The organism is Nocardiopsis sp. NPDC055879, assembly GCF_053615935.1.
Map to the genome: position 1 here is coordinate 115,344 of NZ_JBSHCT010000007.1, position 57,671 is coordinate 173,014.

A 57,671-nucleotide genomic window follows, 5' to 3' on the forward strand; every position below is an offset into this window, starting at 1 on the left:
GACGTGCATCCAGGACTCGTCGACGGGCAGCAGGCCGTCGCCGCCGATCTCCGGGTCGATCTCGATCAGGTGGCCGGAGAGGTCGCGCCCGACGGTCATCTGGGGGTGGATGACGGCGCGCACGCCCGCACCGAGGTCGGCGAGGGCCATGGTCACCGACGAGACGATGAAGGGCGCGTTGTCGGTGATCACCTCGACGACGCTGGACTGCTGTTCCCACCCGTCCCGTTCGAGGTCCGGGGTGTAGACGCGGACCTTGCCGCGCCCGGGGGTGCGCTCGGTGCCGAAGGAACGGTGCGCCTCGGCGGCGCCGCAGATCTGTTCGGGGGAACGGTCGCCGATCTCTTCGGGATCCGTGTGGCGGTAGTAGAGGGGAAGGAAACGGCGGATCGCGTCGGCGGCCTCGGGGCTCAGGCGAGCCCCCGGTTTCCACCGAGAGGCCGCGTCGTTGAGCAACTTCTGGAGAATGACGTCGGATTGCCCGGACATAGGGATCTCACTCCTTTGTGAGCGGCGTCGGACGAGCGTCGCGAAGGACAGCGGGTCATGTGACGTGTCGGCCGGTCGGCCGGCCGAACCGTCGGATCCGTGAACTTCTGTGGTCGACTGTGAGTTTCCGTGAACCCCTTGGGGCACAAGGGAACCGAAGTCGGCGTGGTCGGGTCCGTACCTGTGCGCACAGGTGACGTGAAGCGAGGTGGGGAACACCGTTGTTCCCACCTCTGGGGCACCCCGAGAGCGGGGGCCCGGCCCCCACCGTAGCGGGGACCCCGACCAGGCTACTGGTTTCGATCCCCGAGAACAGAACCGACACCGATACACGGTGATCGGTGTTGATGTGGACGGAATCGCGATGGTTCACACCAGTACACAAAGGGAACACGCCCTTCTCGCCGACGACGCTCGCTGTCGTTACGGAGACGTTACCGCCCCTCAGGGCGATGTATCTAACTCGTGGTGGCCTGGTGGACCGCGGTCATCACGGCCCGGGGGTCGCTCAGGTCGGGCAGGATGATCTGCGCCCCGGCATCCCGCAGCTGTCCCTCGGTGGAGGAGTCGCTGAGGACTCCGATAGGGGTCGCCCCACCGATCAGCGCGGCCCGCACGTCCGGGACGGAACCGGCGATGAACACCGTCTCCTCCTCCGTGTAGGCCCGTCCGCCCTCGCCCGAGGCGTGGAGTCGGATGGACTGGATCAGGCTCGCCTTGGGGTAGTTGACCGACCCGAACCCGCCCACGGCCAGGTTGAGGTAGGTGTCCAGACCGAAGGCCACCAGTTTGGCCGTGGCGTTGGCCCGGGTGCTGCCGCTGACCACCGTCTGGACGGTGTCGGGCATGGACGCCACCGCGGCCAACGACGCCGATGCGCCGGGCAGGGCACGCCCCTTGGCCAACAGTTGGTCGCCACGGGAGGCGAAGGAGGTCTCCAACGCGGCCAGGAAGTCGGCCAACGTCTCGGTGTCGGCTTCGAAGTCGACGTAGTTGCGGGCGCAGAACTCGAAGAACATCTCCGAGTCGGTGCGGCCCGCTGCCGACGTCAGGTAGACCAGCGGTTCACCGGTGACCTTCTCGAAGGCCTCCGCGTAGGCGACCCGCATGACCTGACCGACGTCGAGGAGGGTGAGGTCGATGTTCCATAGCACCAGGCGGCTGATGGCTTACTCCTCGGCGTTCGGGGTTTCGGGACGCCACCCATTGTGCCGGATGGCCTCATAAGGGGGGAATCGGCGTCCGAGTCCGGCCAGAGCCGCCCCGTATTCGACACCGAGCGTCAGCCGCGGAAGTCCTCGACCACGTAGCGGATCTCCTGGACGGCGAACCACAGCAGTTCGTGGTCGTCGGCGGCGCCGGACCCGGGGTCCTCCACCGCCTTGGCGACGTCCGCGACGGCTCGCTCGTCGTCCACGTGCGCCGCCTTCAACCTCTTGTAGGGGATGCTCGCCCGAACACCCACCCGCGCGACGCCGTCGCCGTGCCGGGCCTGGTGTTCGACGATGTGGTCGGGCATCTCTGCGGTCAGGACCACGCGTCGGCGCGGGGCCCGCGGGTCGGCGGCCAGCAGCCGCAGCGACTCCTCCGCGGCCGCGTACATGGCCTCGTACTCGGCCTCCTCGGGGTCACCGCCGGGCCCCGGTTCGGCCGTGAAGGCGGTCAGGGGCTCGGCCTCCAGGCGGCCCTCGTCGAGGAGGGCGGCCAGTGCGGGGACGGTGCTGGGCAGGAAGACGTACATCGAGGCTCCAGGGCGCGATCGGGTTCACTACGAGTTTCCCAAAGAACCCGAGGTGACCGGACCCGCGCCCCGTCGTGGATCAGACCGGTTGGCGTTGGTGGTCGCCCTCCGGGACCAGGAAGCGGGTCAGCGCCGCACGGGTGCTGTCCACGTCCGTGTGCAGGATGCCGGTCATTCCGAGGGACTCGGCGGTGGTGACGTTGTGTTCGAGGTCGTCGATGAAGACGCACTCCTCGGGCGCGAGTCCCAACCGTTCACAGGTGTGCAGGTAGATGCGCTCCTCGGGCTTGCGCATGCCCACCTCACCGGAGATGACGACGGTGTCGAAGGTGGCGGTGAAGCGCTCACGCGGGTAGCCGTTGCCCCAGGAGTTGGACAACAGCGCCGTGGCGTGCCCGCCGGTCCGGGCCGACCGGAGCGTTTCGTACATGCCGTGGACCGGGTCGAAGCGGGAGAACATCCGGTGGATGAGTCCCTCGGCCTCGACCGGGCCACCGTGGGTGGAGCGCAGCAGCGCGGCCAGGTCCCGTTCGAACTCGGCGGTGTCGATCTCGCCGCGTTCCAGGGCGTGCACGGGGTTGTCGGCCAGGCTGCCGTCGAAGTAGGGCCGGGTGACCTCGTAGTAGTGGTCGACGTCGATCGCGTCGTCCTGGAGCCAGCCCCGGATTCCGTCGATCAGTGGCGGAGTGAGCACGCCGCCCCAGTCGGAGATGACCCCTCGTCGGGTGGTGCGGTTCATCCGATCGCCTCCTCAGGTGAGCCGTAGGAACCACCCGCCCGGCTCCTCGAAGGCCGAGGAGTCGGGCGGGGAACCGTTCTTCCCGTTCCCCGCCCGACTCAACCTCGCGAACCGAACGACTCACCCCCGAAGGTTCCACCGCTGACCCAGGTCCGGTTCAGTGAACCACGGGGGGTTACCCGTTCGGGCGCCGTCAGGGTTCTGGAGGTGCCGGCGGTGGGATAGCACGCTTTTCCGCTATCCCACCAAGGCGCCGAAGGTTCCTGACTCCCAGGCGCCCGAACACGCCAAAGCGAAGCGGAGGCGCTAAAAAACACCGCCTAGTAACCGAGACCCGTGCCGGATTCCACGTCCGCGCCGGGGATGTCCACCGGCAGCGCACCCGAAGGTTCGACCTCTCCGGCGATGACCCTGGCGGCGGCCGTTCGGGAGACCTCCACCGCCGAATACAGGGCGAGGTAGCCCTCGACCTCGGGAATGACCTCCAGGTCGTAGGGGCCGCCCTGGGACACGGCCACGACCGGTGTGCCCGCGCCCTGCGCCGAAGAGACCAGGCCCTGTTGCTCGGTGGAGCCGCGGGCGCCCTCGGTACCCACCACGAGCACGTCCTCGCCGCTGTCCACGACCTCCAGGCCCGTGTCGGACAGGGCCGGGGCCAGGCTTTCGGAACCCACCCCCGCCACCCGCACCTTGGTGCCCCGTGCGAGGGGCAGGAGGTCGTTCTCGTTCCGCACCAGGGTCACCGAGGCCTCGGCCACCCGACGGGCGGCCTCGGCGTGCTCGGGGTCCTCCATGACCGCGGTGGCCGCGGCCGGGTCGATCGGATCGGCCTCCAGGATTCCGCGCTTCTCCTTGAGCGTCAGCACCCGCAGCACCGACTCGTCGACGCGTTCCTCGCTCAGCCGACCGCTCTCCACGGCCTCGCGAATCGCGGAGAGCGCGGCGCTCGGGTCCGGCGGCATCAGGAGTTGGTCCACACCCGCCTCGATCACGCGAACCGCGACCTCCCCGTCGTCGTGACGCTGACGCACGCCCTCCATGTTGAGGGCGTCGGTGGTGACCACACCGTCGTAGCCGAGTTCCTCCCGCAGGATCCCGTCGATGATCGACGGTGAGATCGTCGCGGGATCGGGGTCCTCGGAACCGTCCAGCTGCGGCATGAGCACGTGGGCGGTCATGATCGAGTCCACCCCCGCCTCCACCGCGGCCCGGAACGGCGGCAGGTGCTCGGCCTCCCACTGGTCCCGGGGCAGGTCGATGACGGGCAGACCGGTGTGGCTGTCCACGTCGGTGTCGCCGTGCCCGGGGAAGTGTTTGGCCACCGGCACCACACCGCTCTCGGCGTAGGCGCCGGCCTCGGCCAGCACCATCTCGGCGACCTTGTCCGGGTCGGAACCGAACGAACGGTTGCCGATCACCGGGTTGTTCGGGTCGGTGTTGACGTCGGCGTCCGGGGCGTAGTTGAGGTTGATGCCCACCGCGGCCAGCTCGGTGGCGGTGGTGGTGGCGCGCAGGGCCGCGAGTTCGGTGTCGCCGGTGGCCCCGACCGCCATCGCGTCGGGGAAGTGCGTGCCCACGGGCATGCGTACGACCCGGCCCTGCTCCTGGTCGATGCCGAGGAACAGGGGAACCCCCTGCCCCTGTTCGGCGGCCAGTTCCTGAACCCCGACGGACAGCTCGGCGATCTGTTCGGCGTCGCTCAGGTTCGCGTCGAAGTAGATGAGCCCGCCGGGGTTGTAGGACTCGATGAGCGTGGCGTTCTCCGCGGCCGTGGTGCCCTGGGCGGTGAGGACCATCAGCTGGCCGATCTTCTCGTCCAGGTCCATTCCGGCCAGGAGTTCGGGTGCAAGGACCGGCTCGAAGGGCTCGGCCGAGGCTTCCGGTGACTGTTCGTTCTCTCCGGGCGAGGTTCCCACCTCCTCGGGTGTCGTGGTGCAGGCGGTCATCATCAGGGCGAGGCCTGCGCAGACCGGGGCCAGGGCGTGCGGTTTCATGTGGGGTGTCATCTCCGGCGGTTCGCTTGGTGCGGCCGGAGAATACCCTGTCGGGTTCGGTGGGCGGGGTCACCCCGCCGGTGGCTCGGTTATGGCCTCGGCTCCGTCGAGGGCGTTCGGGTGGTCGGGTGTTCAGGGCCGGACCGGGTCCGGGGTCCACGCGAAGAGCTCGTCGCCGGCGGTGACGGCGCCACTCGCGTGCCCGCTCAGGGCGTCGCTGCCGGCGTCGAGTGCCACCACCGGGACCACGGAGGGTCTGCCCAGGGAGGCGACCAGCCCCGGCGACCACTCGATCACCGGAGTGCCCGCCGTGACCTCGGCGCCCTCCGAGACGAGGAGGGTGAACCCCTCCCCCGCGAGTTGCACGGTGTCGATGCCCAGGTGGACCAGGACACCGTGTCTGTCGTCCGGGGCCATGACCACGAAGGCGTGGGGGTGGAGCTTGACCAGGGTCCCGGATATGGGCGCCACCGCCTCCTGCCGGGACTCCTGACCGCCCTCCTGGCCGGGTTCGGGGTGTACGGCCAGCCCGGGGCCGACCATGCTCTGTGAGAAGACCGGGTCGGGCACGGTCTCCAGGGACATCGCCGTTCCGGTGACGGGGGAGAGTACGCGCAGCGCACTGGTGTGGTCTGACATGGGGGAGATCTTCCCTACGGACGCGACTTAATCCAGGATCACATCGACCAAAAGGGCCGAAGGGCCCGCGTTCTCTCCCCCACCCCGTCCCGGAACCCTCCGGCGGTCGCCCCGACGGCCGTTCCGGCACTCTGACCGGGGGTTACTCCAGCAGGTCCTGGATGTCGTCGGTGAGGCTGTCGGCCTCGGGTCCGACGACGACCTGGACGACCCTGCCCGAGACCAGCACCCCGTGCGCGCCGGCGGCCTTCAGGGCCTCCTCCTTCACCAGCCCCGGGTCGGCGACCTCGGTGCGCAATCGGGTGATGCAGGCCTCGATGTCCTCGATGTTGGCGGCTCCGCCCAGCCCGGCGACGATCGCCTCAGCCTTGTCGGCCATGTACCCTCCGCGCTCTGTTCTCGCGTGTCCGACGGACACGTCCACGAATCCCAACCGAGCTTAGAAGGTGATGGACCGCACACGCCAGGGTCGACGCCGACCGGTGCCCGGCGAAGGTCCCGGGGCACCGGTCGACGAGGACGGTCGGCGTGGGTCAGTCGGCGGGGTCCTTGCCGGCCCCGGCGGCCCCGGCGGCCCCTCCGTCCTCCCCCGTTCCACTCGAACCGGCGCGGTTCTCCTCGTCGGCGGCCGAGGTGGTGTGCGCGGCGACGTTCTCCTCCGGTTCGGCCTCCCTGCCCGGGGTGGGGATGTTCAGCTTCTTGATCAGCAGGTAGAAGATCCCGAAGTAGACCAGGAAGTACAGCACCCCGAACAACAGCAGGATCCCCAGACCCTCCGTATTTCCCTTGGTGGCGTTGAGCAACAGGTCGATCAGACCCGCGGAGAAGCCGAAGCCCAGTTGCACGTCCAGCGCGTTCAGCACGGCCATGGAGACACCGGTGAGCACGATGTGCACACCGAACAGCACCGGGGCCACGAAGATGAACGCGAACTCCACCGGTTCGGTGATGCCCGTGGCGAACGCGGTCAGCGCGGCCGGGATCATGATCGAACCGATCTGGGCCCGGCGGGCCGGGGACGCCGCCAACCACATGGCCAAGGCGGCACCCGGAAGACCGAACATCAACACGGGGAAGAACCCGGACAGCAGGCCGCCGGCGTCGGGGTCCCCGGCGAAGTACCGGGTGATCTCACCGTGGGAGACGCTACCGTCCTCGGCCGTGTAACTGCCCGAGACGAACCAGATGAACGAGTTCACCACGTGGTGCAGGCCCATCGGCAACAGGATGCGGTTGATGATCCCGTAGACGCCGGCACCCAGCGCGCCCGCGCCGATGATGGTCTCACCGAGGTTTTGGATCCACATCCCCACGATCGGCCAGATCAGACCCAGGGCCACACCCATGAGCAGACCGACCAGGGCCGTGACGATGGGCACGAAGCGCCGGCCGCCGAAGAAACCGAGCCAGGTGGGCAGCTTGATCCGGTGGTAGCGCTGCCAGAGCACGGCGGCGAGCAGACCGATGACGATCCCGCCGAGTACGTCGGTGGGGTTCTTGATCGCGTGGTCGATCGCCGGAGCGACCGCGTTGACCGTCTCGGGATCGGTGACGGGTTCCCGGGTGACCGGATCGATCGGGAGCGGATAGGAGGTGACCTGGGAACCGAGGTCGCCCTGGGGCCCGTCGAACGTGGCCATCGTCCAGGTCGCGACCCGGTCGAAGACCAGGTAGCCCACGACCGCGGCCAGCGCGGTGGAACCGTCGGCGCGCTTGGCGAAACCGATCGCCACCCCGATGGCGAAGAGCAGCGGCAGCGCCTGGAAGATGGCGTCACCGGCGGTGCCCACGGCTCCGGAGACCGGGTTCATCCAGGACATGCCCGGCAGTCCGCCCAGACCGTCGGCGCCGAGCAGGTCGTCCTGGCCCAGGCGGAGCAGGATCGCGGCGGCGGGCAGGACCGCGATCGGCATCATCAGGCTGCGGCCGAGCCGTTGGAGGACGGCCAGCGCGGACGAACCGCGCCCACCTCCTCCACCGGTACCACCGGATGGTTTCGGTGAGGTATTGGCTGCTTTCGGGTCCGACATGGCGGGGGGCCTCCCTTGGCGGTGCGCCGATGGGCGCGGGGGTGTCAGTCTCCGTGCCGGCGCGGGTCCAGCCTGGAGTGCAGCTGGTAACGGTCGGCACGGTAGGTGGACAGTGCCAGTTCCACGCACTGTCCCTTGGAGAAGCTGCGGCGCTGCATGATCAGCACCGGGCTTCCAGCGGGCAGACCGAGGAGACGGGAGTCGGCCGAGTCGCAGATCCCGGCCTCGATGGTCTGTTCCCCGGAATCCAACAGGATGTCGAACTCGTTTTCCAGGACCTCGTAGAGGGATCTCTCGGCGAGGTCGTGGTCCTCCAGTCCCGGCACCATCGCGGCCGGGATGTTGGAGCGCTCCACCGCCATGGGTTCGTCGTCGGCGGTGCGCATGCGTTCGATGTGGTGGACGAGGGTGCCGGGTGCGATGTCGAGCATGCGCGCGGTGTGACCGCTGGCCGGGATGACCTGGCGGATGAGCTCACGGGCGCCCGGTTCATAACCGCGCGCCCGCATGTCCTCGCTGTAGGAGGCCAGGACCAGGGACATCTCGATCTTGGGGCGGGCGACGAAGGTGCCCTTGCCGGGAACCCGGTAGATCTTGCCCTCGGCGACCAGGAGGTCGATGGTCTGGCGCACCGTCATCCGGGACAGGCCGTAGTCCACGCTGAGCTCGCGCTCGGAGGGGATCATGTCGTCCACACCCAGCCCCGCCGACGTGATCCGGTCCAGCAGCAGTTCGCGCAGCTGCACGTACTTCGGCATGGGATTGGTGGGATCGATCGACATGGGCGACCTTCTGTTCTGCGGTCGGGGTCGGGGTGGGGACGACCCTAGTGCCGTGTCGGCCGAGGTTCATCCCATCGCGGCGTTCGGCAGGGCGCCTCTCCGCTTTGGCGGAAAACCCACGTGGGAACCACCATGAGGGCTTCCCGCCGCCTTGCGACGCACCATCCTGAACGCCACTCCGTAACGGGCGAACCCCGACCGACGCGGCATTAGCGCGCGACCCGCCCTTACATTCGGGCTTCTCAGGGCAATTCGGCTGCGACTGGTATAGTCCGGACTAGACCATAGCCTCCGACTCCATGTCAATCCTCTGCCGACGACGTCGAGGCGAGCGTGGAACCACGGGCTCCCCGCCGTTCACCGACCTTCGGCGCGGCACCCGACGCCCGTCCAGGGCGACCCGTACACACCCTGGGAAGGTTGTTGCACATGACCACCACGACGAGCACGATGCGAGCGGAGATCGCCGAGCAGCCCGACGCTCTACGCCGCACCTTCGCCGAACTCCTCCCCCTGCGCGGGGAGATCGAGGCACTGGGCCGTCGCACCAAACACGTCCTCTTCATCGCACGAGGGTCCTCGGACAACGCCGCCGTCTACGGTGGTTACCTGCTCCAGGCCCACACCGGCCGGCTGGCCACCCTCGGCTCTCCGTCCATCGCGACCGAGTACGGGGCGAAGGTCGACCTGTCCGACGTCCTGGCGGTGGCCATCTCCCAGTCCGGCAAGACCGAGGAGATCGTCGAGACCATGCGCTGGGCCGCGAGTTGCGGCGCCCGGACCCTGGCCGTCACCAACGGCGCCGACTCGACTCTGGCCGACGAGGCCGACGTCGCCCTGGTCACCCGGGCGGGGAACGAGCTCTCGGTACCCGCCACCAAGACCTACAACTCCCAGCTGGCCGCTCTCGCGGTACTGGCTCTGGGATTGGGCGCCGACCTGGACCCCGGCGAACTCGACCTGGTCCCCCAGGGCATCGAGGAGACCCTCGCCGCGCCCACGGACGTCCTGGAGGAGATCGTCGAACGGATGGTCGCGGTGCGGGGCGCCGTGATCTCCGGACGCGGCATGGTCTACTCCACGGCCCTGGAGACCGCCCTGAAGCTCAAGGAGGCCTGCTACCTCCACGCGATGGGGATGTCCTACGCGGACCTGCTGCACGGACCCATCGCGGTCCTGGACCCGCGCACCCCGGCGGTCCTGGTCGCCTCACCCACCGGGCCGACCCTGCGGGGCACGGTCTCCCTGGCGGAGAAGGCACGCGCGGTCGGTGCCCCGGTGTTCGGCATCGGCGGTGGCAAGGCGTTGGCCGCCGCCAGTGACCTGTCCATCCCCGCCCCGGACGTGCCCGAGTGGGTTTCGCCGATGAACCTCATCGTTCCCGCCCAGTTGCTCACCGAGCACCTGGCCCGCCGTCTCGGCCACGACCCCGACGTCCCCCGCGGGCTCAACAAGGTCACCCAGACCTCCTAGGATCGCCCGGACACGCGCGTGGGCGCGGCCCCCGAGGGGACCGCGCCCACGCGCTCTTCGGTCAGGGAACCACCGGCTACTTGGCCGAGGCGTCCCCGTGGCACTTCTTGAACTTCTTGCCGGAGCCGCAGGGGCAGGGCGCGTTGCGCGCGGTGCCCGCGTACTCGTCGTTGGCCTCGCTGTGCCGTTCGACGGTGCCGTCCTCGCTGGGAGCCGAGTACTGCAACCGGCTGGGTCGGTCCTCGCCGAAGCCGGGAACCACCACGTCCTCGGCCGGAACCTCGGTGTCGGGGGCCTTGACCTCGGCGGCCTCCTCGTCCTCCGCCACCGCGGTGGCGACGGCGGTCGCGCTCGCGGTCCCCCCGCCGACCTTCGCGGCGGTCTGCGCGGCGGCGGTGGTGGTGAGGCTCGGCTCGGCCTTCTTCTGCACCTGGACCTCGACGTTGAAGAGGAAGCCGACCGACTCCTCCTTGATGGCCTCCAGCATCTGCTGGAACATGTCGAAGCCCTCGCGCTGGAACTCGATCAGCGGGTTGCGCTGAGCCATCGCGCGCAGGCCGATGCCCTCCTGGAGGTAGTCCATCTCGTAGAGGTGCTCACGCCACTTGCGGTCCATCACCTGGAGGATGACGCGGCGCTCGACCTCGCGCATGGCCTCCTCGCCCAGCTCGGACTCGCGGATCTCGTAGGCCGCCTTGGCGTCCTCGACGATGCCGTCGGCGATGAGCTCGGTGGTCAGCGTGTGGACGTCACCGTTCTGCTCGACGAACTCGTCGACGGTGAAGCTGATCGGGTAGACCTGCTTGAACGCCCGCCAGAGCTTGTCGAGGTCCCACTCGTCGGCGTCGCCACGGGCGGTCTCCTCGGTGACATAGCCGCGGAGCACCTCCTCCAGCATCTCGATGACCTGCTCGCGCAGGTCCTGGCCTTCCAGGACCTTGCGACGCTCGGCGTAGATCACCTTGCGCTGGCGGTTGAGGACCTCGTCGTACTTGAGGACGTTCTTTCGGATCTCGAAGTTCTGCGACTCGACCTGGCCCTGAGCGGAGGCGATCGCCTTGCTCACCATGCCGGACTCGATCGGCTGGTCGTCCGGGATGTTCAGCTGGTTCATGAACACCTCCAGACGGCTGGAGTTGAACAGGCGCAGCAGGTCGTCCTGGAGGGACAGGTAGAAGCGGGACATGCCCGGGTCACCCTGACGGCCGGAACGACCACGGAGCTGGTTGTCGATCCGGCGCGACTCGTGGCGCTCGGTGCCCAGCACGTACAGACCGCCGGCCTCGACGACCTTCTCGTGCTCCTCCTCGAACTCGGCCTTGGCCTTCTCCAGGGCGTCCGGCCAGGCCTCCTCGTATTCCTCCGGGGTCTCCAGCGGGCTCAGGCCACGGTTCTGGAGCTCCTCGTCGGCGAGGAAGTCGGGGTTGCCTCCGAGCATGATGTCGGTACCGCGACCGGCCATGTTCGTGGCGACGGTGACGCCGCCGAGCTTGCCGGCCCGGGCGATGATCGAGGCCTCACGGGCGTGGTTCTTCGCGTTGAGGACCTCGTGCGGGACGCCTTCGCGCTTGAGCATCCGGGACAGCAGCTCGGACTTCTCCACGCTGGTGGTACCGACGAGGACGGGCTGGCCCTCCTCGTGACGCTCGGCGATGTCCTCGGCCAAGGCCTGGAACTTGGCGTCCTCGTGCTTGTAGACGACGTCCTTGACGTCCTCACGGATCATCGGCTTGTTGGTGGGGATGGGCACCACGCCGACGCCGTAGGTCTGGGTGAACTCCGCCGCCTCGGTCTGGGCGGTACCGGTCATGCCGGCGAGCTTCTCGTAGAGGCGGAAGTAGTTCTGGAGCGTGACCTTGGCGAGAGTCTGGTTCTCGTCCTTGATCTTGACGCGCTCCTTGGCCTCGATGGCCTGGTGCATGCCCTCGTTGTAGCGGCGTCCCGCCAGGACACGGCCGGTGAACTCGTCGACGATGAGCACCTCACCGTCCTTGACGATGTACTCCTTGTCCTTGCGGTACAACTCCTTGGCCTTGAGGGAGTTGTTGAGGAAGCTGATCAGCGGGGTGTTGACGGCCTCGTAGAGGTTGTCGATGCCCAGCCAGTCCTCGACCTTGGCCACACCGGACTCGGTGATGCCGACGGTGCGCTTCTTCTCGTCGACCTCGTAGTCCTCCTCCGCCTTCAGGCGGGGAGCGATCTTGGCGAACTCGGAGTACCAACGGGAGTTCTGCTCGGAGGGGCCGCTGATGATGAGCGGGGTCCGCGCCTCGTCGATGAGGATGGAGTCGACCTCGTCGACCAGGGCGAAGTAGTGCTCGCGCTGGACCGTGTCCTTGAGCGACAGCGCCATGTTGTCGCGCAGGTAGTCGAAACCGAACTCGTTGTTGGTTCCGTAGGTGATGTCGGCCTTGTAGGCGTTGCGGCGGGCCTCCGCGCTCATCTGCGGGCCCACCACGTCGACCTCCAGCCCCAGGAACTGGTAGATGCGGCCCAGGTTCTGGGCGTCGCGTCGGGCGAGGTAGTCGTTGGTGGTGATGACGTGGGCGCCCTTGCCGGCCAAGGCGTTGAGGTACACCGCGAGGCTTCCGGTCAGGGTCTTGCCCTCACCGGTCTTCATCTCGGCGATGTTGCCCAGGTGCAGGGCGGCCGCGCCCATGACCTGAACGTCGAAGGCGCGTTGGCCCAAGGTGCGCTTGGCCGCCTCGCGAACCGTCGCGAAGGCCTCCGGGAGCAGGTCGTCCAGGGACTCCCCGTCCTCGTAGCGGTCCTTGTACTCCTGGGTCAGGGCGCGCAGCTCGTCATCACTCAGATCGACGAAGTCGTCCTCAAGGAGGTTGACCTGATCTTTGTACTTATTGAGCCGGCGCAGGATCTTTCCTTCACCCGCGCGCAGGAGCTTGTCGAGTATGCCTGGCACTTCCTATGCGCTCCTCGCAGATCGCGGTCGTCTCCACTTTCGGTGGAGGGTCAGATCTTGGCCCGCTGACCGCACTCGTTTTCTCGTGGGAGGTCAGGGAGAACCCTGGGTCCTCGGGCCTACATCCTAGAGGAACCCGACCGGCTCCCCGTCCTATCGACAAACGAGTTGGACGGGGGTGGATGTTCCCGCCATTTTGATGATGTTCGTGCAGACTCGCGCATTTCTTCGGGTAGTGCAACGGGTACAGGGTGTTCCGAACGCGATTTCGTGCTCACACGTTCCGCGCGACGACGCCCGACCGGAAAGGCACCACCGAGGGAGGAGCCATGCGAGCCGGCAGGAAGCACGAAGGGGCCACGGCCCGAGACTTCGAGGACGAGCGTCCGCCCGGGCCTCGAACCCCGGCCGACGCGATCGAGTCCGCGATCGAGAACCCGCACGGGAGACGTCCCCGCCCCTCCGAGGAGGACGATCCCGCGCTCGCCTGGGAGCGGCACCACCCCGGTGACGACGAACAGAGACGCCGGGGACGCATCCGGGGGTTCCAGCGCCAAGGCGGCTCGCTGGCGCCGAGCAGCGGTCACCGTGGCAGCGCGGCCTCATGGATCGTCGTGGCGCTCGCCTGCGTGGGCTTCGCCCTGGGCGGCCTGGCGATCGTCCTGGGCGGGTCCCCGTGGCTGTTGGTGGTGGGCGGTCTGCTGATGCTGGCCGCGCTGGTGGTGGCGGTGTCCTGCGACATCCTCTCCGACGTGGTGCTGGATCCGCCGCGCGTGGAGTCGGAGGAACCACACCAGACGCCGCTGCACCGCATCAAGCAGTCCACCGAGGAAGAGCGAACCGAGGGTTCCGAGGGTTAGGGGAGCGAAGGCCGGCCCCGGCCGCTTCAGAGGTCCGGCGAGGGGCCACCACCGGACCTTCCCCGCAGGAACGCGGCGGGCCCGGACGGGCCCGCCGCGACCGCTACGTCCTCACCTCCGGCGTGTTCGGATCCGAGGGCGAGGCCACGATTGCGCTAGTCGACCAGTCGCAGGACTCCGTAGTTGAAGCCCTTCCGGCGGTAGACGACGCTCGGGGTGTCCTTGACCTCGTCGTGGAAGAGGTAGAAGTCGTGGCCGATCAGCTCCATCTCCATCAACGCCTGGTCGATACTCATCGGCTTGGCCCGGTGGAACTTCTCCCGCACGATCACGGGAACGTCCCCTTGGGTGTCGAGTTCGACGAACTCGTCGGAGAAGCGGCCGTCGACCTCGACGCCGTCGATCTCCTCGTCCCCGCTGCGGCGGGCAGGGGGCGCCGTTCCACCGGTCGGGGCGAGTGAGGGCAGGTCTCCTGGGAGGTCGGCGGTCGCGGCCGCCACGGAGACGGGAGTGCGGTTGCCGCGGTGGACCTTGCGGCGGTCCGCGGACTTGCGCAGACGGGCCTCGACCTTGTCGAGGGCGAGGTCGAGGGCTCCATGGCGGTCCACGGAGGCGGCCTCGCTCCTGATGACCGGGCCGTCGGAGTGGATGGTCAGTTCAACCCGCTCGCGGACGTCGGCGAGCTTGGGGTTGCGCTCCTGGGACACCTCCACATCGACGCTCATGCCCTTGCGCTCCCACTTGGAGAGCCTGTCGAGCTTGGTCTCGACATGCTGTCGGAACTTCTCACTCACACCGGTGCGTCGACCCTTGACGATGATGTCCATAGGACCCCCTTCATCGCATGGCCGTCGTGAAGGCGACGGCCAGGCTGGTTCTACTCCCTCCCCGGGTAGGGAGGGGTGTGACGCGTCGACCCCCTTCCGTCGGCGGCGCGAGCCGGTGCACGGCCCGCTTGAAAGTGCGTATACCCATCAGGGACAGGGTCATCACCCGCCCCAAGGACATGATTGCCCGGAGCCGGTGAGCTGCGAATAAGGACCTTCCACGGGTTTAGGACATGTCCGGGCAAGTCGCCTGAATCGGTCATGAGAACCCGCGGTGGGAAAGGTGCGCGGACCCCGGTGAAGTACCCGACACGAACGTCGGTACGGTCGGGACGAAGGATGTCGGAAACGACGGGACGACCGCGATCGCGGGACGCCGCGAGGATCGCGAGAAAGCCGTCCCGGTCCTGGGAACGGTAGGGGGCCCACGCCCACGGGATCTTCACCCCGGACACGTCGGACCCCCGCACGTCGGCATGCCACCCGTCCGGCCGACCTGGTCTTCGTCCCCACATCCGCCTGCTGAGAGTGTCGCCGCTCTTGATCGCGACTACTGCTCTTCTCCCTGTCATGAGGGACATCGGGACCCTCCGCGGGGCAGGGCTTACCTCTAAGGCGCACCGTGATCGGTCGACGAAAAGTCGCCTTACGTGGGCCGTTTCGCCTGCGCCTGGCATCGGCTTGCCGGAGGAGCTCCCCGGTTTTCCCGGAGGCTCAGAGATTCCGACGCAACCACGGACCCGGACGGGTGCCATACCTGGACCGTAACCTGTCCGGGCCCGTATGTCAGGTGGAGAACCGGCCCTCGACCCACCCCTCAGGCCCGCAAAGCCTTACAGAAAGGCATCTTTCGCCTGTTCAGGGGGGTTTGTAAAACCTTGGTCCTCGAACATTGCCCGCGCCCGAAGTCGGCCGCTCCGACGCCCGTCCCCGCTCCGCCAGCACGACCGCGCCCAGGACCCGGGCGCCCTCCGCCCGCAGGACTCGGGCCGCCTCCGTGAGCGTCGCCCCGGTGGTGAGGACGTCGTCCACGATCACGACCGATCGGCCGGCCGGTTCGACCCGCCCACCGTGTTCGAGTCGGGCGAGTGGGCGGGCCGTGAACACCCCGGCCCGGTTGGTCAGGCGTTGTGCCCGCCCCAGTCCCACCTGAGGTCCGACCGGGCGCCGGTACGCGAGGACGGGTGCCGTTCCGGCCGCCCCGGAGGGGCCCGCGCCGCGGACGCACTCCCGCGTCAGCCGCGCCACCCGACCGCTTCCCGCTCTGGTGCCCCAGCGGCCCGGGACCGGAACGAGCAGCACGTCCGGACCGGCACGACCCGAGGCCCACAGTGTCCTGGCGAGTCTCTCCCCCAGCACACCGGCCAGCCGCCCGTCACCGTGTTCCTTGTAGGCGAGCAGGACCCGACGTTCCCGCCCCGCGTGCCCGCCCGCCGCCCAGGTCGGTGGGCATCCCCTCCGTGGCACGCAGGGGCGCGGCCTCTGGGCGAGCAACGTCCGGCAGTCGGGGCACAGCGGGCCGTGGGGCGCGGAGCAGCCCGCGCAGCGCTGTGGCAGTAGGAGGTCGAGAAGTGCGGTGAGGAGGGCCGACAGGTGGTGCACGAGCCCGGACGACAGGCCCGGTAGCCACCCCCGTGAGGGTGCGCCGTCTTGGTCCATGCCCTCAAGGGTGCGGGACCGGGCACCGCTCCACCAGTGCCGACTTCGAACCTGTGGACAACTCGGCGCCCCACCGCCGTCGGGCCATGCGCGTTCGTCTGTTCGGTGGGTCAGCCCGGGAAGGTGGGCGCCCCGCCCTCGACGACGTTCTGCCAGTTCAGCGGGTCATTGGAGGCCCAGATGTTGCCGTCGTCGGAACCGGCGAGCAAGGGCTGTCCGGGCGCTCCGGAGATGGTGACCATGCCCGCGGCGGGGGTGCCCGCGCTGGCCGCGGGGGTGCCGCCGTCCAGCGCCACCAGCATCGCCTGGTGCGTGCCACCGTCCCTGCTGCCCAACACCACCAACTGGTCGCTGGAGCGCCAGGCGACCGCGGTGACGTCCTCCAGCTCCTGGGCGAGGGTGATGAACTCGCCCACGGAGACCTGACCGTCGCGGTCGTCGACCACCCGGCCGACCTTGAGCGCTCGTTCACCGTCCTGTTCGGTGATGACCACCGCGCGCGCACCGTCCCGGGAGATCCGGAAACTCACCAGGGAGTGATCGCGCAAGCCGCTCACCTGGGCGCGGACGACCTCGTCGCCGTCACGGAGCATCCACAGGGCGCTGTCACCCGGTTCGGGCGGTTCCTCGGCTCCCGATCCGCTGAGGTTCGGGTCCCCTTCGGGCTCCCGACCCGCGCCCTCCTCTTCGTCCTCGCCCTCTTCATCCTCATCCTTGGTCTCCTCCACCACCCAGAGGTTGTTGTCGATGTCCCAGGACAGGTCGGTGAACAGACCCTCGTCGAGGACCTCCTGGGTCTGGGCTCCCGGATTGGCGAGGCTGGTGACGACCTCGCTCCCGCCGAGGGTGATGCCGGCGATGGTGCTCTGGTCGAGCGAGACCGCGAACCGGTCCAGCGTCTGGTCACCGCGGCCGAGCGGGCCGGGGACCGGTTCGGCGTCGCCGAAGTTCTCGGCGGTCCAGTCGGAGGCCGACCACAGCTGCCCCTCGTGGGTGTAGTAGCCGCGGATGTCGGAGGAGGTCGCCCCGGGACTCACCCTGGCCCACAGGTCGCTGCCGGGGCGCGGCCGATCGGCGCTCTCCCCGTCGGAATCGGGGAAGGCGACCTCTTCGCCGTTGACCTTGAGGGTGAACTCCTGGACCTCGGGCAGTTGGCGCAGCGTCCAGGCGATCTGGGCCGCCATGTCGTACTCGTCGATCTCGGCGACGCCGCTGACGTTGATCACCGCGTGCTGGGCGTCGACCTCCAGCCGGGTGGTGGCCTCCTCGGGGAACGCGGAGGACACCGCGGGCGCGAGCCAGTCGGTGGGGCCGGCGATGAGTTTGCGGAGCAGCCGCTCGGCCGGCTGGTCCGGGCTCACCGGCAGGTAGACCGGGTCTGGGACCAGGGCCGTGCGCTCGGCGTTGAAGTAGTAGAGGTTGAACGGTCGATGGGTGCGTTCGATGTCGAGCGCGCTCAGCAGCAGTTCGTCCGGCAGGTCCTGGATCCGCCACTCGCCCTCGGGGTCGCCGTCCTCCCGGGCCAGGGTGAACGTCTCCTCCAGGAGGGTGGCCGAGGACTGGGTGGGGACGTACTTGCCGCTCTCGTCGATGGTCGCCACCAGGTTGCTGCGCACCAGGACGCGGGCGGTGAGGCCGTCGTTGCTGATCTCGGCGTCGAAGTCGGCGGCGTCGAGGTCGTTGAACACGCTCACGCCGCCGTCGGGGGACCACGTCCCAGCGGTCTCGGGCAGCATGTAGCTGCGCGCCGCCTTGTGGTCCTCCTCGAAGCTGCCCATGTCCTTGAGGAACCCGTCGACCAGACCCTCGGGGGCCACTCCGGGCTGCGGGCCGGCGGGCAGCAGCCGCACGTAGCCGTCATAGGGGTCGCCGGAGACGTCGCCGCCCTCGCCGGGGACCACCGGGCCGGTCATGGGGACGGTGGCGCACGCCGCGAGCGTCACGCAGGCGAGCGCGGCGGCTCCGAGGCTCCGTGCGGCCCGGGACGACCACCGCGGGGCCCTCACGCCCGGTTGTGGCGTCCTCGGGAACCACGCGACCGTTCGTGCCTTCTGGCTCACGGTGCCTCCTCGTCTTCGGTGCCACCGCGCACCTTGGCGGACGTTTCACCCGGGGCGGTGAAGTTGTTACGGCCCAAGGCGATCTCCGGTGGTACCAGCGGCAGCGGAGAACCGCGCAGTTCGGTGCCGGAGCGTCGAGGCAGGGACAACCGGAACTGGGATCCCTGGCCGGGCATGCCCCACGCCTGGAGCCAACCGCCGTGCAGGGTGGCGTCCTCCTTGGCGATGGGCAGTCCGAGGCCGGTGCCTCCGGTGGTGCGCACCCGGGAGTAGTCGGCCCGCCAGAAGCGGTCGAAGCACAGGTGCTCCTCCCCCTCCTTGAGGCCCACACCGTAGTCGCGCACGGCCACGGCGATGGCGTCACGGTCGCCGGCGGCGGCGACCACGACGTCGCGGCCCTCGCTGTGCTCGATGGCGTTGACCACCAGGTTGCGCAGAATGCGGTTGATCCGTCGGGTGTCGAACTCGGCCATGCAGGGTTCGGCGGGCAGTCGCAGGATCACCTTGATCCCACGGCGTTCGGCGATCTGCTCGGCGTCGCCGACCGCCTTCATCACCGAGTCCCGGATGTCGGAGGACTCGATTCCCAGGGTGGCCGCTCCCGCGTCGTGTCGGCTGATCTCCAACAGGTCCGAGAGCAGTTCCTCGAAGCGTTCCACCTGGCTCTGGAGGAGTTCCACGGAACGTCGGTGGGAGCCGTCGAGCTCCTCTCGATCGTCGAAGAGCAGGTCACCGGCCATGCGGATGGTGGTGAGCGGGGTGCGCAGTTCGTGCGAGACGTCGGAGACGAACTGCCGCTGCACCTTGGACAGCTCCTCCAGCTCCTGGATCTTCTCCTGGAGGTTGCCCGCCATGTCGTTGAAGGACATCGAGAGCCGGGCGATGTCGTCCTCGCCCCGCACGGTCATGCGTTCGGAGAGGTCGCCCGAGGCGAGTCGTTCGGCCGACTGCGCCGCGGAGCGAACCGGGGCGACCACCATGCGGGTGACCATGAACGCGATGAACCCGAGGAGGACCACGAGCAGGACGCCGACGAGCGCGACCGTGTTCTGGACCAGGTCCAGGATCTCCTGCTCGTGTTGGAGCGGGAACACGTAGTAGAGCTCGTAGGCGTGGGTGAGTTGGGCTCCCACGACCAGCGCGGGTTCGACGGAGCCGTCCTCGGTCTCGATCCGCGTGTACGTGTGGTACTGCTGGTCGGGCACTTCGGAGTGGCGGACCTGTTCGACCAGGCGTTCGGGCACGCTCTCGTTGACGGTGTCCTCGTCGACGGTCGCCCAGCCTCGTTCGTCGCTGACCGAGGGCAGCACGATGACGCCGTACAGCCCGGTCTCACCGCTGCGGCTGGTCAGCTCGCGCGCGATGTTGTTGAGCAGGCGGTCGCGGTCGCTGGTCTCGTTCTCCTGCAGTTCCGCCACGGCGTAGCTGAGGCCGGCGCGGTGGTCGTTGACCGCCCCGTTCACCTTGGCCTCCAATAGTCCGCCGCGGACCTCGGAGATGAGGACGTAGCTCAGTCCCACCAGGACGAGCAGGGACAGGACCAGGGTCGTACTGATGACCCGCAGGTACAGCGAACGGCGCCAGTTGGTGTGCGCCCCGCGCACCAGTGCGCGCGCGGCGTGCTGGGCGAGGAGGTAGGCGCGGGTCAGGCCCGAGTTGGATTCGCTCGGGGCGTCCTCGGACGCGGGCAGCCCTGAGGAGGGGACCGGCCGTTCCCCTTCGGGGTCGGCCTGCCGCCCCTCCTCGGGTTCGGACACGGTCATGGGGTTCTCGGTCGGATCAGGCGGTACCGGCCTTGTAGCCGACACCGCGTACGGTCACGACGACCTCGGGGTGCTCGGGGTCCTTCTCGATCTTGGCGCGCAGGCGTTGCACGTGCACGTTGACCAGGCGCGTGTCGGCGGCGTGCCGGTAGCCCCAGACCTGTTCGAGCAGCACCTCGCGGGTGAACACCTGACGCGGCTTGCGGGCCAGGGCGACCAGCAGGTCGAATTCGAGCGGGGTGAGACTGATCTGTTCGCCGTCGCGGCGCACGGCGTGCCCGGCGACGTCGATGTTGATGTCGCCGATCTGCAGGACCTCGGGGGCGGGCTCCTCGGTGCGGCGAAGACGCACCCGCACGCGGGCCACCAGTTCCTTGGGTTTGAAGGGCTTGACGATGTAGTCGTCGGCCCCCGACTCAAGGCCCAGCACCACGTCGACGGTGTCGCTCTTGGCCGTGAGCATGACGATGGGCACCCCGGACTCGGCGCGGATCTGACGGCACACGTCGATGCCGTCGGCCCCGGGAAGCATCAGGTCGAGGAGGACCAGGTCGGGCTTGGTCTCGCGGAAGGCCTCCAGGGCCTTGTCCCCGTCGTGGACGAACGAGGGTTCGAACCCCTCACCCCGCAGTACGATCCCCAGCATCTCGGCGAGGGCGAGGTCATCGTCGACAACCAGTACACGTCCCTTCATCGGTGTGTCCGGCGCCGTAGGGCCGGCGTCACCCTGGGGCGACGCGGGGTTTTCGGCGCCTACTCCTCTCTCCTGGAACACTCAAGCGGCGTCAGTGGTTCGGTCCCCGTGATCCCGGTTCGGGATCGTCGGGAACCGCGTTACGTCTTCTCCAACCTTGCCGGCTATGGCCAGGGTTGGAAGAGCGGTCAACGGTGTTGGGCCCTTTTGGCCTGCTTTCGACCACCGGCGGTGTCGCCCCTGGCCAGGAAGACCTGGAAGGCTACGTGACTTGGCCGGTTGGTAACAGAAAGCATACAAAAGGAATGAAGTGCGTCGGTTGGCATGGGACACACTCCGAGGCCACTGAAGAGCGGTGGGACCGACCGGTAGGTTGGTTTCCGACAGATCAGAATTGGCGCGAATACGCTCGCGCAGAGTAACCGAACCTCACGGAGGGCGGAACGGATGAGCCAGGAGGACGGCCACCGGGACACGTCCGGGGAGAGCCCGGACGGCACCGAGGAACAGCGGTCGCCCGACTCCGGGAGCTCCGGCGGGTCCGAGCGGCCGGCCCCGGGTTCCCCCGACCAGGGTCCCGCGGCCCCCGGATGGGCCGCTCCGGGGCAGGGGGCGACGCCTCCTCCCACGGGGACCGATGACCCGGGCCTCGCACAGCCCGGCCACGGCGAACAACCCGCCTACGGGCAGCCGTCCTACGGGCCACCGCCCGGGTACGTCCCGCCCGCACAGCCCGGCCACGGCGGGCATCCCCCCTACGGACAGCACTACGGACAACAGCCTTCCTACGGGCCACCGCCCGGGAGCGTCCCGCCCGGTGTCCCGGGTCACGGCGTTCCCCCCGGATACCCGCCCGGCAACGGCCCCCAGGGCGGCCACGGATACGGCCCCGGGCGACCCAACGCCCCCAAGCCAGGTGTGGTGGCGCTGCGGCCCATGAGCCTCGGTGACATCTTCAACGGGGCGTTCAGCTACGTCCGCAACAACCCGAAGACCACCATGGGGTCGGCCCTCGTCGTCATGGCGTTGGCGACCATCCTCAGCTCGATCGCCTCGACGCTCTTCCTGAACGACTACACCACGTTCCTGGACGAGGTCATGGCCGATCCGATGGCCGTCGACCCGAACGCGCCGCTCTTCCCGTCCTCTCCGCTGGTCATGGGCCTCATGTACCTCGGCGAGCTGATCGTCTACCTGGGCGCGGCGATCCTGCTCGGCCTCCTGGCGGCGGTCGCGGGCATGGCGGTCCTCGGTCACAAGCTCACCCCGAAGCAGGCGTGGGAGGCCGCCCGCGGCCGAATCGGCGCCATCATCGGCCTCTCCCTGTTGAAGCTGCTCCTCGGGTTCGTCATCGGCGTGGTGTTCTTCCTCGCGATGTTCGTCGCGATCCTCGTCGGCGTCATGGTCGGCTACTCCTCCGGTGGTGGGGCCGGAGTGGCCGTCGGACTGCTGGTCGGCCTGCTCGCGGCGGTCGCGGTGATCGCGCCCGCGATGTGGATCTGGATCCGGCTGTACTTCGCCATGCCGATAGTCGTGCTGGAGCGGATCGGTCCCTTCCAGGCCATCGCGCGTTCCTGGCGCCTCTCGCGGGGCGGTTGGTGGCGCACCCTGGGCTACTGGATCCTTACCGGGCTCATCGTCATGCTGGTGCAGATGGTCCTGAGCGGCCCGGTGGCTCTGATCACCGGTGTCATCAGCGTGGCCGCTCCCGAGGCCGCCTGGCTCACGATCCTCGCCGGAGCGATCACCTACCTGCTCACCGTGCTGATCTACGCGGTCACCCAACCGTTCGTGGCCGGGGTGAACACCCTGCTCTACGTCGATCTGCGGATGCGCCGTGAGGGGCTCGACCTGAAGCTGCACCAGGTCGCCCAGCGGGGCGGGTCGAGCGGCCCGGAGATCTACCTGCCGGAGCCGCGCGCGTGAGGCCGGCGACGTTCGCGCCCCTGGAGGTGAGCCGGGACGAGGGGCGACGCCGCGCCATCGAGGAACTCTCCGACCCGCTCTACGGTGAGCACGAACCCTCGATCATCGATCGCTTCCTGGCCTGGCTGGGAGAGTGGTTCGACGCCCTGATCGCCGCCGGTGAGGGGTACCTGCCCGGTTGGGTCTGGGCCGCCCTGATCCTGCTCATCGTGGCGATCGCCGTGATCGTGCTGGTCGTGTACCTGCGACCGAGGCGCAACCTCCGTATCGACGCCCTCGTCCACGAGGGAGCCGTCCGCTCGGCGGCCGACCACCGCGCCGCGGCCGAACGACACGAGACCGCCGGCGAGTTCGCCCAGGCGGTCATGGAACGACTGCGCGCCATCAGCGTGGACCTGGAGGACCGGACCATCATCGCTCCCCGGGCCGGGCGCACCGCCACCGAACTCGCGGCCGAGGCCTCCGACGTACTGCCGGGAGAGGCCGAGGAGCTGCGCGAGGGCGCCCGCATCTTCAACGACGTGGTCTACGGCGACCGGGTCGCCACCGCGGACTCCGCCCGCATCCTGCGCGAACTGGACGTTCGGCTCAGCGCCGCCCGTCCGGTGCTCGCCGAGGGCGAGACCGTGGAGGGGACACGATGACGGCGACCGCTCCGGCCTCCCCCGAGTCCGCGACCCGAGAACGGCCCCGTCCCGGGAACGACTCCGGAGCCCGACGACTGTGGCGCTCGGTCCGTGTCCCGGCGGCCCTGGTCTCCGCCCTGCTCCTGGTGGGGGTCCTGCTGTCCCTGGGCGGCGAACAGTTCCCCTCCGGCCACCTTGAGCCGGGCAGCCCCGAACCCGATGGGGCGCGGGCCCTCGCCCGGCTCCTGGGCGAGGAGTCCGACGTCACCGTGGCGCGTGACTCCACGTCCGCGGCGCGGGCCGTGGAACGCGCGGGTGAGGACACCGTGCTGCTGGTCTTCCTCGACCATCGGTTGCTGCCCGAGGAGCTGGACACACTCTCCGAGCTGGGCACGGACACCGTGCTCGTGCGGCCCTCGCTGCGTTCCCTGGGGGCGTTCGCGCCGGGAACCGACGTGACCGGGCGGGCCGACGACGAGGAGTCCCTCGAACCGGAATGCGCGCTGCCCGCCGCCGATTCCGCGGGGTCCGCCGAGGTCGGCGGTGAGCTGTACTCCGCGAACGAGGACGTGGTCGCCCAGGCCTGCTACCCGTCCGACGACGGGTCCGCGCTGATGAGGGTGGATTCTCCGCACGGAGGCACCACCACCGTGGTCGGCACCGGTGCCTTCCTGTCCAACCGCGACCTGGACGCCGACGGCAACGCCGCCCTGGCCCTGAACCTGGCGTCGGCGGAGAACGTCGTGTGGCTGCGCCCGGACGCCCCCGAGGAGGTCGGCGGCTCCGACATCGTCGACCTTCTCCCGGGCGGACTGCTGTGGTCCACGGTGCCCCTCGCCCTGACGCTGCTGCTGCTCGCCCTCTGGCGGGGCCGGCGGATGGGCGCCCTGGTCCAAGAGTCGCTGCCCGTCGTGGTGCGCGCCTCGGAGACCACCGAGGGGAGGGCCGGGCTGTACCGGTCGCGCAACGCGCGGGACCGGGTGGCGGCCGCGCTGCGCAACGGTTTCCTTGAACGTTCGGTGCCCAAGCTGGGACTGAACGCCGACTCCGGCTCGCAGACCGTGGTGGCGACGCTGGCCGCGCGAACCGGGGACGACCCGCGTCACTTGGAACAACTGCTGTACCCGGGGCCGAACGACCCGTACGTGGCCGATGACGCCGCCATGCTCGGGCTCGGCGAAGCGTTGGACGGGCTCGCCCGGAAGCTGCGATGACCCGCGGCACCGGGCGACGCACCGAAGGACCGGGACCGAAGGGTCGCGCGGTTCTCCCCAGACCAGAACCGACAAGGGATCGAGAGAGGTAGACGGCACGTGAGCGCGTTCACACCCGAGGCACTGCCCTCCGCCGACGAGGCACGGGCGGCACTGACCGCCCTGCGCCGTGAGGTGGCCAAGGCCGTCGTGGGCCAGGACGAGACGGTGACCGGCCTGGTCGTGGCACTGCTGTGCCGGGGCCATGTCCTGTTGGAGGGTGTGCCCGGTGTCGCCAAGACACTGCTCGTGCGCACGGTCTCCGCCGCACTGTCCCTGGACAACAAGCGGGTCCAGTTCACCCCCGACCTGATGCCCGGCGACGTGACCGGGTCACTCGTCTACGACCAGCACACGGCGAAGTTCGAGTTCATGAAGGGCCCGGTCTTCACCAACCTGCTGCTGGCCGACGAGATCAACCGGACGCCGCCCAAGACCCAGGCCTCCCTGCTGGAGGCCATGGAGGAACGTCAGGTCACGGTGGAGGGCGCCCCGGTGGCGCTACCGGACCCGTTCATGGTGGCGGCCACCCAGAACCCCGTGGAGTACGAGGGCACCTACCCGCTGCCCGAGGCCCAGCTGGACCGGTTCCTGCTCAAGGTGACGATCCCGCTGCCCGAACGCCACTCGGAGATCGACATGCTCGGCAGGCACGCCGCCGGGTTCGACCCGGGCGACCTGGCCGCCGCCGGCGTGACCGCGGTCGCGGGGGCGGCCGAACTGCGGGCGGCCCGCGAGGCCGTCGCGCAGGTACGGGTGGCCCCCGAGGTCCTCGGTTACATCGTGGACCTGTGCCGGGCCACCCGCTACTCGCCGTCCCTGCGGTTGGGCGCCTCCCCTCGTGGCGCCACGGCGCTGCTGCGCACCAGCCGGGCCTGGGCCTGGCTGTCGGGGCGTGACTACGTGACCCCGGACGACGTCAAGGCCCTGGCCAAGGGCACCCTGCGGCACCGGATCGGACTGCGCCCGGAGGCCGAACTGGAGGGCGCCACCACGGATGGGATCCTGGACGGCGTGCTCGCCTCCGTCCCGGTGCCGCGCTGATGGTGGTCACCGGCCGGGCCGTGCTCTTGGCGCTCCTCGCGACGTGCGCGGTGGCGATCTCCGGTCAGATCGGTGAGCCCGTCACCTACATCGCCGTGGGCCTGGTGGTGCTGCTCATCGTGCTGGACGTTGGGTTGGCGACCTCCCCTCGCCGGATGCGGCTGTCCCGGGAAGGCGACACCTCGTTGCGGCTGGGCGACTCCGCTTCGGTCTCGGTCCTGGTGGGCAACCCGACCAAGCGCCGGCTGCGCGGTTCGGTGCGCGACGCCTGGCCGCCCAGCTCGCACAGCACGCCCAAGGCACGGCCTCTTCGGGTGGCGGCGGGTGAACGACGGCGGGTCACGACCACCCTCACCCCGACCCGGCGCGGCGACGCCCGGTCCGCCGGGGTCACGGTTCGCAGCGTCGGCCCGTTGGGGCTCGCCGGGCGTCAGGCCACCCTCCAGGCTCCGTGGACCGTGCGGACGCTGCCGCCGTTCCACAGCCGCAGGCACCTGCCGGGCAAGCTGTCCCGGCTGCGCGAGTTGGAGGGACAGCACACCGCGATGGTGCGTGGTCAGGGCAGCGAGTTCGACTCACTGCGCGACTACGTACCCGGGGACGACGTCCGGTCCATCGACTGGCGCGCCACGGCCCGCAACGACGGTGTGGTGGTGCGGACCTGGCGTCCCGAACGCGACCGGCGCATCCTCATCGTGTTGGACACCGGACGCACCTCCGCCGGACGCGTGGGCGACACCCCGCGGTTGGACCACGCCATGGACGCGGCCCTGCTGCTCACCGCGCTGGCCGGCAAGGCGGGCGACCGGGTGGACTTCATGGCCTATGACCGGGTCGTCCGCGCCCAGGTGAAGGCCTCGGGCAAGGGCAGCCAGGTGCATCGGGTCGTGGAGGCCATGGCGCCGTTGGAGGCCGAGCTGGTGGAGTCGGACCCCGCGGGGTTGGTCAGCACGGTGCTCTCCCAGGGCCGCAGTCGCCGGTTGGTGGTGTTGTTGACCGACCTCAACGCGACCGCCCTCGAAGAGGGTCTGTTGCCGCGTCTGCCGCTGTTGTCCTCGCACCACCTGTTGTTGGTGGCGGGGATCAAGGACCCGAAGGTGGAGGAGATGGCGACCGAACGGGGTAGCGCCGCCGCGCTGTACCGGGCGGCCTCCGCCGAACGCACCATGAGCGAGCGACACCGGATCAGCGCGGAGCTGCGCCGGATGGGCGCCGAGGTGGTCGACGCCGACCCCGAGCGCATCGCCCCGGCCCTGGCCGACGCCTACATCAACCTCAAGGCCCAAGGCCGGTTGTAGCACCCGGACTCGAAAGGAGGCGCTCCCGTACGGGGGCGTCTCCTTCGTGCGGCATGAGGGGCTCTCCACCCCTCAGGGCCGACCGCATGGCGCAGAGCGTGACGGCGCTCGACGTAGGCCTCGTGGATGATCCCCTTGAGGACGGTGGAGTGGTCAACGTCCCCCAGCGAGTTCTCGCAGTTCACGCTCGGTCTGGTCATCGGGGCTGAAGCTGATCATCGCCATACCCGAACCGTATGACGCAGCGTCACGAAACCGAGCCGATCTTCGTCCTACGCCGGTGCCCGCACGGAACCGTGCACTATGGGGACATGGCCTCACCCCCTGACGCCCACAACTCCGCCCACGGCGCCGTCCACGGGCAACTGATCCAGTCCCGTGACATCCACGGCGACGTCAACGTGTACTCCCCTCAGGCGCCCGCCACCGTCGCGGACGTGTCGCTGGACCCTCCGCGTCTCGCCACCGCCGTACGAGGGCGTGACGGGCTTTTGGAGGCCCTCCGGGACGCGATGGCGCCCGGGGCGCCCGAGCCACATGTGCTCACCGGGCCCGGCGGGTTCGGCAAGACCACCGTGGCGGCGGCCCTCGCCGAGCACGCCCGCACCGAGGGGTGGACCGTGTTCTGGGTGCGGCCGGACGCGATCCTGCCGAGCATGCTGGAGATCGCCGTGGAACTGGGCGCCTCGCGCACCGAGGCCGAGCAGGTGAAGGGCGCCCCTCGATCGGCTGCCCGCTGGGTCTGGCGACACCTCGACGCCGCTCCCCATCCCTGGCTGCTGGTAATCGACAACGCCGACCGCCCCGAGCTGCTGGACCCGGAGAACCGCCCGGGCGAACAGCGGGGTTGGATGCGCTCCAGCCCCGGAGGATTCGTCCTGGTCACCAGCCGCGTGAACGACCCCGCGCTCTGGGCTCCGGCGAAGGTGCACCGAGTGGAGATTCTGACCCACCAGGCCGCGAGGTCGGCGTTGAGCGACCACGCCGGGGCCGAAGACATACCCGGGGCCGAGGCCCTCGCCGAACGCCTCGGTGGCGTGCCGATCGCCCTGGCACTGGCCGGACGCATCCTCGCCACCCATGGGTTGCTGTTCCCCGACGCCTGGTCGCTGCTGGAACGGTTGAAGGACGATGTCACCGGCCTGGACAGACTCGCCTCCCCGTTGATCGCCGGAACGAGCAGCGAGCGCGAGCTGCTCTCGGGGGTCTGGAGCCTGTCCTTGCGACTGGTCGGCGAGCGTTTCCCTCAGGCCGAACGGCTACTCGAGTTCCTGGCTCTCCTAGGACCCGAAGGCATGCACGTGTCCGTGCGCAGGCTTCCGATCTCCGCGCTTCGGGGTGGTCTCCTCGACGATCCCGCGTCCCCCTTGGACGAGGCGACCCTGGCCCGTTCGATCAACGCCTTGATCGTCCAAGGACTGGTCCGGTCGAGCCTTGACAGGGGTGAGCCGGCGGTACACCTGCACCCCCTCGTGGCGGAGACCGTGTTGGAAGGGCTCACCTCGTCGGACGCACCGCTCATCGACGAGGTCACCTCGCTCCTGTTTCGGCAGAACGGACGTGACCCGTTCCAGGAGTCGATCGCCCATTTCCACATCCTGCGGCGACGGGCCCGGTGGGGAGACCCGCTTCCGGGCGACGATCCGGATTTCCGAGAGTCGCCGGAACTCGTCTCCCAGGCGGTGGAGATCGTTCGCCTCCTCAACCTGGCCGGCCTGAGCGAGGGAGCCGAGTCGATGGGGCGTCGGTTCGTACGGGACCTGGAGTCTCAGCTCGGAGAGAGTCACCCCGAGACTCTCAGGATGCGGCACGGCATAGCCGAGTCCTGGCTACAACAGGGAGAGCTGACGAAGGCCGAGAGGGCCTACCACGACCTCCTCGAAACCAACCTCGCGGTGCACGGCGAGGAGCACGACGCCACGTTCAGCGCGCGTTTCATGGTCGCCCTCATGCCCCTGCGCCGTGGTGACTGGCAAGCGGCCGTCACGGGGTTCCGCCCCTTGATCGAGTCCAGGACACGCCGTTACGGACCGGACGACGGCCGGGTGCTCCTCGCACGCGAGAACGTCGCCTTCGCCCTCATGCACCTGGGGGACGTACGTCGCGCCGAGGACGAGTTCCTCGCCGTGCGAGAGATCCGTCTACGGACGCTGGACGTCGAACACCCCTTGGTCGCGATGTCCGACTACTACCTGGGGCGAGCGGCGTTCATGGCCGGAGACTGCGACAGGGCCGGTGAGCACCTACGACGCTGTGTGGACGTGCGCGAGCGGACCCTGGGCCATGGCCACCCGGACTCCGAGGACGCCCGCGAGTGGCTGGAAAGGGTCAACGAGGAGGCGAACTGACGAAGGCCCGCCATTCCGCCCCGTCGAAGACCAGCCGCTCATCCTCGGGTCGTCGGGAGTCGCGCACCAGGATCACCGCCTCCGACCTCGCGACTTCGAGGCAGCAGCTCACAGCCGCGCTGTAGCTGCTCTTGAACCAACGAGGGGATGCACTCATGACTTCGATTCTGTCAGAGGAGATCTCGCCTAGCCGGCGACGGGGACGGCTGCGGGGGCGTCCTCGATGTCGCCGGTCTCCCCCTCCTCATGGGCGCGCTTGCCGACGGTGAACACGTACAGGAAGAACAGCGCCTCGGCCACCACACCGATGCCGATGGCGACCCAGGTGTTGGTGATCCAGCCGGTCACCAGGCCCTCGATGAGGCCCGAGATGAACAGCACCACCGCCAGTCCCAGGGCCACACCGATGGCGGCACGGGCCTCCTCGCCCAGGGCGCGCAATCGGGTGCGCTCGCCCGGGGAGATCAGCGACCACCCGATCTTGAGGCCCACACCTCCGGCGACGAACACCGCCGTGAGCTCCAGCAGGCCGTGCGGGAGGATCAGCGCGAAGAAGACGTCACCGCGGCCGTGGGCGAACATCATGCCACCGGCCATGCCCACGTTGATCGCGTTCGTCAACAGCACCCAGAGGGTCGGCAGCCCGAAGGCCACCCCGAAGATGATCGCCTGCGCCGCCACCCAGGCGTTGTTGGTCCACACCTGCGCCGCGAACGAACCCGCCGGGTTCTCCGTGTAGTAGTTCGCGAACTCGTACTCGACGTAGCGGGCGATGGATTCAGGGGTGCCCAGCGCCGCCAGCACGTCCGGATCGCCCGCCACCCACCACCCCGTGACGGTCGCGACCAACAGGGTTCCCAGGGTGGTCCCGATCCACCACCAGCGCAGGCGGTACAGCGTGGCCGGGAACCCGCGGGTGAAGAACGCGCCGACGTCGGCCCAACCGGAGGAATGCGCGCCCGTCACGGCCGACCGTGCCCGGGCCACCAGGGACGACAACCGTCCCGAGAGCGCCGGGTCCTGTCCGGAGGTACGCACCACCGACAGGTGTGTGGAAACCCTCTGGTAGAGCTCGACGAGTTCGTCGATCTCCTCACCCGTGAGCGAACGGCGTCTGCGCACCAGTTCGTCCAGCCGGTCCCATTCCTGCGTGTGCACCGCGGAGAACACGTCGATATCCACGCATTGGACACTACTGGATCTTGACCCGGCCACCGTGCTCCCCCGCGACCGGTGCGCGCTCGGCCCGGGTAGTGTCGGTGGAACGGTTCCAGAACACCCGGAGAGGGAGCGTGTACAGGTGTCCTACCCCGGCGGCGATACCCGCGGCGACGTCTACGGCGTGACGCCGTTGGTCACGGGGGACGCGGTGGTGCTGGAATTGCGCCCCGCGGGGTTCGCGACCCGTACCGCCGCCTTGGCCATCGACGTCATCCTGCAGGCCGTCGCCCTGCTCGCGCTGGCCGTGGTGGTGATGTGGATCGGCGTCTCCGTGAACCCGGCGGCGACCGCCGCGATCTACCTGGGGCTGAGCATCCTCATCCTGGTCGGTTACCCGACCGCGTTCGAAACGCTCTCGCGCGGACGTTCCCTGGGCAAGATGGCGCTGGGTCTGCGGGTGGTCGGCACCGACGGTTCGCCGGAGCGGTTCCGTCAGGCGCTGGCCCGCGCGCTGAGCGGGGTCGTGGAGTTCTGGATGACCTCGGGCGTGATCGCGCTGATCACCTCGATGATCAACCGGGAGGGCCGCCGCGTCGGTGACTTCGTGGCCGGGACCATGGTGGTGGAGGAACGCTCCGTCTCCCGCAGGCAGCAGGAGATCCCGATGCCGCCGCAGCTGGCCGGATGGGCCGCCCAGGCCGAACTCTCCCGGTTGTCCCCCGAGACCGCGGACTCCGCCCGCCAATACGTGCTGCGCTACGGCGAGCTGGCCGAGCACACCCGGCACGAGATGGGCGCGCAGTTGGCCGACACGGTCGCCGCCCAGGTCAGCCCGCCCCCGCCGCCGGGGACCACTCCCCCGGTGTTCCTCGCCGCGGTGCTGGCCGAACGGCGCCGCCGCACCCTGCACAAGATGACCGGCACGGACCCGAACGCGGCCGAATGGCAGCAGCCGGGTCCCTACCCCGCGGGCCCACGGCAACCGGGGCCGTACCCGCAGGCCCCGGCGCCGTGGCAGTGGCCCGGTGGCAGCGATCGGACACCTCCGCCCCACGACCCCGGACCACCCCGGTGAGTCAGGGACGCCAGGAGCTGAGGTAGGCCTCCTGTTCGGATGTGAGGGTGTCGATCCCCACGCCCAGGGCCGCCAGTTCGAGTCGCGCGACCTCGTTGTCGATCTCGGCCGGTACCTCGACCACGTCCGGGGCCAGGTCCTCGTGCGCGCCGGCCAGCCACGCCGTGGTCAACGCCTGCACGGCGAAGGACATGTCCATGACCGCGGCCGGGTGGCCCTCGGCTGCGCCGAGGTTGACCAACCGCCCCTCCGACAGCAGCAGGACGCTCCGACCATCCTCGAACACGTACTCGTCGGCCTGTTCGCGCACTCCGTGGTTCACCCGTACCGCCAGCGACTCCAGGGCCGGTAGGTCGATCTCCAGATCGAAGTGGCCCGAGTTGGCCAGGATCGCGCCGTCCCGCATCCGCTCCAGGTGTTCTCCCCGGATCACCTCGCGATTGCCGGTGGCGGTGACGAACACGTCCCCGACCGGCGCGGCCTCGCCCATGGTGGCGACCGTGTACCCCTGCATGACGGCGTCCAGGGCCTTGACCGGGTCGACCTCGGTGACGACCACGTTCGAGCCCATGCCACGGAAGCGTTCGGCCAGTCCCCGGCCGCAGTAGCCGTAGCCGGCCACGACCACGGTCCGCCCGGCCAGCAGGGTGTTGGTGGCCCGCAGGATGCCGTCGACGGTGGATTGCCCGGTGCCGTAGCGGTTGTCGAACATCCGCTTGGTGCGGGTGTCGTTGACCGCCACCATGGGAACCCGAAGCTCTCCGGCGGCGCTCATCCGGCGCAGCCGGATCACGCCGGTGGTGGTCTGTTCACAGCCGCCCAGCACGCCTTCGAGCAGGTCGGGGCGGTGGGCGTGGACCGTGTTCACCAGGTCGCAGCCGTCGTCCAGCAGCAGGTGCGGACGGGACTCCAGGACGGTGACCAGGTTGCGGTCGTAGGCGACGGTGTCCATACCGGCCCAGGCGTGCACGCCCACCCCGTACTCCGCCACCAGCGCGGCGGCGGTGTCGTCCTGGGTGGACAGCGGGTTGGACGCGGCCAGCCACACCTGGGCACCGCCCGCCCGCAGGGCGCGCAGCAGGTTGGCGGTCTCCGCCGTGACGTGCAGGCACGCCGCCACCCGCAGCCCTTCCAGGGGACGTTCGGCGGCGAACCGTTCACGGACGCTGCGCAGCACGGGCATGGAGCGTTCGGCCCAGGCCACGCGACGGACCCCGGCCTCCGAGAGGCCGAGGTCCGCTACCTCGTGTGAGGGCGTTGTCATCGCCGGAGGTCCATCAGTAGCGGTAGTGGTCCGGCTTGTACGGCCCGGCCACGTCCACGCCGATGTAGGAGGCCTGCTCCTTGGTGAGCTCGGTCAGCCTGACGCCGAGCGCGTCCAGGTGCAGACGCGCGACCTTCTCGTCGAGGATCTTCGGCAGCGTGTACACACCGGTCGGGTACTCGTCGGTCTTGGTGAACAGCTCGATCTGCGCGATGACCTGGTTGGTGAAGCTGTTGGACATCACGAAGCTGGGGTGACCGGTGGCGTTGCCCAGGTTGAGCAGGCGGCCCTCGGAGAGCACCAGGACGGACTTGCCGTCCTCGAAGGTCCACTCGTGGACCTGCGGCTTGATCTCCTTCTTCTTGATGCCAGGGATCTTCGCCAGGCCGGCCATGTCGATCTCGTTGTCGAAGTGGCCGACGTTGCCGACGATCGCCTGGTGCTTCATGCGCGCGATCTGGTCGGCCATGATCACGTTGAAGTTGCCGGTGGTGGTGACGAAGATGTCACCGGTGTCCAGCACGTCCTCCAGGGTGGCGACCTGGAAGCCGTCCATGGCGGCCTGGAGGGCGTTGATCGGGTCGATCTCGGTGACGATGACGCGGGCGCCCTGGCCACGCAGCGCGTCCGCGGAACCCTTGCCCACGTCGCCGTAACCGCAGATCACGGCGACCTTGCCGCCGATGAGGACGTCGGTGGCACGCATGATGCCGTCCGGCAGCGAGTGGCGGATGCCGTACTTGTTGTCGAACTTGCTCTTGGTGACGGAGTCGTTGACGTTGATCGCCGGGAAGGAGAGCGTGCCCTCACGCTGCATCTCGTACAGGCGGAGCACACCGGTGGTGGTCTCCTCGGTGACGCCCTGGATCTCCTCGGCGAGCTTGGTCCACTTGCCGGTGTCCTTCTTCAGGCTCTCGCCCAGAAGCTTGAGGACGACCGCGAACTCCTCGCTGTCGGCGGTGGAGGGGTCCGGCACGACGCCGGCCTTCTCGAACTCGGCGCCCTTGTGGACGAGCATGGTGGCGTCGCCGCCGTCGTCCAGGATCATGTTGGGGCCCTCGCCCGGCCAGGTGAGCGCCTGCTCGGTGCACCACCAGTACTCCTCCAGGGTCTCGCCCTTCCAGGCGAAGACCGGGACACCCTTGGGGTCGTCGACGGTGCCGTCGGGGCCGACGACGATCGCGGCGGCCGCGTGGTCCTGGGTGGAGAAGATGTTGCAGCTGACCCAGCGGACCTCGGCGCCCAGGGCGACGAGGGTCTCGATGAGGACCGCGGTCTGCACGGTCATGTGCAGGGAGCCCATGATGCGGGCGCCTCGGAGGGGCTTGCTCTCCCCGTACTCGGCTCGGGTGGCCATGAGTCCGGGCATCTCGTGCTCGGCGAGGCGGATCTCGTCGCGGCCGAACTCGGCCAGGGAAAGATCGGCGACCTTGAAGTCGAATGCCATGGGTTCCTCACTCGTCAAGTCGTGGTGGCGACCCCGATTCTAGGGGCGCATCCCCACCCGGGTCACAAAGTTGACGACGGAGCGTTAGATTCCCCCCGCGCACAGGTGGGGGTGGGTTAGGGTCGCGTACATGGCCGCCCGCGACACTCCTTCCATCGAACCCGGCGATTCCACCGATCCCGCCCCGGTGCCGATCTCGGCGGCCGCCGAACGCGTCGGCAGCACGGCCCGCATGCTCCGCTACCGAGAGGGCCTCGGGCTGCTCCCCCGCACCCAGGACCCGCCGATCGGGCGCGGCCACCGGCACCGCCGGTTCACGGAGGAGGACCTGCGGACCATCCGCGGTGGGCTGGAGCTGGAGCGCGAGTTCGACATCCCTCCGGCCGCGCTCTCCTTCGCCCTGCGGGTCCTGGCCGAACCCGAGGTCCTGGCCCGGGTGCGCTCTCACGGCGAACGCCTGGGTCGACTGACCCCGGCGCCCGCGCGGGCCATGGACTTCGAGAAGGAGAAGGCGATGCGCCTGCTCCGTCCCACCCTTTGAGGTACGGCGGCCCCACCTCGGTTCGGGCGCCCGAACGGCGACCTCCCGCACCACAGGACGGAACCCGGTCACCAGCGGCCCCAGGACGCTCTTGAAACTCTCTGGTTGACCCGGATTCACGGCCGCCTCCGGACACCCAGACCAACCGTTCGGCATGTTTTGGCAAACCGCCCCCGGGCTACGTGAACACACGTGGACAGCCAACTCGGCGCCCCTGTCCGGGACTCCCTCCCGGATCGCGTGCGCACAGAACTCACGGACGTCGACCGCCTTCGGGCGTTCTGGGCCCGGCACCGCCAGTGCCAGACCCTGGAGGCCCGGGCCGCGGCTCGACGTTCCCTCACCCACGACCGCGTCCAGGGGTGGGGCGGCGGACCGGCGCTCGCGGACCTGTTGCTCGTCGACCCGGTCGAGCCCCACCCCCCGATGACCGCCGACCACATCGCGGGCCTCGCCGGGCGGGTGGCCGAACTGTCCGCCGTCTCGGGCCCGCCGCAGGCCCCACTGTCCGCCGAACACACCCGTGCCCTGGCCGAGGCGGCGACCGTGCCCGCGCATCCGGTCGTACGCGCCGCCCACGTATACGCGGAGTGCGCGCGGACGCTGGACGAGCTGAACGGACCCTCCACCGAAGCCTCCGAAGGAGCACCCGCTCGGATCCTGCCGTGGGTGCTGGCGTCCAGGGTGCTCCAGCGCGCCGACCACCCGCCGTTGCTGCCGGATCCGCGCACCCCCGCACCCCGGGCCCGGGTCGGTCCGCGGGAGGGCGAACACTTCGCGGAGCTGGTCACCCACTTCGCCCGGCTGGTCACCGAGGCGTTGCGCGCGGAGATCGGATGGGGTCCGAGGACGGGTCCCGTGCTCGACGCTCCCGTGCCACCGCTGAGCGCGGTCACCCGAAGAAGGGTCCTGGACTACGTGCGCTCCCGCGGCGCCACGGTCGAGCTCATCCTGCGAGCGCTCGACCCGACGGCACGCGCCACCGTGACCTCTGGGGACGGTACTTCAGGCGCCGGGACCGGGGTGGCCGCGCGCGTGCTGCTCACCCCCGGAGCCACGCACTGGTGGGCCCGCCTGGACCTGGAGGTAGGTGCGGCGTGTCTCTCGCTGTACGTGGTGGTGCAGGACGTGGGCAGACCACCCTCGGGCGTGTTGGCGGTGACCGCGAACGCGCGCCTGACCACACCGGAGGGGGTCCAGGACGTCCTGGAGATGTCGGGCAGCGACAGCGTCACGGTGATGCCCAGCGACTGCGTCGACGACCGGTGGCCCCGGGTACGCGACCTGGTGGACGAGGCGGTCTCGCGTTCGATGAACGAGCTCACCCGGGCCTGACCGCGCCCGGGGCCCGCTCGGTCAGCCGCTGATCGCGAGGATGAGCACCAGCAGGAGCAGGATGACGATGGTGATGAGCACGAGCGGGATGACCCAGCCCTGCTGCAGCACCGAGTCCTTCCGTTGCTGCTGGTAACCGCCCCCGTAGGTCTGGTTGGGGTGCAGCCCGCCGGTCATCATGGGGTTCGCGCCGTGCTGCGCCGCCTGCGGGAGCCTGGGCTGCTGTGGCAGCGGCGGCTGCCCGAGCATGCCGGGACGCGGGTCGGACGTGCCCGGCTGCATGGCGTAGCCGCCGTGCCTGGGGTCCGAGCTCATGGGGTGCCCCGGCATCCCCGGCCGCGGGTTGGAAATACCGGGGTTGCCCATGCCCGGGGTGGGGTTGGCGAACCCGGGGTTCTGACCGGTTCGCGGGTCGGAGACCCCCGGCGGGTAGGCCATCCCGGGGCGTGGCCCGGTCTGGGGTTGAGGGCCCGTCTGCGGCTGGACCGGCGGCAACTGCGCCCCGTTGAGCAGACCGGTCTGGGCGACCCGCTCACCCCGCTCGAACGCGTCGGCGGTGTCGGGTTCGTCGGCCTCGTGCCCGAGCAGCCGCATGAGGAGCTGCTGGGCGTTGGGGCGGTTGTCGGGGTTCTTGTCCAGGCACGACTCGACGATGGGGCGCAGCATGTCGTCGATGCCGTCCAGGTCCGGGGGCGCGCTGACCACCCGGTGCACCACGGCGGGCACCGTGTCGGAACCGAAGGGCGCCCGTCCGGTGGAGGAGAACGCGATCACGCATCCCCACGCGAAGATGTCGCACTTGTCGGTGATCCCGCGCCCCTCGATCTGTTCGGGCGCCATGTAGGAGGGCGTACCGACGATCGAGTTGGTCATGGTGGCGGTGCCGTCGTCGACCCGGGCGATGCCGAAGTCGATCACCCGCGGCCCGTCCGGGCCCAGCAGCACGTTGCCGGGCTTGAAGTCGCGGTGGACGATGCCCGCCTTGTGGATGGCCACGAGCGCGGTCGCGGTGGACACCGCCAGTCGCTGGAGCGCGGCCCCCCGGACCGCGCGCCCCTTGGCCACGGTCTCCTGGAGGTCCTTGCCCGGCACGAACTCGCTCACCACGTAGGGCGGATCGTGATCGAGTTGGGCGTCGATGATCGCCGCGGTACAGAAGGACGCGACCCGCTGGGCGGCCCGCACCTCCTTCTCGAACCGCTTGCGCAGGTCGGAGTCCTGCGACCACTGGTCGTTGAGGACCTTGACCGCGTACTCCTCCCCGTCGGTGTCCTCGACGAGGTAGACGACGCCCTGGCCGCCCTTTCCGAGTCGTCCGGTCACGCTGTAGTCACCGAACGATGAGGGGTCGCTCGGCAGTAGCGATTCGGGACCGGGCATCGGTGTCCTCCAGGGAGGTCGTCTTGTGCGGGGCGCGCAGGACCAGGGTACGGGCAGGGTACGTCGGTCGGCGTGCTGGGAGAGACGGGACCCTGTGGGTCACCGCCTGACCGACGTACCCCCTATGACTGCCGAAACGAGTAGAACGTTCCGTTTCGGCCCGAACCTTTTTCGATCCTGCCGGGGGTACCTCGTGAAGGCCCCTGGGTGAGGGTTCAGGGCTGGGAGATCTTGCGCGCCTCGTCGACGAGCAGGACCGGGATGCCGTCCCGGATGGGGTAGGCCAGGCCGCTCTCGTCGCAGACCAGCTCGTCGGTCTCGGGGTCGTGGCGCAGCGGCGCCTGGCTCTGCGGGCAGGCCAGGATCTCCAGCAGCCAGCCGTCGATCTTCGTGCTCATGATTCTCGTTCCTCGTGTGCCGGCCTCGTGCGAGGTCGGGTCAGGCACGGACAATGTCCAGGACCTCGTCGCGCAGGCGCGCGACCTCTGTGTCGTCGGCGGCCTCGACGTTGAGCCGCAGGAGCGGCTCGGTGTTGGAGGCGCGCAGGTTGAACCAGGCCCCTTCCGGCAAGGTGACGCTGAGACCGTCGAGTTCGTCGACGGTGACTCCGTCCCGTCCGACGAACGCCTCGCGTACCGCCGCCATGCGACCGGAGGCGTCGTCGACCTTCGAGTTGATCTCACCCGAGGCCGCGTAGCGGGAGTACTCCTCCGTGATCTGCGAGAGCGGCCGTTGGTCCGCCCCCAGGACACGGAGGACGTGCATCGCCGCGAGCATACCCGTGTCCGCCTTCCAGAAGTCCCGGAAGTAGTAGTGGGCGGAGTGCTCACCACCGAAGACGGCCCCGCTCTCGGCCATCGTCGCCTTGATGAAGGAGTGACCGACCCGGGTGCGGACGGGCTCGCCGCCGTGTTCGGCGACGATCTCGGGGACCGCCGCGGAGGTGATGAGGTTGTGGATGATGGTCGCGCCCGGTTCGCGCTTCAGTTCCTGGACGGCGACCAGCGCGGTGACCGCGGACGGGGGTACCGGTTCGCCCCGCTCGTCGATGACGAAGCAGCGGTCGGCGTCACCGTCGAAGGCCAGACCGATGTCGGCGCCGGTCTCGCGCACCTTGGCCTGGAGGTCGACCAGGTTGTCGGGGTCCAACGGGTTGGCCGGGTGGTTGGGGAAGGTGCCGTCGAGTTCGAAGTACAGGGGCACGATCTCCAGCGGCAGGTCGCGCAGCACCGCGGGGACGGTGTGGCCGCCCATGCCGTTGCCGGCGTCCACCACGGCCTTGAGCGGCCGAGAACCCGACAGGTCCACCAGGTCGCGCAGGTATTCGGCGTAGTCGGCGAGCAGGTCCCTCTCGGCGACGGTGCCCTTCGGGCCGTCGTGGGCGGGGACGCCGCCCCCGTTCAGGCTCTCCTGGGCGAGACGACGGATGTCGTCCAGACCGGACTCGCCGCTGATGGGCGCGGCCCCGGCCCGGCACATCTTGATGCCGTTGTACTCCGCCGGGTTGTGACTGGCGGTGAACATGGCACCGGGCATGTCCAGGGCACCGGACCCGTAGTAGAGCAGGTCGGTGGAGCCGAGTCCGGCGAACACCACGTCCACGCCCTGGGAGGTGACCCCGTCGGCGAAGGCGTGGGCGAGCTCCGGCGAGGAGGGGCGCATGTCGTGGGCGACCACGACGGAGGAAGCGGCCACCACGCGGGCGAATGCCGCACCGATCGCTCGGGCGATATCGGCGTTGAAGGTGTCCGGAATCACACCCCGCACGTCGTATGCCTTGAAGATGCTTCCGAGGTCAACCACGTCTGCTCCGGCCGGGTCGGTTCTGCCACGAGTTCGGTCCAGCGTCCGGGTTCCGGACGCCGTACAAAACTAGCAAGGTACCGGCTGGGAGCCCCACGGGCATCGCCCGGAGGGGGCGCCCGTTCAGCCGTGCGGTCGGCGAGGGTCTCGCTGTTCGGAACGGTCGGACTTGACCACGCGTAGGTGGCCGCGGCGCAGGATCTCCTGGCCCTCGCCCACCGGCTCTCCGGGGGACGGCTCAGAACGCGCTGGCGGCCGCGCCGCCTCACGTACGGCGTCCGCCAGCGCCTCCAGGTCATCGCTGCCGGGGCCTCCGCCCGACGTCTCGACCGGGAGCCGGACCACCTCCCACCCGCGCGGTGCGGTCAGGCGCTCGGCGTGCATGGCGCACAGGTCGTAGCAGTGCGGTTCCACGTAGGCGGCGAGCGGTCCGAGGACGGCGGTGGAGTCGGCGTAGACGTACGTGAGCGTGAATACGGCGGGCTGCCTGCACGCGGTGCGGGAACAGCGTCGAACATGGCTCACAGCGTTCGACTGTATGCCTTTACCGAGGGACACGCCAGCATCGTGTCATGAGCTGTACGTTTTCCGAACCCACTCGCCGGCTTCGAGCGGGTTCCCGGGATCCACGGCCCCACCATGGCCTTGGGGCCCGAATCGGACAGGGGCTACGCCAGGGGCCCGTGATGGCTTAGGCTCGAAGTGTGCGACGAGTGCGCCTTTCCAGTGGCCAACCAGATCGAGTCCGGCGCCGGGACCGCCGCGGCCGAGGCATCCGCGGTCCTCTCGTGCCCTCCGACCTACCGGTGTACCGCAGCCGAGCGCAGGCCTTCGACGACCTCGTCTTGGACGCGGTCGAACGCCTCGAACGGTTGTGGGCACGCGAGCTGGCGAACGTCGACTTCCTAGTGGAGGACGTTCCGCCGGTCCCGCCCCGCGGCGAGCCATCCGAGACGATCCCCTTCTCCCGCCTGGAGACCGACCCCGAGGGTCGGGCCAGGATCGTCGTCTACCGCCGTCCCGTGGAGATCCGGACCAAGGATCCGGACGAGATGGCCCTCCTGGTCCACGAGGCCGTGGTCGAGGAGGTCGCCAACCTGCTCGGGGTGGAGCCGGAGTCGGTCGACCCGGAAGGGTGACGACCCGGCCCCGCCCCCACGGGTCCGGATCCGGCCGTGCCACCCCGCACGACCGGATTCCACCCCTGCCCGAAGCGCTCCGCCAGTGCCGCGTCGGTCGGGATTCGCCCGTTACGGAGCGGGGTTCAGGATGGTGCATCGCAAGGCGGCGGGAAGTCCTCATAGTGGTTCCTATGTGGGCTTTTCGCCAACGCGGCGAGGTGCCGTGCCGAACTCCGCGACGGGGTGAATCCTGGCTGACGCGGCACTAGGGGACCACACCGGTCATGCTGTCTCGGACGACCGGTAGGCGGACCTCGATGGGCGCGGGCCGCACGGGCAGGACGCTGATCCCCGAACCCGAGCGCAGCACCCGGGCCACGTACACCGGCCCGGAGTCGTCCAACAGTTCCAGGCGCACCGCGTACCCGTCCGCGGGGTCGGCCCCCGAGGGCGGGGCCCAACCGTCGGTGTCCGTTCCGAAGACGTGCGTGGTACCGCCCGCCACGTCGGCGCGCACCGCGTCGCCCATGCTGCCGTCGGCGGAGATGGGGGTGGCCACGACCCTGGCGTCCTTGTCGGGGGCGCCCAGGATGAGCTCGACGTCGACGTCCTCGGGCACGTCCGGGATGACCGCGGTGCCGTTCAGCGGGGCCGCGAGCGGGTCGACGGCGGCCGTGTAGGCGGTCTCCACGACGGTCGAGCCGTCGTCGGAGTCGACCTCCTCGACGATCACACCGGCCACGACCGGGGAGTCGGACTCGACCACGATCGTGCCGGGGAGACCGGCCAGGGCGCTCTCCATGGTCATCCAGGCGGAGGCGGCGGGCGGCACGTTGAGGATCATCGGATCGTCCGGGGTGCCCTTGCCACCGTTGCCTTCGCCCTCGTCCTCGGCCTCTTCGTCACCGTCCTCGGTGGAACCCTCCTCGGGGACCACGTGGACGCGGGCCTCGACGGGTTCGTCACCGGGCGCGGCCACGATCAGGCGCCGGACGCCTTCACCGGCGGGCAGACCCGGAATGACCTGTTCGACGTCAGGGGCCCGAGTGGGGGTGACCCAGTCGGTGTGCCCCTCGGCGTGCTCGGCGAGCAGGGAGGCGGCCACGCGTCCCGTGCTGGTGCGCACGTGAACGCCGATGGAACCGGTGTTCTGGATGAGCTCGGTGACGTCGATGGTGGTCGACTCCCCCGGTTCCAGGCCGATCCCCCGGCTCTCCGGTGAGTAGGAGGGCCCTTCGGACGCGTAGATGTCGATGCTGGTGGTGGCCCGGAAGTCCTCGGGGTTGGTCAGGTGCACGGTGAGGGTCTCCAGTTCGACCCCGTCGGCACCGCCACCGCCGGGCAGGGCGAACCACGCGCCGATGCCGGGTTCACCGCAGCGGACCTCGGTGACGGCGTCGTCGGACACCGTGGTCTGGGCGACGTCCAGGCCGGAGGCCAGCGAACCCTCGGCGTTCAGCGCGGTGGGATGGGAGACCTCACCGGTGTCGGTGCGCCAGACCCGGCCGGGTTCGGTGAGTTCCTCGCCGAGCAGGTCTCCGCGTTCGTCGGCCTCCTCGGCGTCATCGGGGCTCCGGGACTCGGTTTCCGTGTCCTCGTCCGCCTCGTCCGTCTCCTCCGCGTCGGTGTCCTCGTCCTCCTGCGGGGTTCCCTCGACGGGTGTCGCCCACAGGGCCCCCTCGTCGTCGCGGCCCACCCGGGGCGCGAAGCCCGCCATCGAGCTCTCCGCGCCGTCGTCCTCTGACTCATGGGGGGCCGGGCACACGCGTGTGGCCAGTTCGGGACGGACGGTCCCGGGCCGGGACACCCCGAGTTCGGGGTTGACCGGCCGGATGACGAAGGCGACCCCGAACAGGGCGAGCAGGGCCAGCGCGACCAGTCCGAACAGGGCGAACCGGTTCTCCACGATCAGTCGCATCTAGCCCTCCCTCTCATCGTCGGGGCTCTCCGCGTCATCGCGGGACGCGCCCTTGTCGTCCGCTCGACGCTTCTTCGGAGCCCTGCGGGTGCCGGCCCGCCTGGTCCCGCGCTTGCCACGACGACGGCCGCCGACCACAGGAATGGACCCGGTGGTGGTGGGCCCGCTGTCGGGCTCGTCGCCCGGGTCATCGACCTGGTCGTCGCCGGCGTCCTCCGGGGAGACGCCCTCCTTGGCGGTGTCCTCCGGTGGAGCCTCGGTCTCGACCGTGGCGCCCCTGCGGGTTCGTCGGCCCCGACCCGGCGCCGAGGGGCCCTTGCGCGGACGGCGCGGGCTCGGCATCGGGGTGGCCTGGATGAGGCGCCGTTCCTCCTCGGTACGCACACCCGGCGCGGCCAGCACCGACACGATCAGCAGCAGTACGCCCTGGGTCAGGACCCAGGCCCGCTGCACCAGGTCGGTGTAACGGATCCGCAGTTCCCCGCCGTTCACCGGCAGGGTCCAGGCCTGGGTACCGTTCTCGGTCTCCACCGGGGTGAGCTCGACACCGTCCAGGCTGGCCTCCCAGCCGTCGTCGGCGGTCTCGGCCAGGGCCAGGCGCCGTCCCGTGTGGCCTTCCTCGACCTGTGCGGTGAGGTCGTCGGCGGAACCGTCCACGGTGAGTGCCTCGGCGGTCACACCGTCCTCTTCGACCACGCGGAGCGCACCGGTGGGCTCGGCGATCCGCCAGAGCCCGTAGTGGTGGGAGAGCGACTGCCGACCCAGGCCGGGGGTGCCGTCGAGGATGTCGACCATGGTGGCGTCCGCGGGTCCGCCCAGCTCGGGCCGGGGGTAGAGCACGTACTGGATGCCGTGGTCGAGCAGGGCGACCAGCTGATCGCCCTGGCCGGCGGCGAGTTCGGCCACCGCCCGATCCATGACGGCACGGGTCTCCGGATCGGGCACGAGCCGTTCCTCGCCCAGGCGGGGTTCGCGACCTCGCGCCACCACGTAGTCGAAAGCGCCGTCATCGGCGGGGGTGACGATGAGGGTGCGGGGTCGGGTCCCATCGCCGCTGACGCTGATCAGGGCACCGGGAACGGCCGGGGTGGCGTCCGCGGTGAGGGGTCCGTCCACTCCCTCCCACATCCACAGACCGGCCGCGGTGATCGGGGTGGCCAGGGCGAGGGTGGCCACACCCAGGGCGAAGTACCGCTTGAGGCCCCCTCCACCGATCATGTCGCCGAACGCCCGTGCCGCCGTGGCCGCCGTGAGCAGCACGGCGGTGGCGACGAAGGCGAGCGCGACCCCGGGCCAGACCTGGGCGGGCGGACCACCGAAGTAGGGCTCGATCACGACCTGGCCGGTGAGGATGGCGATGAGCAGACCGAAAAGGGCGAGCGACCAACCCGCCGCCACGATCATCCTGTTGCGGAGCAGCAGCAACGAGCACAGCGCCGCCGCGATGAACCCGGCGGTGACCCAGTACGGAGGGGTGCCGGGGCCGCCCGGGGACAGCATGAGCAGTTCGACGGGGGTGGCCCCGGGGTCGGACAGCTCGGGCCGGTGCAGCCCCGCCTCCAGCAGCCACAGGCTCGGGTGCAGCAGGAGTTCGAGGGTCCACGGCATGAGCAGCATCAACGGCACGCCCAGGCCGATTCCGACGCTGACGTAGACGCGGCGGCCCAGGTGCCCGAAGGCCAACGCCACGAGTACCCCGGTGACCAGGCACAGCAGCCAGACGAGGGGGACGAATGCGGTGGCCACGGTCAGGGTCAGGGCGAGTCCCCAGGCGGCCCGTCGGGAGGACTTGGGCGGCATGGACACGAGCCGGACCAACAACAGTCCGAGGATCGGCAGGAGGGCGTGTACCAGGGCCGTCCCCAGACGGCCTTGGGCGACCGCGCCGGTGGCCATCGGCATCAGCGCGTAGGCGCCGGCCATCCACAGACGGGCCGGGCGGAAGCCCAGCACCTCCTTGGCGAGCAGGTAGGCGGTCAGGCCGGCCAAGGGGACGCAGCCCAGCAGGATCACCATGACGGCGACCCAGGGTTGGCCCAGGGTGAGGGTGGACAGCAGCGCCAGCACACCCACGTAGGGCGGGACCGGGCCGTCGGTGCCCACACCGGTGTCGGGATGCGCGGACAGGTACAGGTTCCACAGGTCGGCGGCGTTGCCCGCCACCGCGGGAAGCGCGCCCCCGGCGAGCAGGTCGCCGAAGAGGAGCGAACGTTCGGCGATGATCGTGATCACGGTCAACCCGATGACCAGCATCGGACCGGGTTGCAGGACCACCCGGCGCAGGAACGAGTCGGCGTCGTCGGCGACCCCGTCCTCTTCCTCACCCGGCTGGACGGTCACGGCCTGGTGCCGGCCCGCGGTGTCGCCGACCGATTCGCCGGTGAGGAGCCCGGTGAACGCGTCGGCGAACTGCCGGGCGGCCACGCCGCGGGCGAGGAAGGGGCGGATCGCGCTGTAGGTTCGGCGACGGTCGCGTCGGCGGCGGAAACGGGCCTTGGCCAGCCGGAACGGCCTGCCGTAGACCATGGTGATCGCGGCCGCCTCGTCCAGCGCGTTCGCCGGCTGTTTGATGAGCAGGTACAGGATCACGCGCAACAGTGAGGCGACCGAGTTGCGCAACAGGGCGAACACCATGCCACCGACGGGCAGGTTGGCGAGCAGGACGAACACCGCGTGCCTGCGGTCGATCCGGCGGGGGTGGTTGCGGGTGGCCGTGATGCGCCGACGGCGGCGGGCCGAGGCCTCGGCGTGGTAGGCGATGGCCTCCGTGACCAGGCGCACCCGGAGTCCCGCGCCGCCCACACGCCAGCAGAAGTCGATGTCGTCGCGGAACAGGGGCAGCGCCGGGTCGAACCCGCCGAGCCGTTCCCACACGTCGCGGCGGACCAGCATGCCCGCGCTGGAGACGGCCAGGACCTGGCGGGTGCCGTCGTGCTGACCGTGGTCGAACTCACGCTGTTCCAGGCCGGTCTCGCGGCGGCCTGCCCCGTCGATGGTGACGCCGACCTCGACCAGGAGCCGGCGGTCGAACCAGTCGCGGAGCTTGGGGCCCAGGACCGCGGTGCGGGGGTCGTTGTCCGCCGCGGTCAGCAGCTGTTCGAGGGTGTCCCTCTCCGGGGTGAGGTCGTCGTGGATCAGCCACAACCACTCGGTGGCGTCGTCGTCGAAGCCCCGTACCTCGGTGGTGGAACGCGGTAGGTCCAAGGCGGCCCGGATCGCGTCGCCGTAGCCGGTGTCGTCGGGCAGGTCGATCATCGCGTCGTCGGGCAGGTGGTCCGCGAGGACGTCGGTGCTTCCGTCGGTACTGCCGGTGTCGGCCGCCACCACGCGCTGGACGGGCCTGCTCTGCGCACGCAGCGCGGACAGGGTTTCCGGCAACCAGCGTGCGCCGTCGTGGGACACGAGGACAGCGGTGACGACGTGACGGGCGGAATCCAGGTCATGCACGGCTGTGGTGGGTTCTCTCCGGGAGATGGATCGGCACCCGTGCTGCACGGGGCCGGGGATACTCCGGCCGGGCCGGCCGGTCGGCGCGTGAGTGCGCGGGGCGGCTCGCGGGCGCGAACGCGGGACATCACGATACGCCACCCCGCACCATTACAGGTCTATTCGGGTCAGGGGGACGGTGCGACCATATCGGAGCATTCACCCCATCGGAGGAGGGAGGGCGTGGTTCAGAGCCACCGACATGAGAAAAGCGCGCCCGGGCTCGTGCCCGGACGCGCTATGGCGATGGCTCCTCAGAGCATGTCCGCCAGGAAATCGAAATCTCCCCCGGCGGCTTTCTTCAGCCTTCGGCGCTCGCGCTCGGAGAGTCCCCCCCAGATGCCGAAGCGTTCATCATGCTCCAGCGCGTATTCCAGGCACTCCGCACGTACCTCGCACGACTGACAGACCTTCTTGGCTTCCCTGGTGGAGCCGCCCTTCTCGGGGAAGAACGCCTCCGGGTCGGTCTGCGCGCACAAGGCACGTTCCTGCCAGCCCGGATCTTCATCCGAACCGTGCGCCAGCGGGATGACCTCGCTCATGCGCACCTCCTGTAGCCCCCCAATAGATGTCCCGACCCTTTTCATCCCCCGGGTCGGGCGGAAATCCCACATTGGAATTACACGTGGATGCTCGACCTGAGGTCAAGCGCCCTGCGTGGTAATCCACTGAATATCATGCGACGAGCCTCCAACGGCAGGCCCGCGATGTCCGTTCTGTGGATTACCACGCCATTCACGTACCTTCCAAGGTGCGCTTCCGGGAGGCCTACCAGGATGGATCAGCGCTGACCGTCGTTGCCGTACCAGTTCTGCTGGCCATCGGCTCCACCCTGTCCTTGCTGGTCAGAGCCGTAACCGGCGCCTGATCCGTACTGGCTCCCGTAGGTGCCGGCGTTCGGATCCGACGACTCACCACCATTGTTCTCACCGGAGTTAAAGAATCCTTCAACTCCGCCCTCGGCAGGCGGCTCCTGCCCCGGCTGGGCCTGGTTCTGGTTCTGGTACCAGCCGTTCTGGATGGCGTCCTGGGCCTGCTGGTCGGCGACCGGCTGAGCGTCGTAGGGCTGCGGGGCGTACTGGGAGGGGTCGTAGCCCTGCCCGTACTCGGCCGGCTGCGCGGCCGGCTGAGCGCCCGTTCCGTACTGCTGGCCGTAGGCGTCGACGTTGTACTGCTGACCGTAGGAGTCGGCCCCGTACTGCTGGCCGTAGGCGGCCTGCTGCTGGGCGGCGGCGTCCTGCTGTTGACCATAGGCGTCCTGGCCGTAGGCGGCCTGCTGCGCACCGGTCCCGTACTGCTGGGCGTAGGCATCCTGACCGTAGGCCTGCTGAGCGCCGGTCCCGTAGGCCTGCTGGCCACCCGTGCCGTACTGCTGACCATAGGCGTCCTGGCCGTAGGCGGCCTGCTGCGCACCGGTCCCGTACTGCTGGGCGTAGGCATCCTGGCCATAGGCCTGCTGAGCGCCGGTCCCGTACTGCTGGGCCGCCGGGTCCTGGCCATAGGCCGCCTGCTGCTGGGCGGCGGCGTCCTGCTGCTGACCATAGGGGTCCTGGCCATAGGCGGCCTGCTGCGCACCCGTGCCGTACTGCTGGGCGACGGCCTCCTGCTGCTGGCCGTAGGCGTCCTGACCGTAGGCCACCTGCTGCTGAGCGGCTTCCTGGCCGTACTGCTGACCGTAGGCCGCCTGCTGCGCCGCCGGGTCCTGGCCGTAGGCCTGGGCCGGGTCGGCCGAGGGGTAGCCCTGCTGGGCGAATCCCTGCTGCGCGCCGGTGGCCGGCGGGAACTGCTGCGGGTACTGGACCTGCTGCTGCGGCTGCGCGCGCGGCACCAGGTTCGGGTCGTTGAACGCCTTCAGCAGAGCGAACCCGAAGAAGCCGAGCACCGCGCCGAGTGCGGCCCGAGACAGGAAGCCGGAGAACGCCAGGCCACCGTTGTTGATGTCGATGAACCCACTGATCAAGCCGATCAGGCAGAACAGCAGCCCGACCCCGACCATGATCATCGCGGTGAGGACCACCGGGAAGGAGTTCGGGCGAGTACGCTCACCGGTCAACACCAGGGCCACCGCCGCGATCAGCAGCAGGGTGACGTTGATGCCGTAGAAGGACGAACCGGCCCCTCCCATGGCCCCGGCGAAGCTCCCGCCGATCTCGCTCGAAATGATGATCAGATCGATGAGACCCGAGAGCATCGTGACACCCACGGCCCCCAACAGGACCCAGGCCCCGGGCAGGCGTAGGCGTTCTAGTGTTTCGTTTTTCAAGAGAGGTTCCCCTCTGCTGCTTCGCCATCGCGTCGGAGGAAGCTTGGCATATCGTCGGACTGTCGGGTGAATCGGCTCGACCGTGCGTGGGCGGGACTTAAGGGACACCGAACGCGGAGCCGATGGGGTGGGATGGTGACCGCCACCGGAAGGTTCGCAAACCGCTCGCACCGGATCGGTCACGATGGACCGCGCCCACCATGGGGCAGACGACCCATACGCCTGCCCAGCCTGCCAGACTTGGGCGCATGCGGATAGTCGTACCGGCCGGCGGTATCGGCGGCGCACGTTTCCTCCGCGGCCTCAAGGCCGCCTTGGGAATGGACGCGTCGACCGGCCCGGACCAGGCCACAGACCACGAGATCACCGTCATCGGCAACACCGGTGACGACATCACCCTCTTCGGCCTCCGGATCTGTCCGGACCTGGACACCGTGATGTACACCCTGGGCGGTGGGATCAACGAGGAACAAGGCTGGGGCAGGATCGACGAGACCTTCACGGTCAAGGAGGAACTCGCCGCCTACGGGATGAAACCCACCTGGTTCGGGCTCGGTGATCGGGACACCGCCACACATATCGTACGTGCGCAGATGATCGCGGCGGGTTTCCCCCTCTCCGCGATCACCGAGGCGCTGTGCGACCGCTGGAAGCCGGGTGTGCGCCTGCTCCCGATGAGCGACGACCAGGTCGAGACGCACATCGTCGTCGAGGACGGGCAAGGGCGCCGGGCCATCCACTTCCAGGAATGGTGGATCGAGCACCGTGCCGCACTGCCCGCCTCGGAGATCGTCTCCGTGGGCGCGGACACCGCGAAGCCGGCCCCCGGCGTGCTACGCGCCATCCAAGACGCGGACGTGGTCCTGCTGCCGCCGTCCAACCCCGTGGTCAGCGTGGGTTCCATCCTCGGGATCCCTGGGATCCGCGAGGCCCTCGTCGACAAGACCGTGGTGGGCATATCCCCCATCATCGGCGGCGCGCCCGTGCGCGGGATGGCCGACGCCTGCCTCACCGCCATCGGGGTCGAGACCAGCGCCCGAGCGGTCGCCGAGCACCTGGGTTCGGACCTGCTGGACGGCTGGCTGGTCGACGAGGCCGACGCCGACACCGAGGTCGACGGGATCGAGGTCCGATCCCGCCCCCTGTACATGAGCGACCCCCGGACCACCGAGGCGCTGGCCCGGGCCGCCCTGGACCTGGCCCTGGAGCTGCGCGGGGACGAGGACCGATGAGCACCGGCTTCCGCGTGCGCGGCCTGGTCGGGATACCGGAGGTACGCCGAGGAGACGACCTGGCCGCGCTGATCGTCGACGCGGTGGCGGCCTCGGGCGATCCACTGGTCGACGGTGACATGTTGGTCGTCACCTCCAAGGTCGTCAGCAAGGCCGAGGGGCGCGCGGTGCGGATGGACCGTGAGGAAGCCATCGACGCCGAGACCGAACGGGTGGTGGCCCGCATGGGTCGGACCCGGATCGTGCAGACCCGACAGGGGCTGGTGATGGCCGCCGCCGGGGTGGACGCCTCCAACGTCGAACCCGGGACGGTGCTATTGCTGCCCGAGGACTCCGACGTCTCCGCCCGTGCCCTGCGCGCCGAGATCACCGAACGCCTGGGCGTGCGCGTGGCCGTGGTGATCTCCGACACCTTCGGCCGCCCCTGGCGGGAGGGTCAGACCGACGTGGCGATCGGGGTGGCCGGACTGCGCGCGGCACAGGACCTGCGCGGCACGGTCGACACCCACGGCAACCTCATGGACGCCACGATCAACGCCGTCGCCGACGAGATCGCCGGCGCCGGTGAACTGGTCAAGGGCAAGACCAGCGCGATTCCGGTGGCGATCGTTTCGGGTCTGGGCGACCTGGTCGACGAGGAGGACGGCCCCGGCGCGGCCGAGTTGATCCGGCCGGCCGACGCCGACATGTTCCGCTATGGATCGCGCGACGTGGTCCCTGCCCGACGGACGGTACGGTCCTTCACCGACCGACCGGTCGACCCGGCGCTGGTGCGCCGCGCCGTGGCCACCGCGGTGACCGCTCCGGCCCCGCACCACACGACGCCGTGGCGGTTCGTCATGGTGGAGTCGGCCCACACCCGCAAGCGTCTGCTGGACGAGATGTTGCGGGCGTGGGTGACCGACCTGCGCGGGGACGGGTTCACCGAGGAACAGATCACCCGGCGGACCCGGCGCGGCGACGTGCTGCGACGGGCCCCGTACCTGGTGGTGCCGTTCCTGGTCGCGGACGGGGCGCACCCGTACCCGGACGAGCGCCGGGCCGACGCCGAGCGGTCGATGTTCCATGTGGCGATGGGCGCCGGCGTGCAGAACCTGCTGGTGGGGCTGGCCATGGAGGGGCTGGGTTCGGCCTGGATCTCCTCCACGATGTTCTGCGCGGACGTGGTCCGAGAGGTACTGGAGGTGCCCGACGACTGGCGTCCGATGGGCTCGGTGGCCGTGGGATACGCGGCCGAACCTCCCAAGGACCGCCCGCCCCGGGACCCCGACGACTTCGTCGTGGTGCGCTGAGCCCCGCGCCCTTTCCGGATTCCCCGGCTCCACGTCAGGACGCGCCGCCCGCCACGCGGGCGGCGCGTCCTCGTGTCGTGGCCGCCCGACCACTGCATGCTGGTCCGGTGCGCGACCGACGTTAGGGGGCCCGGGTGCGCGTGGAAGAGTACGTGATCGCCACGTTGGTCGTGGTGGTGGCGGTCATCGTGGGGAAGGTCGTCTCCGGGCGGATCCGGATGCCCGGCGCCGTGGTGCTGGTGATGCTGGGGATGGTCCTGGGCGTGGTCCCGTGGATGCACTCGCTGTCGATCACCCCCGAGATCATCCTCCTGGTCTTCCTGCCGCCGCTGATCTACAACGCGGCGTTCTTCTCCTCGCCCAAGGACATGCGCGACCTGATGCGGCCCATCATCGTGCTGTCGGTGGGGATGACCCTGGCGACGGCGTTCGGGTTGGCCGCGATCGTCCACCTGCTGTTGCCGGACGCCGGGTGGCCCGCGGCGATCGCGTTGGGGGCGGCGATCGCCCCGACCGACGCCGTGGCGGCCTCGGCGATCCTCAAACGCGTGGGCACCCCGCGCCGGGTCCTGACGATCCTGGAGGGCGAGTCCTTGATCAACGACGGGGTGGCGCTCACCCTGTTCGGTCTGGCGGTCACCGCGATGGCGCGCCCCCTCACCCCGGGGGACGCCGCCCTGGAACTGGGCAAGGTGGTGGTGGGCGGGCTGGCCTACGGGGCGCTGGTGGCCGTGGGGGTCGCCTGGGCCCGGGGCCGGATCCGGGACGCGTCGTTGCAGCTGATGGTGTCGCTCGTCCTCCCGTTCGTGGCCTACATCCCCGCGGAGATGGCGGGCTTCTCCGGGGTACTGGCGGCGGTGGTGGCCGGGTTCTACCTGGGCACGCACGGGGAGGGCCTGTTGCCGCCCCGGGTGCGGGTGAGCGGCCAGACCATCTGGGGCACGTTGGTGACCCTGTTGGAGGCGATGCTGTTCGTCCTCCTGGGGTTGCAGTTGGACGCGGTGGTCACCAGCGTGCGGGAGAGTTTCGACTTCCTGTACCTGGTGTCGGTGGCGTTGGCGGTGACCGCGACGGCGATCGTGCTGCGCGTACTGCTGATGCTGTTGATCAGCCCCCCACGGCGTCTCGCACCGCGGCTGAGATCGGACCTTCCGTCGTTCCGTGAGCGCGTCGCGATCGGGTGGAGCGGCATGCGCGGGGCGGTGTCCCTGGCGATCGCGCTCTCGTTGCCCGCGACCTTGGACGGGGACCCGTTCACGAATCGGGGCGGGCTCATCTTCGTCGCCGGGGTGGTGGTGATGGTGACGTTGGTCGGGCAGGGGGCGACACTGCCGTGGTTGCTGGGCCGGCTGGGGCTGACCGACGAGGGGACCCGGCGCAAGGAGTACCTGCGGGCCGAATACGAGATGGACTGCGCGGCGGTGCGCAAGGTCGACGAGCTGCTCACCGCGGGCGACATGGAGGACGAGACGGCGGACGTGGTCCGGGAGAGGTACTCACGGCGGATCGGTCGGTTGAAGAGGCTGCTCGACACCGAGGAGGGCGACCTGGACCGGATCAAGCGGGACGCCCGGGAGCGGGGCGCGATGCTCGGTCAGATCGATCAGGCGCGCCGGGACGCGTTGATGGCACTGTACCGCTCGGGGGAGATCGACCACGACGTGTTCACCGGGATCGGCAAGGAGCTGGACCTGCGTGGCAAGGGCGGTGGGATCGCCCCCTGATAACAGCCGGTACCGGGTACCCAAGAAAACTACAAACTTTCTTAACCATTTCCGTTGACGGGCACCGGCGGTAACTCTAAGGTCTCCTAACAATTACCGGTTCACACGAGCACCTTCGTCTCCCCCGTCTCCCCGCTCGACGAAAGGAACGACCCCCTCATGCTCATCACCCGAAAGGCCCGGCTCGCCCTCATCGGCGGCCTCGCCGCGGCCACCACCGCGCTCGTCTCCTCCTGTGGCGCGACCGCCGAGCCGGTCGAGACCGTGGCCAACGCCGACTCCGTCGAGGTCCAACAGACCGACCAGTGGCTGACCGGGTACTGGCACAACTTCGACAACGGCTCCACCGTGATGCCGCTCGGGGACGTGCCCTCCGAGTACAACCTGGTGCCGGTGGCCTTCGCCGACAACCACCCCGAACTCGACGGCGGCATCACGTTCAACCTCGCCAGTGACGAACTGGGCGGGTACACCGACGAGCAGTTCCGCGAGGACATCACCGCCTTGCAGGCCGAGGGCCGCAAGGTGATCATCTCCGTGGGCGGCGAGCTCGGCCACGTCGACGTCACCAACCCCACCCAGGCGCAGAACTTCGCCGACACCACCTACGAACTCATGCAGGACTACGGGTTCGACGGCGTCGACATCGACCTGGAGCACGGCATCGACGCCCAGCACATGAGCGACGCCCTGCACGACCTCAGCGGCCAGGCCGGTTCCGACCTGATCATCACGATGGCCCCGCAGACCATCGACTTCCAGAGCCCGGACGCCGGTTACTACCAGCTGGCGGAGAACATCTCCGACATCCTCACCATCGTGAACATGCAGTACTACAACTCCGGCACGATGCTGGGGTGTGACGGTAACGTCTACGAGCAGGGCACCAGCGACTTCGTCGCGGCCCTGGCCTGCATCCAGCTGGAGATGGGCCTGAGCGCCGACCAGGTCGGCCTGGGCCTGCCCGCCACCTCCGACGCCGCCGGCGGCGGGTACATGCCGCCGAGCGACGTGGTCGCCGCCCTGAACTGCCTGCAGACCGGCGAAAGCTGTGGCGCGTACTCCCCCGAGACCCCCTACGGCCAGATCGGCGGCGTGATGACCTGGTCCGTCAACTGGGACGCGGTGAACGGCTACGACTTCGCCCAGACCGTTTCCGCGGCCCTCGTGTAGGAGGGAACGATCCGCGGGAGCACTCCCACCCGCGGCCTCGCGCGGCCCGAACCTCCCCTCGCCGGGCCGCACCCCACAAGGGGCGGGACGCCATCACCGGCGTCCCGCCCCTTCGGGTTCGGGGCCCCTCAGACCACGGGCAGGTTGGGGCGCAGGATGCTCGGGGCGACGCCGTCACTGTCCTCGGCCACCCTCTGGCGTTCCTCCGGGACCGGGCCGTAGGTGGTGGTGCGCTGGCGAACGGGACGGCCCGTCGGCCCCACCAGGGCCTTGATGTCGCTGATCGTCTTGTACGAACCCTGACCCGAGCCCGCCATCCGGCTGATGGTCTCCTCCATGAGGGTGCCGCCCACGTCGTTGACACCGCCCTGGAGCAGCTGCCGGAAGGTGCCCTCCGCGAGCTTGACCCAGGAACCCTGGATGTTGTCGATCTGTCCGTGCAGCAACAGCCGCGCCAGGGCGTGCACCGCCCGGTTCTCGCGCACGGTGGGACCGGTACGGGCCAGCCCGGCCAGGTAGATCGGAGCGCTGGTGTGCACGAACGGCAACAGGACGAACTCAGTGAAACCGGGCCGTCCGTTGCGCTCACGGGACCGTTCCTGGAGGGAGCGCAGCAGCTTGATGTGCGCCACCCAGTGGTGCGGGGAGTCCACGTGTCCGTACATCATCGTGGACGTCGTGGGGATCCCCAGGTCGTGCGCGTTGGTGATGACGTCGACCCACTCCGACGCGGGCAGCTTGCCCTTGGTGAGGACCCACCGGATCTCGTCGTCGAGGATCTCCGCGGCGGTACCGGGGATGGAGCCCAGACCGGACTCGCGGGCGCGGGTCAGCCAGTCCCGGATCGACATGTTCGTGCGGGCGGCGCCGTTGACGACCTCCATCGGGCTGAACGCGTGGACGTGCATGTCCGGAACGCGTTCGCGCACGGCCGCGGCGATGTCGAAGTAGGCGGTGCCGGGCAGGTCCGGGTGGATACCGCCCTGCATGCACACCTCGGTGGCGCCCGCCTTCCACGCCTCCTCCGCGCGGTCGGCGACCTGGTCCAGGGAGAGCGTGTAGGCGTCCGCGTCGGTGCGGCGCTGGGCGAAGGCGCAGAACCGGCAGCCGGTGTAGCAGACGTTGGTGAAGTTGATGTTCCTGGTGACGACGTAGGTGACGTCGTCTCCGACGGTGTCGCGGCGAACCCGGTCGGCCAGACCGGTGAAGGCCTCCAGGGCGTCGCCGTCGGCGTGCAGCAGGGCGAGCGCCTCGGCGTCGCTCAGCCCGGCGGGGTCGCGTTCGGCGCTGCGCAGGGCGGCGGCGATCTCGGGGTCCGTCCGCCGGGGCACCGCGCCTTGGCGGTCGACGACGGGGGTGAGTTCGTCCCAGTCCCCGTAGACCGCGTCGAAGTCACTTCGCCGGTCCTCGGTACGGCCCTCGGTGTCGATGTCGGTGTGCAGGTCGGTGCGGCCCGAGGAGACCATGACCGCCTCGGGTTCCTGCCAGGGGCGGCCCACCAGGGGCGCGTCCTCGCGGGCCAGTCCGGTCTCGGGGTCCACCAGGGCGTCGACGTGCGCGCGCACCCGCGGGTCGATCCAGGGTTCGCCGGCCCGGATGTACTCGGGGTAGACGGTGAGGCGCTCGCGCAGCGTGAAGCCCTGGGCCGCGGTACGGGCGGCGAGGTCGTCGATCTGGGGCCAGGGACGTTCGGGGTTGACGTGGTCGGCGGTGAGCGGGGAGACCCCGCCCCAGTCGTCGATGCCCGCGCGGATCATCAGCGCGTACTCGTCCACGCTCTCGCTCTCCGCGCCGATGAGGTTGGGCGGCGCCTGGATGTGAGCCTTGGGCCCCATGACCAGGCGGGTGACGGCGATGGTGGCGGCCATCTCCTCGCGTTCGGCGTCGGGGCGGTGCATCATCGCGGTGTCCGGCTTGGCGCGGAAGTTCTGCACGATGATCTCCTGGAGACCGCCGTAGCGGCGGGAGACCCCGCGCATCGCGAAGATCGAGTGCGCCCGGTCGGCGAACGTCTCGCCGATGCCCAACAACAGGCCGGTGGTGAAGGGGACGCTGGAGCGACCGGCGTCCTCCAGGGCGCGCAACCGGACGGCCGGGTCCTTGTCGGGGCTGCCGTAGTGGGGTTGGCCCTTCTCCTCGAACAGACGCCGAGAGGTGGTCTCCAACATCATGCCCATCGAGGGCGAGACCGGCTTGAGGCGTTGGAAGTCCGACCAGGTGAGCACCCCGGGGTTGAGGTGCGGCAGCAGGCCGGTCTCCTCCAGGATCATGATCGCCATGGCGCGCACGTACGAGAGGGTGTCGTCGTAGCCGCGCGAGTCGAGCCACTCGGCGGCCTGCTTCCACCGGTCCTCTGGGCGGTCGCCCAGGGTGATGAGGACTTCCTTGCAGCCCATCTCGGCGCCCTTGCGAGCGATCTCCAGGACCTCGTCCGGGGACATGTAGGGGGATTCGAGCCGACCGGGGACCGTGACGAAGGTGCAGTAGTGGCAGCGATCCCGACACAGTCGGGTCAGTGGCACGAAGACCTTGCGGCTGTAGGTGATGACGTTTCCGCGCCTGGAGGCCTCCAGGCCGGCGTCGCGTACCCGTCCGGCGTGGTCGAGGAGGAGGTCGAGGTCTTCGCCACGGGCGTGCAGGAGAATCTCGGCTTCGGTGGGGTCCAGGGTCTTGCCGTCACGCGCTCGGGCCAGCGCTCTGCGCATGGCGGACGCCGTGGGCGTGGGGATGGGCTCCGGGTCGTTCGCACCGCTCATACCGGCCCACCCTACGCGCCGGTCTTTCACGGATCCCGGCCGCCACCCGACCATTCGGTATGGCCGGAAATGTTGGCCGTGTGATTCACGGGTCCTCAACCGGGATGATCTTGCTCGTAGCGCCCATTTGGGCGCCCAAATGGGCGCTACGAGCAAGATCACGCGGGACAGGCCCGAGTCGGTGAACCTAGGGGGTCACCGCATTAGGCTGGCCGGGTGCTGACTCGGCTTCGACGTAACACGTGGGTGCGCCTCACCCTGCTACTGGTGGTGTGCGCCTGCGCGGGCGTGGCCGTGCACGCGAACTGGAATCAGGCGCGCGAGGCCGTGGCCGAACTCCCCCTATGGGTACTGCCGACCGCCGTCCTGGCCGGGATGCTGGGGTTGGCCGCGCAGATGCTGGCCTGGCGTTCGCTCCTGGCCGGGCTGGGTTCACCACTGCCACGTACGGTGGCCGCGCGCGTGATGTTCGTCGGTCAGCTCGGCAAGTACCTGCCGGGTTCGGTGTGGGCCTTCGTCGCCCAGGTGGAACTGGCCCGGGACTGGAACGTGCCCCGCTCACGTGGTGCGGCGGCCACCCTGGTGGCGATCGCGGTGACGGTGGCGGTGAGCCTGGCCGTGGCGGCGGTGGCGCTGCCACTGTCATCGGCGGAGGCGGCCCGCCGATGGTGGTGGGCGCTGGCCGCCGCCCCGGTGTTGCTCGCCTGCCTGCACCCACGGGTGTTGGGGCGGGGCATCGGGCTGGCCGCACGGCCTTTCGCCCGCTTCCGAGAGGTGGCCGAGGCCGGTCCACTGCGGATCGGCGGGGGCGCCGTGGCCGCCTCGGTGGGGTGGACCCTGGTGGCGTGGGTGCCCTTGGGCGCGCACGTGTGGCTTCTGACCTGGGCGGTGGGTGGGAACGCCCTGGCCTCGATCGGTCCGGCGGTGGGCGCCTACGCGCTGGCCTGGACCCTGGGTCTGCTGGTGGTGTTCGCCCCGGCCGGGCTCGGGGTGCGCGAGGTGGTGTTGGTGGTCGCGCTGGCCCCGGTGGTGGACGCGGGCGCGGCCCTGGTGGTGGCGGTGTTGTCCCGCCTGGTGATGACCGTGGCGGATGTGGGCTGGGCGGGTCTGTCGTTGTTGCTGTCCCGCTCCTCGATCCGACCAGCCGCGCACGACCCGGCCTGATCGGGTGAAGTCCCGTCACCGTCGCCCACCGCTCGGTCACCGACCCTGCCCCGAAGGTCGCCGAGCAGCGGCTCGTTCGCGTGCTGCGCCCCTCGACTCGGGCCATGCCCAGAACCCTGTACCTGGTGTTGCCCGGAGCCCTACAGGTACGAACTTCCACGACAGAGATCGGCTCCCGAGCTCCGGAGGTGCTCACGTGAGCGGGCGTACCCCGCGCACGCGGCCCTCGGCCATCAGCGGGCGAAGCGTTTGAGCGGCTCGGTGCCCAGGACGACCCCGGTACCCGGGATCGGGACGGCCTCGCCGTAGGGATGAGTGCTGCGGTCCAGGTACTGACCCTGAACGGGGCGGCTGTGGACCACGAGTGCGTT

46 protein-coding genes (2 of these 46 cut by a window edge) are annotated in these 57,671 nt (G+C 69.7%); 17 read left to right on the forward strand and 29 right to left on the reverse strand.

Annotated features, from left to right (window positions below):
• The 9 genes from ACWGKS_RS10135 to ACWGKS_RS10175 form a co-directional block, all read right to left on the reverse strand.
• Positions 1–489: the start of an NAD-glutamate dehydrogenase gene (locus ACWGKS_RS10135; protein WP_358503263.1), read on the reverse strand. The gene continues 4,386 nt to the left of window position 1, outside the view; the window shows 489 of its 4,875 coding nt (coding positions 1–489); it begins with the start codon at positions 487–489; the stop codon falls past the left edge of the window.
• 458 nt (positions 490–947) lie between these two features.
• Entirely contained in the window at positions 948–1,643 is a 696-nt protein-coding gene (locus ACWGKS_RS10140; RefSeq protein ID WP_452455266.1) for an HAD family hydrolase, read from the reverse strand.
• Positions 1,644–1,771: 128 nt separating this feature from the next.
• Positions 1,772–2,230 (reverse strand): DUF6912 family protein, encoded by a 459-nt coding sequence (locus tag ACWGKS_RS10145; protein ID WP_358503266.1) that lies wholly within the window; start codon positions 2,228–2,230, stop codon positions 1,772–1,774.
• A gap of 79 nt (positions 2,231–2,309) precedes the next feature.
• Positions 2,310–2,969, reverse strand: coding sequence for an HAD family hydrolase (locus ACWGKS_RS10150; protein ID WP_358503269.1), 660 nt, complete (start codon positions 2,967–2,969; stop codon positions 2,310–2,312).
• A 320-nt stretch (positions 2,970–3,289) separates the two neighbouring features.
• Positions 3,290–4,963 (reverse strand): glycoside hydrolase family 3 protein, encoded by a 1,674-nt coding sequence (locus ACWGKS_RS10155; RefSeq protein WP_358503272.1) that lies wholly within the window; start codon positions 4,961–4,963, stop codon positions 3,290–3,292.
• 132 nt (positions 4,964–5,095) lie between these two features.
• Positions 5,096–5,602: a PTS sugar transporter subunit IIA gene (locus ACWGKS_RS10160; RefSeq protein ID WP_358503275.1), complete on the reverse strand. Its 507-nt coding sequence runs from the start codon at positions 5,600–5,602 to the stop codon at positions 5,096–5,098.
• A 142-nt stretch (positions 5,603–5,744) separates the two neighbouring features.
• A complete protein-coding gene (locus tag ACWGKS_RS10165) occupies positions 5,745–5,981 on the reverse strand; it encodes a glucose PTS transporter subunit EIIB (protein WP_067607352.1) in 237 nt (78 codons plus the stop codon).
• A 154-nt stretch (positions 5,982–6,135) separates the two neighbouring features.
• Positions 6,136–7,632 carry a PTS transporter subunit EIIC gene (locus tag ACWGKS_RS10170; RefSeq protein WP_358503278.1) on the reverse strand — a complete coding sequence of 499 codons (1,497 nt, stop codon included), beginning with the start codon at positions 7,630–7,632 and terminating at the stop codon, positions 6,136–6,138.
• A 44-nt stretch (positions 7,633–7,676) separates the two neighbouring features.
• The gene (locus ACWGKS_RS10175; protein WP_358503281.1) at positions 7,677–8,414 is read right to left on the reverse strand and encodes a GntR family transcriptional regulator; all 738 of its coding nucleotides are present in this window, start codon (positions 8,412–8,414) and stop codon (positions 7,677–7,679) included.
• 429 nt (positions 8,415–8,843) lie between these two features.
• Between ACWGKS_RS10175 and ACWGKS_RS10180 the strand changes: the two genes are divergently transcribed.
• The gene (locus ACWGKS_RS10180; protein ID WP_358503284.1) at positions 8,844–9,887 is read left to right on the forward strand and encodes an SIS domain-containing protein; all 1,044 of its coding nucleotides are present in this window, start codon (positions 8,844–8,846) and stop codon (positions 9,885–9,887) included.
• Between the two features lie 76 nt (positions 9,888–9,963).
• Here ACWGKS_RS10180 and secA read toward each other — a convergent pair whose 3' ends face one another.
• Positions 9,964–12,807 carry a preprotein translocase subunit SecA gene (gene secA / locus ACWGKS_RS10185; protein ID WP_452455262.1) on the reverse strand — a complete coding sequence of 948 codons (2,844 nt, stop codon included), beginning with the start codon at positions 12,805–12,807 and terminating at the stop codon, positions 9,964–9,966.
• 329 nt (positions 12,808–13,136) lie between these two features.
• Between secA and ACWGKS_RS10190 the strand changes: the two genes are divergently transcribed.
• Positions 13,137–13,667: a hypothetical protein gene (locus tag ACWGKS_RS10190; protein WP_452455261.1), complete on the forward strand. Its 531-nt coding sequence runs from the start codon at positions 13,137–13,139 to the stop codon at positions 13,665–13,667.
• Between the two features lie 155 nt (positions 13,668–13,822).
• Here ACWGKS_RS10190 and hpf read toward each other — a convergent pair whose 3' ends face one another.
• The 5 genes from hpf to mtrA form a co-directional block, all read right to left on the reverse strand.
• Positions 13,823–14,494 (reverse strand): ribosome hibernation-promoting factor, HPF/YfiA family, encoded by a 672-nt coding sequence (gene hpf, locus ACWGKS_RS10195; protein ID WP_358503293.1) that lies wholly within the window; start codon positions 14,492–14,494, stop codon positions 13,823–13,825.
• A gap of 858 nt (positions 14,495–15,352) precedes the next feature.
• Positions 15,353–16,153 carry a ComF family protein gene (locus ACWGKS_RS10200; RefSeq protein WP_358503296.1) on the reverse strand — a complete coding sequence of 267 codons (801 nt, stop codon included), beginning with the start codon at positions 16,151–16,153 and terminating at the stop codon, positions 15,353–15,355.
• 110 nt (positions 16,154–16,263) lie between these two features.
• Positions 16,264–18,159: an LpqB family beta-propeller domain-containing protein gene (locus ACWGKS_RS10205; RefSeq protein WP_452522372.1), complete on the reverse strand. Its 1,896-nt coding sequence runs from the start codon at positions 18,157–18,159 to the stop codon at positions 16,264–16,266.
• 50 nt (positions 18,160–18,209) lie between these two features.
• A complete protein-coding gene (gene mtrB / locus ACWGKS_RS10210; protein WP_358503302.1) occupies positions 18,210–19,976 on the reverse strand; it encodes an MtrAB system histidine kinase MtrB in 1,767 nt (588 codons plus the stop codon).
• A gap of 16 nt (positions 19,977–19,992) precedes the next feature.
• Positions 19,993–20,670 carry an MtrAB system response regulator MtrA gene (mtrA, locus tag ACWGKS_RS10215; RefSeq protein WP_067607333.1) on the reverse strand — a complete coding sequence of 226 codons (678 nt, stop codon included), beginning with the start codon at positions 20,668–20,670 and terminating at the stop codon, positions 19,993–19,995.
• Between the two features lie 447 nt (positions 20,671–21,117).
• Here mtrA and ACWGKS_RS10220 point away from each other — a divergent pair, with 447 nt between their 5' ends.
• The 6 genes from ACWGKS_RS10220 to ACWGKS_RS10245 all read left to right on the forward strand — a co-directional run bounded on the left by ACWGKS_RS10220 (position 21,118) and on the right by ACWGKS_RS10245 (position 29,165).
• Positions 21,118–22,596, forward strand: coding sequence for a glycerophosphoryl diester phosphodiesterase membrane domain-containing protein (locus tag ACWGKS_RS10220; RefSeq protein WP_452522375.1), 1,479 nt, complete (start codon positions 21,118–21,120; stop codon positions 22,594–22,596).
• Positions 22,593–23,240: a DUF4129 domain-containing protein gene (locus ACWGKS_RS10225; RefSeq protein WP_358503309.1), complete on the forward strand. Its 648-nt coding sequence runs from the start codon at positions 22,593–22,595 to the stop codon at positions 23,238–23,240. Before ACWGKS_RS10220 ends, ACWGKS_RS10225 begins: the two co-directional genes overlap by 4 nt.
• On the forward strand, positions 23,237–24,436 hold the full coding sequence (locus ACWGKS_RS10230) for a DUF4350 domain-containing protein (protein ID WP_358503311.1): 1,200 nt from the start codon (positions 23,237–23,239) through the stop codon (positions 24,434–24,436). The genes ACWGKS_RS10225 and ACWGKS_RS10230 overlap by 4 nt, the downstream gene beginning before the upstream one ends.
• Positions 24,437–24,535: 99 nt before the next feature.
• Positions 24,536–25,519, forward strand: a complete 984-nt coding sequence (locus tag ACWGKS_RS10235) for an AAA family ATPase (RefSeq protein ID WP_358503314.1) — start codon at positions 24,536–24,538, stop codon at positions 25,517–25,519.
• Positions 25,519–26,817, forward strand: coding sequence for a DUF58 domain-containing protein (locus tag ACWGKS_RS10240; RefSeq protein ID WP_452455260.1), 1,299 nt, complete (start codon positions 25,519–25,521; stop codon positions 26,815–26,817). The genes ACWGKS_RS10235 and ACWGKS_RS10240 overlap by 1 nt, the downstream gene beginning before the upstream one ends.
• 311 nt (positions 26,818–27,128) lie before the next feature.
• Positions 27,129–29,165 carry a tetratricopeptide repeat protein gene (locus ACWGKS_RS10245; RefSeq protein WP_452455259.1) on the forward strand — a complete coding sequence of 679 codons (2,037 nt, stop codon included), beginning with the start codon at positions 27,129–27,131 and terminating at the stop codon, positions 29,163–29,165.
• On the opposite strand, the gene ACWGKS_RS10250 is transcribed toward ACWGKS_RS10245, so the two are convergent.
• On the reverse strand, positions 29,146–29,322 hold the full coding sequence (locus ACWGKS_RS10250; RefSeq protein ID WP_358503321.1) for a DUF397 domain-containing protein: 177 nt from the start codon (positions 29,320–29,322) through the stop codon (positions 29,146–29,148). The two genes, ACWGKS_RS10245 and ACWGKS_RS10250, sit on opposite strands and share 20 nt — an antisense overlap.
• A 29-nt stretch (positions 29,323–29,351) precedes the next feature.
• Complete coding sequence (locus tag ACWGKS_RS10255; protein ID WP_358503323.1) at positions 29,352–30,347, reverse strand: stage II sporulation protein M; 996 nt, start codon at positions 30,345–30,347, stop codon at positions 29,352–29,354.
• A gap of 118 nt (positions 30,348–30,465) precedes the next feature.
• Between ACWGKS_RS10255 and ACWGKS_RS10260 the strand changes: the two genes are divergently transcribed.
• The gene (locus tag ACWGKS_RS10260; RefSeq protein WP_358503325.1) at positions 30,466–31,401 is read left to right on the forward strand and encodes an RDD family protein; all 936 of its coding nucleotides are present in this window, start codon (positions 30,466–30,468) and stop codon (positions 31,399–31,401) included.
• 1 nt (position 31,402) lies between these two features.
• Here ACWGKS_RS10260 and ahcY (ACWGKS_RS10265) read toward each other — a convergent pair whose 3' ends face one another.
• Together ahcY (ACWGKS_RS10265) and ahcY (ACWGKS_RS10270) are read right to left on the reverse strand one after the other, a co-directional pair.
• A complete protein-coding gene (gene ahcY, locus ACWGKS_RS10265; protein ID WP_358503327.1) occupies positions 31,403–32,665 on the reverse strand; it encodes an adenosylhomocysteinase in 1,263 nt (420 codons plus the stop codon).
• Positions 32,666–32,678: 13 nt separating this feature from the next.
• Entirely contained in the window at positions 32,679–34,112 is a 1,434-nt protein-coding gene (gene ahcY, locus ACWGKS_RS10270; protein ID WP_358503330.1) for an adenosylhomocysteinase, read from the reverse strand.
• Between the two features lie 130 nt (positions 34,113–34,242).
• Here ahcY (ACWGKS_RS10270) and ACWGKS_RS10275 point away from each other — a divergent pair, with 130 nt between their 5' ends.
• Both ACWGKS_RS10275 and ACWGKS_RS10280 read left to right on the forward strand, forming a co-directional pair.
• Entirely contained in the window at positions 34,243–34,653 is a 411-nt protein-coding gene (locus ACWGKS_RS10275; RefSeq protein ID WP_358503332.1) for a MerR family transcriptional regulator, read from the forward strand.
• 240 nt (positions 34,654–34,893) lie between these two features.
• Entirely contained in the window at positions 34,894–35,988 is a 1,095-nt protein-coding gene (locus ACWGKS_RS10280; protein ID WP_452522380.1) for a hypothetical protein, read from the forward strand.
• Between the two features lie 21 nt (positions 35,989–36,009).
• On the opposite strand, the gene ACWGKS_RS10285 is transcribed toward ACWGKS_RS10280, so the two are convergent.
• From ACWGKS_RS10285 to ACWGKS_RS10300, 4 genes are all read right to left on the reverse strand, one after another.
• Positions 36,010–37,368: a protein kinase domain-containing protein gene (locus ACWGKS_RS10285; protein WP_358503338.1), complete on the reverse strand. Its 1,359-nt coding sequence runs from the start codon at positions 37,366–37,368 to the stop codon at positions 36,010–36,012.
• A gap of 215 nt (positions 37,369–37,583) precedes the next feature.
• Positions 37,584–37,766 carry a Trm112 family protein gene (locus ACWGKS_RS10290; RefSeq protein ID WP_067607312.1) on the reverse strand — a complete coding sequence of 61 codons (183 nt, stop codon included), beginning with the start codon at positions 37,764–37,766 and terminating at the stop codon, positions 37,584–37,586.
• 40 nt (positions 37,767–37,806) lie between these two features.
• Positions 37,807–39,171 carry a phosphomannomutase/phosphoglucomutase gene (locus tag ACWGKS_RS10295; RefSeq protein ID WP_358503342.1) on the reverse strand — a complete coding sequence of 455 codons (1,365 nt, stop codon included), beginning with the start codon at positions 39,169–39,171 and terminating at the stop codon, positions 37,807–37,809.
• Positions 39,172–39,294: 123 nt separating this feature from the next.
• Positions 39,295–39,696: a DUF3499 domain-containing protein gene (locus ACWGKS_RS10300; protein ID WP_067607308.1), complete on the reverse strand. Its 402-nt coding sequence runs from the start codon at positions 39,694–39,696 to the stop codon at positions 39,295–39,297.
• Positions 39,697–39,959: 263 nt separating this feature from the next.
• Here ACWGKS_RS10300 and ACWGKS_RS10305 point away from each other — a divergent pair, with 263 nt between their 5' ends.
• Entirely contained in the window at positions 39,960–40,310 is a 351-nt protein-coding gene (locus ACWGKS_RS10305) for a metallopeptidase family protein (RefSeq protein WP_358503345.1), read from the forward strand.
• Between the two features lie 247 nt (positions 40,311–40,557).
• Here ACWGKS_RS10305 and ACWGKS_RS10310 read toward each other — a convergent pair whose 3' ends face one another.
• The 4 genes from ACWGKS_RS10310 to ACWGKS_RS10325 form a co-directional block, all read right to left on the reverse strand.
• Positions 40,558–42,210: a DUF5719 family protein gene (locus ACWGKS_RS10310; RefSeq protein ID WP_358503348.1), complete on the reverse strand. Its 1,653-nt coding sequence runs from the start codon at positions 42,208–42,210 to the stop codon at positions 40,558–40,560.
• Entirely contained in the window at positions 42,211–45,657 is a 3,447-nt protein-coding gene (locus tag ACWGKS_RS10315; protein ID WP_358503351.1) for a glycosyltransferase family 2 protein, read from the reverse strand.
• 293 nt (positions 45,658–45,950) lie between these two features.
• Positions 45,951–46,238 (reverse strand): WhiB family transcriptional regulator, encoded by a 288-nt coding sequence (locus ACWGKS_RS10320; RefSeq protein ID WP_067605953.1) that lies wholly within the window; start codon positions 46,236–46,238, stop codon positions 45,951–45,953.
• Positions 46,239–46,477: 239 nt separating this feature from the next.
• Entirely contained in the window at positions 46,478–47,959 is a 1,482-nt protein-coding gene (locus ACWGKS_RS10325; RefSeq protein ID WP_452455256.1) for a hypothetical protein, read from the reverse strand.
• A gap of 248 nt (positions 47,960–48,207) precedes the next feature.
• Between ACWGKS_RS10325 and cofD the strand changes: the two genes are divergently transcribed.
• The 4 genes from cofD to ACWGKS_RS10345 all read left to right on the forward strand — a co-directional run bounded on the left by cofD (position 48,208) and on the right by ACWGKS_RS10345 (position 53,380).
• A complete protein-coding gene (gene cofD / locus ACWGKS_RS10330) occupies positions 48,208–49,191 on the forward strand; it encodes a 2-phospho-L-lactate transferase (protein WP_358503357.1) in 984 nt (327 codons plus the stop codon).
• Positions 49,188–50,483: a coenzyme F420-0:L-glutamate ligase gene (locus tag ACWGKS_RS10335; RefSeq protein ID WP_358503360.1), complete on the forward strand. Its 1,296-nt coding sequence runs from the start codon at positions 49,188–49,190 to the stop codon at positions 50,481–50,483. The genes cofD and ACWGKS_RS10335 overlap by 4 nt, the downstream gene beginning before the upstream one ends.
• 134 nt (positions 50,484–50,617) lie before the next feature.
• Positions 50,618–52,207 carry a Na+/H+ antiporter gene (locus tag ACWGKS_RS10340; RefSeq protein WP_452522386.1) on the forward strand — a complete coding sequence of 530 codons (1,590 nt, stop codon included), beginning with the start codon at positions 50,618–50,620 and terminating at the stop codon, positions 52,205–52,207.
• A gap of 159 nt (positions 52,208–52,366) precedes the next feature.
• Positions 52,367–53,380, forward strand: a complete 1,014-nt coding sequence (locus ACWGKS_RS10345; RefSeq protein ID WP_358503366.1) for a chitinase — start codon at positions 52,367–52,369, stop codon at positions 53,378–53,380.
• A 128-nt stretch (positions 53,381–53,508) separates the two neighbouring features.
• Here the strand turns inward: ACWGKS_RS10345 and ACWGKS_RS10350 are convergent, their stop codons facing one another.
• Positions 53,509–56,136, reverse strand: coding sequence for a bifunctional FO biosynthesis protein CofGH (locus tag ACWGKS_RS10350; protein WP_452522388.1), 2,628 nt, complete (start codon positions 56,134–56,136; stop codon positions 53,509–53,511).
• Between the two features lie 216 nt (positions 56,137–56,352).
• Here ACWGKS_RS10350 and ACWGKS_RS10355 point away from each other — a divergent pair, with 216 nt between their 5' ends.
• Positions 56,353–57,300 (forward strand): lysylphosphatidylglycerol synthase domain-containing protein, encoded by a 948-nt coding sequence (locus ACWGKS_RS10355; protein ID WP_452522390.1) that lies wholly within the window; start codon positions 56,353–56,355, stop codon positions 57,298–57,300.
• 233 nt (positions 57,301–57,533) lie between these two features.
• On the opposite strand, the gene ACWGKS_RS10360 is transcribed toward ACWGKS_RS10355, so the two are convergent.
• A protein-coding gene (locus ACWGKS_RS10360) for a Uma2 family endonuclease (RefSeq protein WP_087100955.1) crosses the window boundary here: on the reverse strand, positions 57,534–57,671 show its 3' portion. Its footprint extends 465 nt past the window's final position; 138 of the gene's 603 nt are visible here — the last part of the coding sequence; the start codon falls outside the window, past its right edge — the gene reads right to left on this strand; its stop codon occupies positions 57,534–57,536.

What these genes read in the sequence shown, in the direction of transcription:
- mtrA (WP_067607333.1), bottom strand. Translation starts at nt 20,670, where the DNA reads ATGAAGGGACGTGTACTGGTTGTCGACGATGACCTCGCCCTCGCCGAG.
- ACWGKS_RS10290 (WP_067607312.1), bottom strand. Translation starts at nt 37,766, where the DNA reads ATGAGCACGAAGATCGACGGCTGGCTGCTGGAGATCCTGGCCTGCCCG.
- ACWGKS_RS10200 (WP_358503296.1), bottom strand. Translation starts at nt 16,153, where the DNA reads ATGGACCAAGACGGCGCACCCTCACGGGGGTGGCTACCGGGCCTGTCG.
- cofD (WP_358503357.1), top strand. Translation starts at nt 48,208, where the DNA reads ATGCGGATAGTCGTACCGGCCGGCGGTATCGGCGGCGCACGTTTCCTC.
- ACWGKS_RS10165 (WP_067607352.1), bottom strand. Translation starts at nt 5,981, where the DNA reads ATGGCCGACAAGGCTGAGGCGATCGTCGCCGGGCTGGGCGGAGCCGCC.
- ACWGKS_RS10150 (WP_358503269.1), bottom strand. Translation starts at nt 2,969, where the DNA reads ATGAACCGCACCACCCGACGAGGGGTCATCTCCGACTGGGGCGGCGTG.
- ACWGKS_RS10145 (WP_358503266.1), bottom strand. Translation starts at nt 2,230, where the DNA reads ATGTACGTCTTCCTGCCCAGCACCGTCCCCGCACTGGCCGCCCTCCTC.
- ACWGKS_RS10155 (WP_358503272.1), bottom strand. Translation starts at nt 4,963, where the DNA reads ATGAAACCGCACGCCCTGGCCCCGGTCTGCGCAGGCCTCGCCCTGATG.
- ACWGKS_RS10170 (WP_358503278.1), bottom strand. Translation starts at nt 7,632, where the DNA reads ATGTCGGACCCGAAAGCAGCCAATACCTCACCGAAACCATCCGGTGGT.
- ACWGKS_RS10345 (WP_358503366.1), top strand. Translation starts at nt 52,367, where the DNA reads ATGCTCATCACCCGAAAGGCCCGGCTCGCCCTCATCGGCGGCCTCGCC.
- ACWGKS_RS10285 (WP_358503338.1), bottom strand. Translation starts at nt 37,368, where the DNA reads ATGCCCGGTCCCGAATCGCTACTGCCGAGCGACCCCTCATCGTTCGGT.
- mtrB (WP_358503302.1), bottom strand. Translation starts at nt 19,976, where the DNA reads ATGACCGTGTCCGAACCCGAGGAGGGGCGGCAGGCCGACCCCGAAGGG.
- ahcY (WP_358503330.1), bottom strand. Translation starts at nt 34,112, where the DNA reads ATGGCATTCGACTTCAAGGTCGCCGATCTTTCCCTGGCCGAGTTCGGC.
- ACWGKS_RS10230 (WP_358503311.1), top strand. Translation starts at nt 23,237, where the DNA reads ATGACGGCGACCGCTCCGGCCTCCCCCGAGTCCGCGACCCGAGAACGG.
- ACWGKS_RS10180 (WP_358503284.1), top strand. Translation starts at nt 8,844, where the DNA reads ATGACCACCACGACGAGCACGATGCGAGCGGAGATCGCCGAGCAGCCC.
- ACWGKS_RS10220 (WP_452522375.1), top strand. Translation starts at nt 21,118, where the DNA reads ATGAGCCAGGAGGACGGCCACCGGGACACGTCCGGGGAGAGCCCGGAC.
- ACWGKS_RS10310 (WP_358503348.1), bottom strand. Translation starts at nt 42,210, where the DNA reads ATGCGACTGATCGTGGAGAACCGGTTCGCCCTGTTCGGACTGGTCGCG.
- ACWGKS_RS10190 (WP_452455261.1), top strand. Translation starts at nt 13,137, where the DNA reads ATGCGAGCCGGCAGGAAGCACGAAGGGGCCACGGCCCGAGACTTCGAG.
- ACWGKS_RS10335 (WP_358503360.1), top strand. Translation starts at nt 49,188, where the DNA reads ATGAGCACCGGCTTCCGCGTGCGCGGCCTGGTCGGGATACCGGAGGTA.
- ACWGKS_RS10245 (WP_452455259.1), top strand. Translation starts at nt 27,129, where the DNA reads ATGGCCTCACCCCCTGACGCCCACAACTCCGCCCACGGCGCCGTCCAC.
- ACWGKS_RS10240 (WP_452455260.1), top strand. Translation starts at nt 25,519, where the DNA reads ATGGTGGTCACCGGCCGGGCCGTGCTCTTGGCGCTCCTCGCGACGTGC.
- ahcY (WP_358503327.1), bottom strand. Translation starts at nt 32,665, where the DNA reads ATGACAACGCCCTCACACGAGGTAGCGGACCTCGGCCTCTCGGAGGCC.
- ACWGKS_RS10250 (WP_358503321.1), bottom strand. Translation starts at nt 29,322, where the DNA reads ATGAGTGCATCCCCTCGTTGGTTCAAGAGCAGCTACAGCGCGGCTGTG.
- ACWGKS_RS10320 (WP_067605953.1), bottom strand. Translation starts at nt 46,238, where the DNA reads ATGAGCGAGGTCATCCCGCTGGCGCACGGTTCGGATGAAGATCCGGGC.
- ACWGKS_RS10160 (WP_358503275.1), bottom strand. Translation starts at nt 5,602, where the DNA reads ATGTCAGACCACACCAGTGCGCTGCGCGTACTCTCCCCCGTCACCGGA.
- ACWGKS_RS10275 (WP_358503332.1), top strand. Translation starts at nt 34,243, where the DNA reads ATGGCCGCCCGCGACACTCCTTCCATCGAACCCGGCGATTCCACCGAT.
- hpf (WP_358503293.1), bottom strand. Translation starts at nt 14,494, where the DNA reads ATGGACATCATCGTCAAGGGTCGACGCACCGGTGTGAGTGAGAAGTTC.
- ACWGKS_RS10175 (WP_358503281.1), bottom strand. Translation starts at nt 8,414, where the DNA reads ATGTCGATCGATCCCACCAATCCCATGCCGAAGTACGTGCAGCTGCGC.
- ACWGKS_RS10350 (WP_452522388.1), bottom strand. Translation starts at nt 56,136, where the DNA reads ATGAGCGGTGCGAACGACCCGGAGCCCATCCCCACGCCCACGGCGTCC.